Below are 57,671 nucleotides of genomic sequence, written 5' to 3'. Positions count from 1 at the left end.
ATCGGGATTGTCGCCGGCAGTCTCCCACCAAGGAGTTTTACTGATCAACACATATTCCTGCACACTTTACGCCATAGATGCCTTAACAGGGAAATTGCTCTGGAGTAAATGGCTGGCCGGCACCGTGTATTCTACGCCAACTGCAGCTGATGATGATGTTTTTGTGGTTTACAAACATGGAGGGAAACCTGTATTGGTAAGTTTTGATCTCCGGTCGGGCAAGTTCAACTGGATGCAGGAGCTCGACCATGAAGCACTTGCTTGCCCTGTGGTGGAAGGCGAGGAAGTTCACGTGGCTTCGCAGGGCGGAACCTACTACATATTCAATAAGGAAACAGGGGTTCGCACAGCAACAACGAAGGACGTTTTCGTTTTGTCGTCGCCATCTATAAGCGGTGATAGAATATTCGTGACCGCAGAAGTGAATGGAGCTGAAAAACTGGTTTCGCTCGACAGAAAAACGCTGGATGTAAAGCAGGTTTTTGACTCACCCGTAGCAGCATTGAGACCCGGAGGAGCTGTCGAACAAATGAATTTTAACGGATCGCATCCGGTCGTTTATCAAAATAAATATATCGTCATGACGGATCAGGATCATATTTACGCTTTTGATGCAGTGACTGAACAAAAACTGTGGGAACAGCCCGTTCAGCTTTCCACCGAACAAGTTCCGGTGATAGCGAATAATACCGTTTACCTGGCTGTGGAAAACGGAGCAGTCATGACATACGATATTGTCACCGGAAAGTCGCAGAAACTGCACAATGGAAATTCAGGCTCACAAACGGAAGGCCAGCCGGTTTTTGGAAACGGATTTTTGTTCATCGCTGCTGCAGGAATAGTGAAAGCCGTCAAAACAGCAACAAAAGTAGACTGGAATCAATGGAACAAGGATGCGGGCCACAATTTGGTTTGGAAGTGATCTTCCTGGCCGGAAGTGATCAACCAGTAAGGGTATCTGACGTTGGTTTATTGGTGAGCATGGTTCTAACTTTTCTTTTTGCAAGATTGAGCGTGAGTTTTGAGTGTGAGGAGAATCTGGCTTCGGATTGTTTCGTTTTATTTTTGATCTTTAGCCTAAATCAATTATCCTCATGGACTGGAAAAAATTTAAACAACGATCAGAGAAAAAATTCAGGACGATTCCGCTTTACTCCAATTGTTATGGGTTTCAGATTCAGCCTGGAACAAAATGGAATCCTGGATTAAGTGAATTTGAAATCGAATCGTTGGAAGAATTGTTCGGATTCGAATTTCCTGATGACTATAAATCCATGCTCACGGTAATGAATGGTTTTGACCGGGATGAGATTTCCATTGATCCTGATGAAGAAATTGAGGATGAATTTGGTCGAATGTTATACAAGTATCCGGAAGATTATGAAAGAACAAAATGGATGGTTGACGAGCTATTTGAATTCATGAATTATACAAAGGAGCCTCTGTTAAAATCAGGTTTTGATGTCGAACAGATCATTGGTTTTATCCCCTTATATGCTAATCGCCATCTGGTTATTTTTCAGGATAAATCGTTAAGTCCGGTAATTTCAGCTCATCAGGGAACGGATGTCATTCTTTATGGAAATTCACTTTTAGAATATTGGGAAAAAGAGTTTGAGTTATAAAGTGGTTCTACTTCTTTATCGAATTGCTCCTAAAAAAACAGATCTAAGAATACGATTCTTTTTTATTTACGGCGACCAATCTATTCAAAATTTTAAATACCTTTTACCCATTAAACACTATTCACATGAAAAGAAATCCACTATTAGGCTTGCTGCTATGTGCCAGCTTGTTACTTACAGCATCCTTAAACGCCCAACAAAACCTTCGAACGCTCTACCGCAATGCCATGAGCACAGCCGTTTATCCCGATTCGTCAAAAATTGACACCAACCTGGTCGCGATCACGCCTCAAAACCCAAACCTTACCTGGAAGACCTTTAACGGTGAGAACTATTTGCTCGTCGTAACTTGGAAAAGTGTCTCTTATTACCCGAACGGCGGAGATTCGCTTTATAATACGGGACCATACCAGATCTGGGTAACCACTTCTCCGCAACTGAAAAACTGGTTTCACCAACAAAATATAGCGGATACCAATCTGCGCCTCAAACAATTACTTGGATTACCGCCTTCGGGAACCAATTACAACTATTTCGTAGAGTTTTGGGTAAAACCTTCGGATCTTTTCCGTCCGTGTCCCGACAATGAGATTAACGATAAATCCTGTTCTACCTGCTTTCCGGCTAATACGCCTCCGGATTACATCACCTGGATCAATGAAAGCCGGATTAGTCGCTATTACGCTTGTCAACTCTACGATCAGTATCCGTGGACACAACTCGGTTATACCTATGACTGGAATCCGGGGAACCCGACCCATGTGGGAATGAGTGAATTCGTTATCCAGAAAAATGCGACTGTTTATGTGAAGCAGGTATCAACTACAAAGCAATATCTGGCTGATTAAAGATTTTTGATCCTGTTTTGATATGAATGCTGTTGGTTCTGCTTCAGACCAACTTGCAGACAAAAAAGAATCGGGATTGTTACCTCAGTGATGATCCCAATTTTTTTTCACTCCCCCCCTCACTCTCACTCCCGATAGCTATCGGGACGCTCTGTCCCGATTCTTTTCAGAGCGGGAGCGAGATCCTCCTGGAAGAATAATTTCCGTCCACTTATCATGTTCGATTTCGAAAAAATTAGGAAAGCCTATTTATTCACTTACGAACACCTCGGACAAAGTCCGGAAACCGTGAAATTTATCGAATTGACCTTGTAATTCTCCGGCAACTGAAATGACGGTTTAATATCGTTCATACAGGTAATCGATTGGCATTTTTGACAACTAAAATGGATGTGATAATGGTTGCAGGATTCCGTGTTACCGATTGCATAATTCACTCCACCATCCAGAGTGATCACCTTGTGGACCAAACCTTCACATACCAAACGGTTCAATACCCTATAAACTGTAATTCGATCGCATAACCCATTCAATACGGACTGTATTTCCGAACGCGACAAAGCCATCTCAGAGTCCTTTATGATAGTCAGAATTTTTGTTTTTGCAGCTGTATTTCGTGATTGCTTCATGAGTTTATTAAAATGCTAACGCAACATAGTTGCAATTTTAGAAAATAATAATTAGTTTCGCAACATTGTTGCATTAAAGAGATTTAATTTATGATTCCACAAACGTTTGAACAATGGCAAAACTGCATTAGTAACGATTGTAAAATCAATCTGACCAAAGATTTTGCACAACAACGTCTGGAGGTTTATCAAAAACGGAGCAATCCGGAAACACAAAAATTTGTTTCGCTTTATGGGGAGCAGCACCTGCAAAATATTATTCATTGGTTAAAACAAGTATGATACTAAAAATCAAAGCAGATACATTGGGAATTGCCTCCGGTACCATCTGTCTGATCCATTGCGCGGTAACACCGTTTATATTTTTGGCAAAAGCATGCTCAACAACCTATTGCATGGATACTCCTTTTTGGTGGCAACTCATGGATTATATATTTATTGTTATCTCGTTTATTGCCATTTACAATTCAATTGGCAGTACAACAAAAAATTGGGTTCGAATAACCTTATGGTGTTCCTGGATTGTTTTACTCCTGATGATTCTAAATGAGTCATTCGGAATGATACCGCTTCATGAAATGCTTGGATACGTTCCCGCTCTTAGCATCATAATGCTGCATTTTTACAACCATAAACAGGGGAAATGTGCAAAGGATTGCACTGTATAACGCAGTAAAACGGTCATCGAATATCTTAAAAACGCCACACAGTATGTTTAAGTTAATTTTTTTAGGAGCTTTACTTTTTTCTTCTTGGTTACTGAGTTTCAGTGATGCTTCTGATATCCGGGAAAGACGGATACCCGATACTCAGCAAGGACTTCGTTTTTTTGTTATTGGCGATTGGGGGAAAGGTGATACAAACCAACGGAATGTTGCTCAAGCAATGGCTGCTGAAGCATTCATTCATCCGATAGACTTCATTATTAGTGTTGGGGACAATTTTTATCCGAAGGGAGTGAAAAGCGTAAAAGATCCGCAATGGGAATGCTCCTTTGAAAACGTTTACGTGGATACAAACCTGAAACGCGATTGGTATACGGCATTTGGCAATCATGATTATATGGGGCGGATCAGAGCACAATTGAACTACCACAAAATCAATCCCCGCTGGAAAACGGAAAAACGGTATGATAGCTTCACAAAAGGAATTCCTCATTCATCTGATTCCGTATTAGTTGTTTTCATTGACACAAATCCGTTCGATGGAACCTTAAAAGGATTAAGATACAATGGTTTGGGGAGACAAAACAAAAAAGCACAACTGGTTTGGCTGAACCATGTCCTCGGGCAGTCAAAAGCCAAATGGAAAATCGTTGTCGGACACCATCCCTTGTTTACCACCGGTTACCGCAGAGGTAAAATGTTGGATGTCAGGGCTGCCTTTTTACCTGTTTTCGAAAAATACCGGGTAGATGTTTATTTTGCCGGTCATGACCACGACTTACAGCATCAAAAGCCGGTTGGATACACACATTATTTCGTGAGCGGTGCCGGATCCGAATTCAGGGGAGTTACCACTGACTCCAGCATGACCAAATTTGCAGTTGGTGACTTTGGATTTATGGGTGTTCAGCTTACATCGAACAAGCTGACAGTTTCGATGATCAACTCTCAAAACAAGCAGTTATATCAAGCAGAAATTTCAAAATAACAATCACATTTATGAATACAACGACGAACAAACTTCCGGTAACTGTACTGAGCGGTTTTCTTGGAGCGGGTAAAACAACATTGCTCAATCATATTTTACATAACAAAGACGGATTGAAAGTGGCCGTTATTGTTAACGATATGAGTGAAGTAAACGTAGATGCAAAATTGGTAGAAAACCAACATGTCCTTTCCCGAACGGAAGAGAAATTGGTAGAAATGAGTAATGGCTGTATTTGCTGCACCTTGCGGGAAGATTTAATGATTGAAGTGGAGAAGCTCGCGAAAGAGGGACGTTTCGACTATCTGCTCATTGAAAGCACAGGGATTAGCGAGCCTGTTCCCGTTGCTCAAACCTTTTCTTTTGTGGATGAAGAAAATGGAATTGATCTTTCCCGTTTCAGTTATGTTGATACGATGGTTACGGTAGTGGATTGCTTCAATTTTTTCAAAGACTTCGGAACAACTGAGCTTTTGCAGGATCGCAGTTTGACCGATATGGAAGGTGATTACCGGACTATTGTAAACTTGTTGACCGACCAGATTGAATTTGCCAATGTGATCATTTTGAACAAAACAGATTTGGTTACTGAAAACACGGTGGGACTGCTTCGAGCTGCCATTCATAAGCTCAATCCGGGAGCAAAAATAATCTCCTCCGAATTTGGAAAAGTTGCCCCATCCGAGATTTTGAATACCCGGCTGTTTGACTTTGAAGAAGCGCAAAATTCGGCTGGTTGGCAAAAAGAGTTAGAAGCAGAAACCCATACCCCTGAAACAGAAGAATACGGAATCAGTTCGTTTGTTTTTCGTGATCAAAGACCATTTCATCCTGAAAGATTCTGGAACTACCTCAATGAAGAATACCCGGGTGGAGTTATCAGGGCCAAAGGTTTGTTTTGGCTGGCTTCTCGACCTGATGATGCCTTGAATTTTTCACAGGCAGGAGGTTCTTCCCGTCTAGAACGAGCAGGAGTTTGGTGGTGCAGCATGGAGTTTAAAGAAAGAATAAACTACCCTTCTTTTGTGGATAATAAAGAGTACATTGAAAGTAAATGGAGTAAACAATGGGGAGATCGTATGAATGAACTTGTTTTCATCGGGCAGGATATAGATCAGGAAAATATGATTAAAGCACTCGAAAAATGCTTGTTGCAAGCCAATGAGCAGCATTTGTTCGGTAAGAAGATTAAATGGAATGATCCTTTTCCTCAAGACATCTAATCAGGACAGACCTAAAATGATCAAACGATGCAGATTAGCTTCAACATGGTGATCAATGAAAAAGAATATGGTCTAAAAAGAAATGGTAGATTTCATTCATACGATAGAACCTCAAATCCGGTTCGAACTTTGAACTGAGTTGCGCACCCAATAAAAGCAATACCGAAAGGTGTTGCTTTTTGTTTTAACCTTATATTTGATTTCAATCTGATCCCAGAAAGACTCTATGAAACCCTTGTCTTCAAACATTTATTTTTGTGCCCTCGCTCTTCTTTTTATCATCGGAATTTCATTTCTCCCACAAGGCATGTGGAATTTCATGCCTGTGGCATATACGCTATTAGGTCCTGTATTATTTGGTATCTCTTACGGCAGAAACAAAATGAAGTTCGACGATTACTTTTTCGAAAAGTATCCGGACCTGGCTGCAAAAAGTGCTATCCAATCCGGCGTTATGAAAGGAAGCGCATCGAATCCTCTTAATCTGTATTCCAATCGAAAAGATCTTTTTAAAAAAGACGATGCACAGCTAAACAAATTGCTTGATGCAACTTTTCGAATGGGAAGGTTTTCAATTTACTCTTTTCTGATACTTGTAATAGCTTCGGTTATTGCTAGCATATTCAGGTAACTTATTGCTTTTCCCTTCACACTCACACTCCAACTCAAACTTATTTTCCTGCTTTTTCATTTGATGACTAACCGCGTATTTATACCTATAAAATATACCGAAACGGTCAAATATACCTGTATTTGAAAACAGGGCTTTATACGCTTATCCATTTCAGCAAATTGATAAATCTTTGCTCCGTAAGCGGGGCGATCCCCACAAAAGAAAAAACTAAATAAGCGTAATTATGAATTCAGTAAACACAACAACATGGAAGTGTTCGGTTACACAAAGTAATAGTGGTCCTATTGCTTCAATGACTGTTACTACCAATGGCTCAGCGGTTAGTCCCTTCAGAATAAAGGGAGTTTGTTACTCGCCTTGCCCGATCGGAGGATCAAATAACAATGCCTCGAACATTGGAGATTGGTTTTGGGACACCTATACTTCCGGTAGTACAACGATTACAAGCTGGGAGCAGACATGGGAAAACGATTTACCCAAAATAAAAGCACTTGGTATTAACACCATTCGGGTCTACTGTATGTTAAGCCAACAACTTCCGAATCAATGGAACACGGATACAATCTTTACACACCAGAAATTTCTCGATGCATGTTATCAACTTGGTATTTACGTGTTAGTTGGTTTTCCACTTCCAACCCAACTATTCGATTCTGGCCAGGTGCCAACGCCTGATCAAACCTGGTGGCAGAACAATCTTCAAACTACCGTGACCAATTTGGGGTCGCATCCGGCGGTAATGGGATTTATCATTGCCAATGAAGTGGACAATGGATCCGTTGACACCTATGGTCCTTCGACCAACCAAACCTATTGGTGGAGTCAGGTTCAGGCGATGGCATTGATCGCAAAAACGGCTGCTCCTGATAAATTAATCGGTATCTCCAATCACGATGATCCCGGTATCTGTGAAAATTGTGAAACTGAGATGGCAACCTGCACCAGTATTGATTTTTGGGGTGTAAACACGTATCAGCCTCAAACTTTTGCCTCTGTGTTCGGAAATAGCACCATTACTAGCGGGTATGCGAAACTGAGCGGTGCGGCACTTAAACCGGTCATTCTGACCGAATACGGTTTCCCGGCAACGTCACGTACCAGCGAAAACACTCTGAGTCCTTTGCAAATCATGTCTAACACCGAAACCCAGCAAAACGTGGCAACCGTATTGGAAACAATGCTTCCGGCAGCTTATGCAGAGCAAATGAATCTCGGTGTATGCTATTTTGAATACTGTGACGAATGGTGGAATCAATCCGGTTACACCTTGAGTTCTTCGGGCAGTTGTCCTACCGGAACAGGACCGTATGCTCCAAATGGCAGCAACAGTTCAAGCGGAACAGCATTTAATGCGCCGAATGACTACACTTGGTTTGGTGGGCCAATAGCCTGTGGTTTCCCGAATTATTATTGGGACAATGAAGGTTTTGGGTTGTATGCTGTAGCAGTAGGTTCCAACAGAAATCCCGCCCAACCATGGGATCAATCTACGAATTCACCTGCACTGCCTCTGGACACCAGAACACCAAGAACTCCTATTACATCTCAAATAAGCACATTTAATAATTATAACCTGATCAGCGGTTTCGTTACAGCTATCGATCAGGTGAATGGCTCTACCCAGGTTAGTGTTAGCTCAGATGAATATGGGCGCCCACCCGCAACCGGAAAACCGGGTTCGCTAACAAATTATTTTTACATGCCGGGTAACCTTAGTCAAGCCGAAGAAACCGAATTGGCAAACGCAAAGACATCCGGTAAGTATGTAACGTTAGTCTTTAACGACGACAGAAGCATCGTTCTGGTAGTTACAGGAAGTTAGGCACTTCAGTCTTACGCACAAAAAAGAATCGGGATTTTACGGAAGTAAGGTTCCGATTCTTTTTTTCTCTTCTATAGAAATGCTCCTTTTTCATTTAATCGAATCACCCTATATTTACTGAAATGAATAATCCAACCAGAAGAAATCGAAATATTGGCACTTCTAAACAAGGATATGGACAAAGTAATAAACTGATAATTCCAAGTCCTTGCGAAACATCTAAAACTTTTTATGAACGTTTGGATGAATATGAAAAAACGACCAAGGTGATAAATGGCCATGAATTCATATTTGTAATCGAGAAAACACGAGAATATTGTCAACATGCCTGTACAGTAGAAGATGTCGAACGCATTGTCTCAAATATTCCAATCAATGATTATGGTGATTTACGCCTAATCATTTTCCGACAACCAAAGAGAAAAGAAACAATACTTTCACCTGTTTGGGGACGTTTAATTTATTCTTTTGAATTTGAAAACGATTTTCATCCTGCTATCATTATTGAAGCCGTTGATTACAGTAAAAAATTGAAGTGGTCAACAAAAATGTCTGTTGACTCTCAAAAGGAATTTGAACGATTAAAATTAGACGGACATTTGTTTGTGAATGAATCTCGTTATTTTGTCGCTGAATATAACCCTGAACATGTTAGAAATACCCAACTCTATAGAACTTTACCTCATGAGTTTGGTCATTATATGCATTATCTGGAAGTTGTAGAAAGACCTTCAACCGAAAATGAGGAATTGATAGATTGGGAAAAACGGGATGATTTTTACTTTACCATACCTTCTGCTGAAAAAGAAAAATTTGCTCATTTATATGCAGATAAATTCAAACAACGGTTAGTTGAACTATCTGTTATTCCGTTTGATAGAATAGAGTAATTATGTGATTCTATTTCAATACCGAATCCCCCACCAATAGAATCTGCAACAAACGGAAGCTGTTGACTTAATCAGCAGCATCTATTCATCTATTTATTCTCAGAAGCACTTGTTTTTGATGTTTTAGTAAATATTGATTCAGTAATTCATCGGGTTCTGAAAAAAGCGGAATTGGGAAGTCCCGACTTAATAACAAAATAAGGCTATTTAGTTTTTTTTTCCGTTTAAATTGGTTGTTACAAATCAACTCTCTATTTTCTTTCTGAATTTAAAACCATTATTCACTATGAAAACACTGAGTTATGCAGCTACGTCTGCACTTTTCGTCGGTTTGACGATGGCATCCTGCCAAAAAGAAAAACCATCTCCCGCTTCAGAACAACTAAAAAACTCTGATGAGAATATTGAAACATTTTTTGAAGAGAATCGCGCCACCCAGACGCTAACGTATTCGATCAATCCGCAGATGGGCGGCAATATTACTACTCCTGACGGTTCGCAGCTAATCTTTGAGGCAGGAGCTATTCGCAACATGAACGGCGGACCAATTTCCGGAAATGTGATTGTAAGGATCAACGATGTTTATACACGTTGGGAAATGCTAGCCAATAACATGCCGAGCGAAACAGCACTAAGTGAACCGACAACCGAAGGAGGACCACTTTCTACAGGTGGATCTTATACAATCTCCATAATGACGGCTGGCGGTAATTCGGTAACGATTCCAAACGGAGGAGTGAAACTCACCACTTCCGGAGACAATACGGGTGGTTTCAACCCGGGTATGACACTGTGGAACGGTGTACAATCTGATGATCAGGCTCGCGATAAGGTATGGACAGCATCTCCGACAACTTTGCAAACGAACGATCCTGAATATAGTTTTCCGATCAATAATCCTATAGAGAGGATCAATATTGATATTCCGGAAATCCCCTTAGGCAAAAGCGGTGCTAATCATTTGATCCCGAAAGTTTACCTGCCAGCCAACTTCAATACAGATAACACAGAGATCTTTGTTTCTGCCGATGGGAAAAATTTCCTACTGACAAGTCTTGACTCCTATGTTTCCAGCTCATCAGGAAACTACTGGACAGATAATTCAGGTTATTTTTCCGAAGGAGAAAACGGAAATATCATTGTCGTATCGAAAGAAGGAGGTGTACTGAAAGCAAATATCACCCCTTTTACTGCTACACCGAATCAATCGATCACGATCTCTAGTATTTCGACCATCTCGTTAGCAAATTTAAAGACTGCTGTCGAAACACTCCCCTAACAGAACATAATCTCTTTTTTTTAGAAGTCGCTTCCACTTTCCCGGAAGCGACTTTTTCATATTCCAGGCAGAAGGAAAAGCAACGAAAAAGATTGGTATCACTTGATATCCCTTCTGATCCTGCTCAAAGACGATTGTGTAATTCCCAGGTAAGAAGCCAATTGGGAAAGCGGGATTCGATTTGCGAGTCCGGGGAAATTCGTTAAAAAATGGAGGTAACGTTCGGTTGCATCCTCTGCCATCATGGAGCTGATCCGGGTTAGTTTGTCAGCCAATCCTTTTGCAGTTATTTTGGAGATAATTGCGTCCCATCCGACAATGGTCAGTGATAATTCTTCCATCCCCTCTTTGGAAAATGCCAGGTATTCGCAATCGGTTACAGCCTGGGCATATTCCGTGGATGGAATTCCCTGGTTGTAGCTGTTAATGTCTGCAATGAAGCGATTTTCATCCATGAAATACTTGGTGATATCATTGCCTTTGTTGTCGTAATAACTGATGCGAATGATCCCTTTGGTCAAAAAGATAATTTCGCGGGGGATTTTTCCGGCTTCCTGGTAGTATTCGTCTTTTTTCAGAGACTTGAATACTGCTTTGCTTTTTACCAGGTCAATTTGCTGTTGATTCAACTGACCGAACTGCAAAATGTAATTGATGAGTGATTCCATATTCTCTTTTTCAACGCAAAGTACGCTAAGACGCAGAGAAAGAACACCCTTTGCCTTGGCGTTCTTTGCTTCTTTGCGGTTCATTGTTTTTATGCTGTTTTCAGCATTATTTCATGCCCCTCATGAGCATTCTGTCAAATAGTTTATCGGACAGCATTCTCCGAAGAAACAACATTGGTTTTGCCATTTTACCTCCAATATAACGGGTTTTTGGATTTTTAGCCTCAATTCCTTTTTTAATCAGCTTTGAAATGACGATGGCTTCCGATGCGCTTTTTTCGACAGCAGCATACATCTTATCCAGACTTTTCGCCAGGTTCGCATAAGCTGTTTGTCCGGAAACCCGCATCAGGTCCTTCCCTCCTATTTCCACCATTTCCGATTTTGTTCCTCCCGGTTCGATGACAATCACATCAATCCCGAATTGCCTTACTTCATTCCGAAGACTGTCGCTCAATCCTTCAATGGCAAATTTACTTGCATGATACCAGGTTCCCATCGGCAAACCGACCTTTCCACCTATCGACGAAATATTCACGATCTTTCCATATCGGTTCTTACGCATCCCCGGCAATACCAATTGTATCAATCTGGCCGCAGCAAAGAGGTTTATTTCCAGTTGGTTTTTCGCTTCATCCATCGGGACATCTTCCAGGGCGCCATACGATCCCAATCCTGCACTGTTGATCAGAACATCCACCCTTCCCGATTCCTCCAGGATACGATTTACACAAGCGACAATACTCTCGTCCTTTGTAACATCCATGGTAATCGGTTTAATCCCGTAGGTTTCCAATTCCTTTAATTTTTCAGCTCTTCGCGCCGCACCGTATACCTGGTATCCATTTTGCGCAAGGTAAATGGCTGTTGCTTTTCCAATTCCCGAAGAAGCTCCTGTGATCAATACTGTCTTACTCATTTTTCGTTGTTACTGATTTAGAGCAAATGTAGTTCGGGTCAAATGGAACAAATTTGTCATTTGGCAAAAAGTGAAACAGGCGATTCATTTTCAAGAATCGGACTTTTAAACTGACTTGTCTAAAATTTGGAAAAATTTATCTTTTCCTCCAGGCAACGATTGCTCCCAATTATACGTTTCGAATAAGTAAAGAAGCGACCTTTCCATGAAATACAAATTACTGGTTATTTATTTTCTCGTTTTAGCATTGCCGGCTGTGGCTCAAAATCAGCACATGAATTGGCTCTTCGGATTTGGAAATAGTTTGAACTTCAGTACAGGAAACCCTGTTCCAGGTGGCAGCAATATGATGCTCTCGACTGAATCCTCCGCCTCTATAAACGATGCAAATGGAAACCTCTTATTTTACACAAATGGGATCGATGTATGGAGTGGAAATCACAATCCAATGCCCAACGGATCAGGACTAATGGGGAATGGAAGCTCTCAATGTATGATTATCCCTAAACCTGGAAATCCGGGCACATACTATATAATCACAACGGATGCTATTGAACACGCTTGTCTAAATGGACTGAGGTATTCTGAAGTAGACATGAACTTAAATGGTGGAAATGGAGATGTCACAACCTTTAAAAATGTTCTACTAAACGCATTTAACGGCGAATGGATTACCGCCGTGCGTCATGCAAATTGTGTCGACACCTGGATTATTACCCATGGAAAAGATGCAAACAGCTTTTTTCTTGCTTATCATGTCAGTGCTTCCGGAATCGACCCCGTCCCTGTATCAACGGACCTGGGCATTCCCGTTCAATCCAATATCATGGGAGTTGGTATTATGCGACCAAATCCGGATGGAACAAAAATCGCCATGAGCCAATCTTACAATGACGGAAAAATCAATCTGATCGATTTCGATAAAGCAAGTGGCATAGCAACTGGAATCAGTACTCTTTATTCGGGGGTTACTACAGGAAGTGCATTCGGCTTGGAGTTCTCACGAAGCGGGAATCGATTATACTCAAGTGAATGGGGCAATGCAACCGGAAGTATTTTTCAATATGACATGACAGCTCCGAATATTGCAGCTACCCGAATAAAAATCAGTACACCACTTTCATTTCCCGGAGAAATCGGACAACTTCAAATAGCTCCAAATGATCGAATCTACGTTAGTTACAACGCATGGCCCGCTGTAAATTTCATCGGAGTGATCACCAATCCGGAAGTATCCGGGTTAGCTTGTGGATTTGTGGAAAATGGAGTTGCATTAAATGGTACAGCCATGTACGGTCTTCCATGGTATTATAACCCGGATTATTTAATTCCATCTCCGTTAGAACTCGGTCCGGATCTCACGATCTGTTTAGATACCAACATGACCCTTTCAAACAGTTTATCCAATGTTCCCGGAGCCTCATACCTTTGGTCGGATGGCAGCACGGGCTCTACACTTCAAGTTTCCGAACCTGGGACATACTGGGTTCAGTACCAAGTAGAATCTTGCCTCACAACAACCGATACCATTACCATTTCAAACGATACAACTCAGATTAGTCACCTGGTTGGTGATACCTCAGGATGTACACCATTCACCATTCAATTAACCGGAATAAGCCCTTCAACTATTACAGAATGGATTTGGGATTTTGGAAATGGAAACAACATTCACACACAAAATGCCGAATTTACCTACACGGCACCGGGAACCTATCCGATCTCATTGATGGCAATTAGTGCCAACAACTGCTTGGTAAAAGATTCCGTGACGTTTCTTGCAGAAGCATTTCCCGTTACAACAGCCAATTTTTCCTACCTGCCAAACCGAATTGAACCATTCATACCCATCCAATTTACAGATCAATCTACCGGTAATGTTACTGACTGGTCATGGAAAGTAAACGATCAGCCCATTTCCACATCTCCTCAATGCACCTATACGATGGAAGATTATTTTCAGCCAGTAACCGTTTCACTAACTGTTACAAATTCGGATGGTTGCAGTGACGAAAAAAAGGTCATGATCTTTAAACCAACCGATCTTCTCTATGTTCCAAATACATTTACGCCTGATGGGAACGAATTGAACGCTGTTTTCAAACCTGTTGATTACCTGGGAATCGTGAAAGAATTCACTATTTACAACCGTTGGGGCGAACTAATTTGGTCAGGAACATCTGCCAGGGATGGATGGGATGGAACCATTAACGGAATGCAAGCCCCGACAGGAGTTTATAACTGGTTGATTACCATAGCAACCAACGATATCCTATCCAATCAAATTCAGGGGCATGTAAACCTCGTGCGCTGACATTTTATTATGGTCTACTCAGGTTCCGGGTATTTCCAAATCCTCTTTGGAAAAACCACTTCAATGGATTAATTTTGCAGTCAAATACTTTAGAATGAAACTCCTGCTATCCTATATTGCCTTGTTACTGGTATCCACTTGTGCACTTGCTCAGCCTGGAGCCAACGATCCCACATTTAACACATTCGATGATGGCGCTTATGGAGACGGAAGCGGTTTCAATAATACAGTATTCTCAACAGTTGTTCAGCCGGATGGGAAAATAATTGCAGGTGGGCATTTCACTTTATACAATGGAATTCCCAGAACCCGGATTGCACGGCTCAATGCCGACGGATCTTTGGATACGACATTCAATCCCGGAACCGGTTTTGATTGGATAGTTTATTCGGTCAGTCTTCAAACGGATGGAAAAATCATTGTGGGAGGAGAATTTGACTATTTCAATGGAGTTTCAAGAAGATCCATTGCGCGTTTGAATACCGATGGTAGTTTGGATTTAAGTTTCCATCCTGTCGGCGGTACTGTCAATTGTTGTGGTTTGAATAATGAAGTTCTTACAGTTGCAATTCAACCGGACGGAAAGATCATTGCGGGAGGGGCTTTTACTAATTTCGGCAACAATTATCAAGGTCATATCATCCGATTCAATACCAATGGATCAATGGATCCGACTTTCAATATCGGAACCGGTTTTAATGACTGGGTTCATGCCATCACCCTTCAACCGGACGGAAAAGTAGTTGTTACCGGATCGTTTACCTCATTCAATGGAACTAGTATAAACCGGATTGCACGCATCAATGCAAACGGAAGTCTGGATACCATTTTCAATCCAGGCACGGGGTTTAATAACTTAGGCACTGTACGTGCGCTTTCTCTTCAACCAGATGGAAAAATCATTGCCGGTGGAGGTTTTTCTCATTTCAACGGAACTCCACGGAACAAGATTGCACGCTTAAACTCTGATGGGAGTTTAGACACCAGTTTTGACCCCGGAACGGGTTTTAGTGGTAGCGGTGCGGTTACATCAATTATTCTCCAGCCGAATGGAAAGATTATGGTATCGGGAATTTTCTTCGTCTATAATGGAACAAGTCCAAGATACATTTTGCGTCTAAACACGGATGCAAGCGTGGATCCAACGTTTGTCACCGGAACTAGTTTTACGGGAACTATATATGAAACAGTTCGCCAACCTGACGGAAAATTCGTTTGTGTAGGAGATTTTGCAAGTTACAATGGGACACCCAGATCCAAAATAGCACGCCTCAATCCCGATGGTGATTTGGATTTCAGTTTCAATCCCGGAAGCGGTGCCAATAAACAGGTTGATGCAACTGCTATTCAACCCGATGGAAAAATAATTGTAGGTGGAAATTTCACCTTATTCAATGGAAATACCAAGAACCGCATTGCGCGTCTGAATGCCGATGGCAGTTTGGATGCAGGTTTTGATCCGGGAACAGGGTTCAATGGAGAAACGACAACACTTGCCGTTCAATCGGACGGAAAAATCATCGTCGGAGGAGCATTCACTACATTCAACGGAACAACAAGAAACCGGATTGTGCGCCTGAATACGGATGGCAGTATAGATGTCGGTTTCACCATCGGAACAGGTTTCACTGACACGGTTCGTTCGATTGTTATCCAGGCAGATGGGAAAGTCATTGTCGGAGGTAAGTTCACCAGTTTCAACGGAACGGCAAGAAACCGGATTGTGCGCCTGAATACGAACGGAACACTGGATGCAACTTTCAACCCAGGAACGGGATTCAATAATCCGGTAAGTTCACTTGCTGTTCAATCGGACGGGCAAATCATTGTCGGAGGAGATTTCACGAGTTTCAATGCAACTACAATCAACCGTTTGGCGCGTTTGAATACCAATGGGACTCTGGACCTGACTTTGAATCCGGGAAGTGGATTTAATCAGGAAGTAAGATCAACGGCTATTCAAGCAGATGGAAAGATCATTGCCGGAGGATTGTTCACCACATTTAACGGAACTGCGATCAACCGCATTGCACGTCTGAATTCAGATGGCAGCTCCGATTTATCATTTATCCCGGGAATGGGTTTTAATGATTCTGTATCGTCCATTGCAATCCAGGCAGACGGAAAAATCATTGTGGGAGGTAATTTCACCTCTTTCAATGGAACAGCAAGAAACCGGATCGTACGTTTGAATCCTGACGGTAGTCTGAATGCACTTTTCAATCCTGGAAGCGGATTTGTTAAACGCGTGAGGTCATTGTCCATTCAATCGGATGGAAAAGTCATTGTCGGAGGAGATTTCAGTTCTTTCAACGGAATTGCAAGAAACCGGATCGGAAGACTTCTGGCTAACTGTCCCGCAATTTCTTCCGGAATAACTACCACGGATATCAGTTGTTTTAACAGTTCGAATGGTGAAATCGATTTGACTCCAACCGGTGGATTCGCACCTTACACCTTCATCTGGAATGATGGATCTGTTGCAGAAGACAGAACCGGACTTGCAGCAGGAAGCTATTCAGTGATTATCAATGATGCAATCGGATGTTCCATCAATGTCAATACATTAGTAACAGAACCCGCTAGCCCATTTTCCACCGCGACTAACATTACGAATGTGAGCTGCTTTGGTGGTTCGAATGGTGAAATCGACTTGATTCCGAGCGGAGGAACTATTCCATATTCCTTTGATTGGGGTGGTGGAATCACTACTGAGGACCGGACGGGATTACCCGCTGGAACGTATGCTGTAACCATTACCGATGTGAATGGATGTGCAACAATAAGTGTAACGGTTACCCAACCTGCTTCTGCCCTTTCAGGTACAACTTCGGTTACACCTATCAGCTGCTATGGCGGTGCAAATGGTGGAATTGATTTAACACCAGCTGGAGGAACTGCTCCTTATTCATTTGATTGGGGAAGTGGTGTAACTGCAGAAGACAGAACAGGACTTTCTGTAGGAACCTATCCGGTTACAATAAGCGATGCGAACGGATGTTCAACCGTTCTTTCTCCTCTAGTGACTCAAGCAGCTCCAATCACCAATGCATTCGCTTCAACGGCTTGTTATTCGTATACATGGAATGCACAAAACTACACATCTTCCGGGTCGTATACTCAATCATTCACTGCAATTAATGGTTGTGATTCAACGGTTACTCTGAACCTGACAATCCATAATGCCACCGCAGGTTCACTCACACAAACAGCTTGTAACTCGTTCACCTTGAATGGTCAGACTTACACGACAAGCGGAATCTACACACAAAACCTAATGAATGCGGCAGGTTGTGATTCTACATTAACTCTGAACCTGACAATCAATCACCCGACAACCAGCTCTCTTATTGAAACTGCTTGTGATGCATTTACCCTAAATGGCCAAACATATTCAACAAGCGGAACATACATTCAGCACCTGACCAACGCGGCAGGTTGTGATTCTGCACTGACCCTGAACCTGACAATCATTCAAGCTACTACCAATACAATTACCGAAGCTGCCTGCTATTCATTTACCCTGAACGGTCAGACGTACACTGCGAGTGGGATATACACGCAACACCTCACGAATGCGGCAGGTTGTGATTCCACCTTGATCTTGAACCTGACAATCAACGGCACTACAACAAGTTCCCAGACTCAGACAGCTTGTAATTCATTTACGCTCAACGGTCAGACATATACTGCAAGTGGAACCTATATTCAGAACCTTGTGAATACCAACGGTTGTGATTCTGTATTGACTTTAAATCTAACAATCAATCACCCGACAACTAGTTCCATAACCCAAACAGCTTGTGATGCATTTACCTTGAACGGTCAAAACTACACGACAACCGGAATATACACGCAAAATCTGACGAATGCTGCCGGTTGTGATTCGACTTTGACGTTGAACCTGACGATTAATCATTCGCCAAACATGACAGCGGTTGATAATGGGAATGCTTCCATCACAGCTTCTCAGGCCAGTACCTATCAATGGATTGATTGTTCAACCGGAAATGCACTTGTTGGAGCCAATTCACAAACCTTTACAGCTTCCATCAACGGAATATATGCTGTGATTGGAACATCAACCGGTTGTTCGGATACGTCAAACTGCATAACGATTGACAATCTTGGATTGGGAGAGCAAAGCTTATTTGACCTGAGGCTTGCACCAAACCCGACACAAGATTTGATTGCGGTTCAATTCGAAGGAATGCATGCATGGCTTACTATTCGTGATGCACAAGGTAAACAGTTAGCTCGTCAGCATGTTGTTTCCGGAGAACAGATTTCACTAAAGAATTATGCAGACGGGGTCTACTTGTTTGAATTTCATACTACAAAAGGAATCGCGACAAGAAGGGTTGTTAAGAACTAAAAGTACTTTGAAGTTGAAAAAAGACAAGGTGGTTTGTCGCTATTTAGTTATAAAATGTAACTTTTTATCACACAAAATGAAATAATCTAACTTTCAGAATTTCTTCTGTGCTATAATCAACAGAAATCCAAAATTTAACGATTTCTTTTTTGACTCGTGACAGTAAATAGCTTAAATTCCTGTCTTTAACCATTATTCACGTTCTTATGAAGACAACACTATTCACAGTGGCGCTCTTGCTTGCGCCGTATTTTAGCAATTCTCAGCGAATTTTCGAAGCAACCAACGGAAGCTGGATCAATCCGAATTTATCCGTCGAAACTTTTCAGGATTTCGTCATTAGCGGCTATACGGAAATCAATCCGGCAACTGGCTTGTTAACACCCACTTTTAAGGTTTCCAATACTGTTGGAGCACCTTTGAACACCTATTACGTCGATTACTCGGATGCTGTTTATTTGATGGATTTTACAATCAGAGAGGCTACCGGCACCATTATTTTGACAGGAATGACTGCTGTTACAACCGCCGGAACACCTTATAAAATGATTGTGGCTGAAGTAGACTTCATGACAGGAGCACCGATACAAAGTTCTATTGAATATACTTTCAATGGAAATTCGATGGTTCCTCATCAAGTGATTTGCTCGGAAACAATGGCTCAGGTAACTGTAGTCGGAACGGAGATTGTGGGAACAGTCGATGCAAGTAATTATTCAACTATTCCGAAATTCGGTTTTGTACTCGGTTTGGATCTCAACAATTTCAACTCAATTATTTATCCTCCAATTGAGATGGATCTTCCGGCTACCAGTATATGGGATTACGATATGTTGGAAAACATCACAGAAGTCCCGGGCTCAGGCTACTTTATTTCCGGATCATGCAACCCTCCAGCTTCCGGCGAACAAAACCTCATCATAATGGGAACCGATTATGCAGGAAGTGTAACATTTTCCAATATTATCGACAATACCAATTCACGTTTTGCAGGATCTTCAGTGATGTATAATCCATTGCGAAATGTGGTCTATCTGTTAGCCAACAACAGCGTCATCCACCAATTCCAGGTAGCTATTTGCGATCCGCTTACAGGAGCTTTCCTATCTCCTTGGACCCGTCATCAAATGACCGCATATCCGATTGGTAGTGGTGTCGATCAAAATGGGTTCCGTTTACAACAATCCAGTGGTAACTTGATTGTTGTAGGTGGGTATTTAAGCGCTCCATCCGGAGCATTGCCGCAACAACTTACTCCTTTTCAAATCACCATGAGGGATAATTTGGCCTTTCTTGTTGCTAAGGTTTATCAATCAGGAAATAACTCCCCTTTATCTCCAAGCTATTTTGAAGAAAATGGTAATTCCGTTTTCATCAATACTCCTGATATGATTACTTACAATACTTACTCAAATCGCACTTATTTGGTTAATCAAAACACCAATAATGGTGGTTTTGACCTGAATGTATCTTCCCTTCTGAAGATTTCCAAGTGTGAAAAATCGATTCCGGTTACTACTACTACCACCAATCCTATTTTCGTTGGTACAGGAAACTTCAATCCGCTTGCAATGTATCCGGTGACGTATATGCCAACACCTGGACACCGTCCAATTCAAGAGACGATACTTTGTCAAAGTGTTGCTCCGGCAATTGCTGTGAATACTCCGGAAATCACATTGGCACCCAATCCGGCAAACGATTTCGTGAACATTACTTTGGATGAAGAAACGATTCAGAATGTGCTGGTATATGACCTGAAAGGTAACCTGGTACTTTCACAAAAAGGAAGTGAACGAACAGCGAATGCCATTACGATCGGAGTAGGCAAACTGGATCAGGGAGCCTATATCGTAGAAATCACCACGAAAGAAGGTACTATTCACCGCGAACGGTTTGTGAAGGAATAAGAGAAAGCACTGCTTTCGATGATTTTATCAGCCAAAGCTGATCGGCATTAAAACAGCTTCTGAAAGGGAGATGACGAAAGTTGTCTCCTTTTTTATGAGCCATTCGTAATTCACAATTCGGAATTCGTAATTTTGAATAACTATGTTGGAAAGACGATTAGGGCTTGGGCAAGCCACCGCAATAAACATGATCGATATGGTCGGTATCGGGCCATTCATTACCCTGCCGATGATCATTACGATGATGAACGGACCTTACTTTCTTTACGCCTGGCTTGCCGGAGCATTGTTGTCTTTCGTTGACGCAATGGTTTGGAGTGAACTCGGTGCAGCTTTTCCTAAAGCCGGAGGATCTTACAATTTTCTGAAAGAAGCATACGGTCCGAACAAAGCAGGCAGTTTGATGAGCTTTTTGTTCGTTTGGCAAACAATGATCCAGGCTCCTTTGGTGATTGCCTCCGCAGCCATCGGATTTTCCGCCTATTTTTCCTACCTCGTTCCTTTGGACCCAATTGCAACAAAAGCCGTCAGCGGAAGCGTTGTGATTCTGATAGTATTGTTGCTTTATCGGAAAATTGAAACTATCGGAAAAATCAGTGTCTTCCTTTGGGTAGGTGTGATCTTCACCATTCTATGGATTGTTGCCGGAGGAATTTCCCACGGGAATTTCTTAGGTCCGGTGAAACACATGAACGACGGATTGACCATAAACTATGCTTTCATTTCCGCAATGGGCTTTGCAAGTGTCAAAACCGTTTACAGCTATCTGGGATATTACAATGCCTGTCATTTGGGCGGAGAGATCAAGAATCCGACACGAAATATTCCCCGAAGCATGTTTCTTTCGATTGCAGGAATTTCGGTTCTCTACCTGGCAATGAATATCAGTGTTACGAGTGTTGTTCCGTGGAACGAAGCCAAAGACAGTGAGTTTGTCATCAGTCTGTTCATGGAACGCTTGGCGGGAAGTACAGCTGCGATTATTGTAACTTGCCTGATCCTTTGGGTAGCTTTTGCTTCCTTATTCTCTGCCACATTGGGTTATAGTCGGATTCCTTACGCAGCTGCGGCAGACGGAGCTTTTTTCAAGGTGTTCGCAAAATTACATCCGACCAAACATTTCCCACATATTTCCTTGTTATTTCTCGGTGGATTGGGATTCATTTTCAGTTTGCTGTTCCGACTCAGCGACGTGATCAGCGCGATTCTCGCCATGCGAATTCTCATCCAGTTTATCGGACAGGCGGTTGGATTGATTCTGCTTCACAAGGCACGCGGAAAACAGTCCTTTCCCTGGAAGATGCCCCTATTCCCTTTCCCTGTTTACCTTGCAATCATCCTTTGGGCAGGAATCCTGTTTTCCACAGGTTTAAAGATGATTTTGGCCGGTATTGGGGTAATCGCAGCGGGAACAATCGTCTATTTCATTAAGGCGCGGCGAAATGGGGAATGGCCTTTTGCTGAAGGAGAAACAGAATGAGAGGTTAAATCATCATTCTCATTCTCATTCTCTCTTTGTTACCTTTCGTATTTCTTAGCCAACTGGCTGAACTTCGAGGTTCGCTTTATTTCCCGCATGACAAAAAAGACTATTACACTTTGAACCGCTGCAAAAAAGCACCACACGGATACCAGGTAAGCTTCATAGAACACTTGCGTGACCACCAGAGAGACCACATTCACTACTGCTAAAGCAATTCCACTTCTCCAGCTGGAAAAGAAAGGAGCTATGACAATTGCGCCGACATATAAAACTCCCGTTACGATCTGCATGGTTTTAAATGCGCCGATCTCATATGAAATGTGACATCCGTCGATCTGTGCCAGTGAGGGGGAGAAAAAAAGACGGTAGCTAAGTATGAGCGAATCTGCAATTCCGGCAAAAAGAAAATAACGAATTATTTTCCGCCGTTTGGGATCCGGTTCAATCAACAGGAATGAAAGGGGAATGAAAAATGGCCAGATAACCTGTGCAAAAATTAGAAAAGAGTATTTTGCAAATAAATGCCACCCGACAAAATCCGGATTGGACAGGGAAAGCCAAACAAATCCTTCACAAAACTGTTGGATAGCGAAAAATAAAGGCATGGCGGCAAATACGAGGTGAACAGGTTTACGAACCTGACTAACGGAAGCTACTCCGACAACTGTTAAAGCTGCTCCCGCTATAAAACTTGCACTTGCTGAAAAACACATATCGATCACATTGCGTGGTTCATTATACGACCGCACAAACCACTGTTTATGCATCCCGACAATGAATAAAAGTAATGTACCAATAATCGGATGAAAAGATTCCTAACACAGACATTTTTTAACAATTAACCTTCCTTTGAACTCCAATCAAAAACGCATTCTATTCCTCACGCTCATTCTCATTCTGTTTCTCATTCTGTTTCTGTTTCTCATTCTGTATGTATCTTTACCCCATGAAAATTGCAATAACTGGTGCTCACCTGGTAGGAAAAACAACACTTGCTGAAAAACTTCACGAATCTTTGCGGGATTATATCCACATGCCCGAACCGTATTTGGAACTGGAAGAAAAGGGATACCTCTTTTCCGAAATGCCCACTGTGGAAGATTTTTCAATCCAGCTTGACCATGCAATTGAAAATAGTTCCATCGATGAGCCTGATGTAATTTTCGACAGATGTCCACTCGACCTGCTTGCTTACGTCTATGTGATCGGTGGTTCGGAAGCTTCCAAGAATTTCTACATGAAGGTCCGGGAAGCGATGACTGAAATAGATCTATTCGTATTGGTTCCCATTGAAACCCCGGATTTGATCGGTTGCCCGGAGAATGAATTTCCCGACCTCCGAAAAAAGGTGAACGACCTGCTGGAAGAATGGATGGAAGATTTTGATGTGGAAACAATTACCGTAACCGGAACTTTAGCCGAACGGGAAAACCAGGTGTTGCGCAGATTTTTGGAATTGGAAGGAGAATAAGCTGTTTCAGGAATTAAACCTTTTTAGTTCACCATAATCCTAGAATCAATGAGCAATTTAGAAGACAATAAGCCCGAATTCTGGGAATCAAACTTCAAAGAAAAACAGGAAATGTGGGGTTTTGAACCTGCGAATTCCGCCGTTTGGACAAAGGACTTTTTCATCCGACATTCGATAAAGGACATCCTTATTCCCGGAATTGGTTATGGGCGAAATGCCAAGATATTCCAGGATAATGGAATGACTGTCACAGGAATTGAGATTTCAGAAACTGCCATAGCTTTGGCAAGAAAACACTTCGGAACGGAGATGACCATTCATCACGGTTCTGTCACGGAAATGCCCTTTGATGAAAAACAATACGCTGGAATATTCTGCTATGCCTTGATTCATTTATTGGATACAAGTGAACGAAAGAAACTCATCCGCGATTGCTACAATCAATTGAACGAAAACGGCTGGATGGTTTTTACGGCTATTTCGAAAACAGCTCCCAGTTATGGAAACGGCAAAGAGATCGGTAAAGATCGTTTCGAGCAATTCGGAGGTGTGAATATCTTCTTTTACGATGAAGATTCAATCCGGGAAGAATTCAGGGAATTTGGATTGATGGAGATTATTGAAATTGAAGAAAATCTCCCGATGTTTTTGATCGTTTGTCGAAAGTAGTTATACTTGCTTATGCATAAATTATTCCTGACCCTCATAATCGCAATATTTGGCTGTGTTTCTTGTGATACACAAACGGAAAATCTTCCTGACAGTAAATCTCTGGACAAAATTACCGATGCAAATTCAAGTTTGCTTTATGATTGGAATGAAGAATCTGCAAAAAACGAAAAAAGTATACCAAACGAAGAGGATTTGGATATTAAAGTCAATCGTAAAGTTTCCTTTTCTTTTAAAGGGAAGAAGTATATTCTTTATCCTTTTTTCAAAAAGACCGCACACAACAAACAAATACTATTTCTCCATTTCCTCCTGACCGAAAGCACTTTAGACTTGAATAAACTGAAAGACATTTCTTTTAAAGACTTAAAGATCATTGATTCAAACAAAGCTTACTATTATTACAATTAAAATCAGCTTTGGTCCAAGTCGCAGAAAATCATTTAAACCTCACCTCTTCTCCCTTAAAAGGTTGTGAAATCCACTCCATTACAATGGAATTAAACAGGCGCGGATTCAAGGTCGCCATCTTGTGCACTTCTCCCGGAGAAATACTCAGGTTTGCTAATGGAATATTTTTGTAGATCCACAAAGTATGCTCTTCCCTGATTAGATCGCGGTCGCAAGACATGACCAAAACAGGAATCCTGATTTTTTGCAGATCTTCAGCTGTAATGTGGGGTTGAAATTCCATCATGCGGTATTTCTGCTGTTCGAGTTTCCAGTTTTTTGTGGTATCGCCTTTTGCCAGCATCTGATCTGCTTTTACGCGTTCCAAATGGATTTCCTCTACGGATTTCGGGAACAACCCATCCGGCTCGGCATTTGCACCGTAAGCCACCAATTGCTTCATGGATTTCGGATGATGAATCGCCATTAGTAATCCAATGATGCCACCATCGCTTTTTCCAATAACCGTTACTTTCTCGAGCTTCAATTCTGTAAGTAATTTTGCTAAATCGTTCGCTTGCTGCAGGTATGTCAGTGAATCATCCCCCAATTCGGAATTTCCACGACCACGACAATCTACCGCAATGACCTGGTATTTCCTGGAAAAATGAGAGATCTGTGACGACCAGCCTTTGATTCCCGTTCCATTCCCATGAATCAATAGGATCGGTTCACCTTTTCCATAAATTTCATAGTACAGTTTCACTCCGTTGATCTTCATAAACTTACCCACTGTTTTATTTGAACCATAAAGAACATCCTCCTTCTGGGAAAGGGCACTAAAAGACGTGAGTATTAAAAGAGAAAGAAAAATGAACTGTTTCATGTCAATGTGAATTTGAGTAAGAATCCGCCATAGCAGACCCGATAAAAGTAGTAAATTGTATTTTCAATTCCACTTTCTAACTAGTTTAGTCTTTATGCACGCGGCAAAACAAATCATTCTGAAACAGCGGAAAGCGGACGAATTGATGAAATCACTGATTGAAGAAGCGGGGAAATTGATAAAATAAGCATCGGTATTGTGGAATCTATGTCATTCAGACATCTCTATGCAAAACAATGCTTATGAAATCCATTTTATATTCCGTCTTATTCTTGCTTACAGCAACCAATTCGATTGCCCAAACCTCCGTTTCCGATACGACTATTCATATTAGAGGAGGAGCCGATTATTATTACATTGACGGATGCAAAATCCTTGGATCCAGTTCTCTTACCGGAACAATTGTGAAGGACGCAACAGTAATTACCGGAGGTCTTCCGGTCAATTATGGGGACATAAACAGTAGTATCATTCAAGTAAATGCAACTCCTGTTCCGACAATTCCAAGAAAAGCTATAGTTTCCGACAAAGAACAAAAGTTGGCGACGGAGTGAAGCGAATCATTTTTTTGATTGTTTTACCTGTTTTCCATTCTTAAGATAAAGAACAACCAATGCCTTGGATCCATTGGAAACAATAATCCGCTCCCTGCCTTTGGCATCTAAGCCACCATTGAAGATGCAAAGTTCATTCTCCTGTTTGTTTTGAAGATAGGTCCGAATATCTTTCTCCCAGATTACCTTTCCCATGTCTTTCACTTGAAGCAAGTGCTGCGATTTGTAAAGTGTGCATTCATACATGCATTTACGTTGAAAAGGTATTCGCATCATAACGGTGTCCTGGCAACAATCACAGCCAAAAAAGGCCTTATACGTTTTGGGCGGAACGCTGTCATTCTTTTGTGAGAACGAATAGTTGGACAACAGCATAAGCATAACTAGAAAAGGGGATTTCATAAACCAAAAACGGTGATTTCGGCAACTTATTCTATTCAGAAGAGTTCAAAATTAGCTCCGATTCAATATCTTCGTAATCTAAACATCTTGCGAAAACATTAAAATTTATATCCTGATAGCTACCTGAACGTAATTATCATCGTCTCTCAATGATCCTCATTTCAATTGTCATAGCGCTAGTATCCCTGCTTTGTCCTTTCCTGATCTTTTTGGATTATCACAAGCGTAATAACATTCACCTTGCGATCATGTATGTCCTTGTATTTTTCGGAAGTCTTTTCCTCCTTTCGCGTATCATTTATCATTACGGGATGTTTTTGGCAGCTCTTGCCCCATTTTTCATCTTGACCATCTGCATCATCAAAAAAAAACGTTGAAAAAACAGCTAATTAGCATGTTCAGGGGAAACCCCCATTTTTCTTTTTTAAAGCAGAAACACACCCGCTCCTCTTTAAAAACGCTACCTTTGCACCGAATTTTAAATCACTATTGATGAAAAAAAGACTACACACACCAATTCTTGCGTTAACACTTCTTTTAGGTTTCAAAGCTTATGCACAACCCTGTGCCGTTATTCTAAGCTCCACAGATTCACTGATCTGCTCCGGAGACGGAATAACACTTAATGCGCTTGCTAACGGACCGGATGTTCAGCTTATTGCTTCCAATGCATCGGGAAATAACCACCGTGGGAACATGTTTGATATCGTTGCAACAAATGCAGTAACCATCTTGTCATTTGATGCTTCTCCAATGGGAAATACCACGATCGAAATCTATTACAAGGTCGGTACATGGAACGGGTTTGCTAATACTCCTTCAGCATGGACATTCATCGGCTCAGCACCTGTGACGTATACAGGCGGATTCGTAGCCGTTCCTGTAGATGTAAATATCACTATTCCTGCAGGTCAAACGTATTCCTTTTATGTAACATCGAACAATTCTGTTGTTAGTTTGAACTATTCCAATGGAACTAACGTGGGCAATGTTTACAGCAGTGATGCAAATATCACCTTCCTGGAAGGTGGTGGTATGGAATACCCGTTTACACAAAATACAGGCGCTGTTTACCAGCCACGTATCTGGAACGGGAATATTCATTATACCCTTGCAAACCAACCAGGAACTACCATTACCTGGGGTACCGGAGAAACAACAACTTCTATTCCGGCAGCACCAACTTCTACAACAACTTACACGGTATCTGCAACTGTTGCCGGGTGTCCCTCAACATTATTTGACACACTTGACGTAACTGTTTCCATTCCTGTGGTAACAGCAAATGGTACACTGGAAGTTTGTATACCAAATGACATACTACTTTACGGTGAAGGTGCCGAAAGTTATACCTGGGACAATAGCGTAACAGACAGTGTTGCATTCGAAGGGATCGCTACAGCAACTTATGTAGTAACCGGTACCGATTCAGCAGGTTGTACTGACACTGATACGGTAACCGTTACCGTAAATCCTCTTCCAAACGTCAATGCGGGCGCAGATTTCAGCGTATGTGAAGGAAACGATATCACATTAGCTGGACAAGGTGCAGATACTTACATCTGGAATAACGGGGTAACTGATAATGTGCCGTTTGAACCAACAAGTACAGTTACATACATCGTAACCGGAACGGATACGAACGGATGCGTTAAGAACGATACAGTCACCGTGACATTCAACACCAACCCAATCGTTTCCGCAGGACCTGATCTGGATCTTTGCCAGGGAGTGCCACATATCTTTTTAGGAAGTGGTGCACAAACGTATAGCTGGAACAACGGGGTAATTAACGGAACACCAATCGCTCCTCTAAACACAACATACTCAGTCACGGGAATAGACGCCAATGGGTGTTCAGCGAGTGATCAAATGACCGTTACCGTTCACAATGTCATGTCTTCGATCTTCTCATCGGGAGGAACGCTAACTGCAGGGACGCTAGTGGACATGACTGCTCAATGGGTAAATTGTTCGGATATGTCTATCATTCCAGGTGAAACAGATGTTGTATTCAATCCGGAACTAAACGGTAGCTATGCGATTATCGTTCAGGATAATGTTTACGGTTGTATAGATACTTCAAACTGTGTATCGGTAGACTTTACAGGTATCGAGGAAATGGCAGCTTCAGAATTAACTGTCTATCCAGTCCCAACAAACGGTAAGCTTACCATCGCTTCAACCAATGCGGTAATTGAACGTCTGGAGTTAATCGACCTGCTTGGAAAAGTTTTGGAAACAACTGAGCCAAATGCACTTCAAACAGAACTTGACCTTTCTGCGTATGAGTCCAATACGTTCTTCCTGCGTGTTTATCGCAGTGGGCAGATGGCCTTGCTAAAAGTGGTGAAGAATTGATAAAAACAAACTTCCTGATTGACAGTTCATTTTAAGTTGTCAATTTACGTTTAAACCTCAGTGGACTATGTTTACTGAGGTTTTTTTGTATACCTATGATTGAGGTTTGGTTTTAACGAATTTTAAATCTTCAAATCTTTCCGCAACCGGATTTATTCGCTTAACTTTATTCGTTCAAAAATACAGGCTTCATCCAATAACAATTTGACCGAACATTTCATTCAACTAACGGTCAATCAATAACTAAAACAAACAACACCATGCGCAAAGGATTTGTATTCACTCCCTATTCCGCTCCGGAGCAATCACCTTTTGATCGGCTCTTCGAGATTTTCAAGGAATTGATCACACACACTTCAGGAGATTTTGACGAAGCCATTGATTGGTTGCGTGTTCTTGACAAGGAATACGAACTCACTACTCCTGATTACACCATTGATGACTTCGTGGAAGAACTCCGCAAGAAAAATTACATCCGGGACAAAACGGGAGACGAAGGAAGCGGAACAGCTATTACAGCTAAAACAGAACGTGCCATTCGTCAGCATGCCCTGGAACAAATTTTCGGGAACCTGAAAAAAAGTGGTGTAGGAAATCACCGGACCAAACACAGTGGAAACGGAGACGAACAAACGGGTGATTACCGCCAATTCAACTTCGGAGACGGACTGGAAAAAATTTCCATGACAGAAAGCTTGCGAAATGCCCAGATTAACAATGGAATGGGTGAATTTCAATTGCACGAACGCGATCTGGTCGTCGAAGAAAGTTTCTATAAAGCACAAATGAGCACCGTTTTAATGATCGACATCAGTCACAGCATGATCTTGTACGGAGAAGACCGAATCACTCCTGCCAAAAAAGTGGCTATGGCTCTTGCTGAACTGATAAAAACGCGTTATCCCAAGGATACACTTGACATTTTGGTGTTCGGGGACGATGCCTGGGCTATCGAAGCAAAGGAACTTCCTTACTTACAGGTTGGACCTTATCACACCAATACGGTTGCAGGTTTGGAATTGGCTATGGACCTACTCCGTAGAAAACGCAATACCAATAAGCAAATCTTCATGATCACGGATGGAAAGCCCAGCTGCGTCATTGAACCGGATGGTTCGTATTACATGAACTCCAATGGGTTGGACAAATACATCGTCGACAAATGTTACACCACAGCACAACAGGCGCGGAAATTACATATTCCGATCACTACATTCATGATTGCACAGGATCCGTATTTACAGCAATTCATCCAGCAATTTACAGCTGCGAATCAGGGAAAAGCATTCTACACCGGAATTCAGGGATTGGGACAAATGATCTTTGAAGATTACCAAACAAACCGGATTAAGCGAATTAGAGGATAAAAAGGCATTTCGACTACGCTCAATGACCTTTTTAAATATTCCGGTGACTGAATACTTGCGCTGACCGCATGTTGCCAAAGCTTTAGCGGAGGAACAAGCTACAGCAAAGTCGAAGGCACCATTGAAAAAATAAACAGACACAAACAAATCGTATGAAAAAAATCAACACACTAGGCGAATTAAAGGCCTCAGGATATCAGACAAAAAGCGTTAAGGAAGAATTGCGTTCGAACTTAATGGAAGCACTAAAATCAGGAAAACAGCCTTTTGAAGGAATCCATGGATATGAAAACACGGTGATTCCTGAATTGGAACGGGCTATCCTGGCCAAACACAATATCAATTTACTGGGATTACGCGGTCAGGCGAAAACCAGATTGGCTCGTTTGATGGTCAATTTGTTGGACGAATGGATGCCGATCATTCAAGGTTCAGAAGTGAATGACGATCCTTTGAGTCCGCTTTCCCGTTATGCGAAAGACCTGATTGCCGAAAAAGGAGATGCAACACCGATTGCCTGGGTTCACCGCGACGATCGTTTTGCAGAAAAATTGGCTACTCCCGATGTGACCATTGCCGATTTGATCGGAGATGTGGATCCAATCAAGGCAGCTAATATGAAACTGTCTTACGCAGACGAACGCGTGATTCACTTTGGAATGATCCCACGTGCAAATCGCTGCATTTTTGTAATCAATGAGTTACCCGACCTGCAAGCGCGCATTCAGGTTGCCTTATTCAATATCCTGCAGGAAGGCGATATTCAGATCCGCGGATTCCAATTGCGTTTCCCATTGGATATTCAATTTGTATTTACAGCAAACCCGGAAGATTATACCAATCGCGGAAGTATTGTAACACCTTTGAAAGACCGGATCGGTTCCCAAATCCTGACACATTACCCGGAAACAATCCGGATTGCACGAACGATCACCGAACAGGAAGCAAAATTGGAAGGTGACCAAAAAGAGAATATCTCCGTTCCAAGTCTGGCAATGGACCTGATTGAACAAATCGGTTTCGAAGCCCGTAACAGCGAATACATCGATGTAAAAAGTGGTGTGAGTGCCCGTATGAGCATTTCAGCTTTTGAAAACCTGGTAAGCGCTGCCGAATTGCGTGGTTTGAAAAGTAAGAACCCCAAAACCAGTGTTCGTTTGGCGGATTTTGCCGGAATTATTCCTGCACTGACAGGAAAAATGGAATTGGTTTACGAAGGCGAGCAGGAAGGAAGCACTTATGTTGCTGAACAATTGATCGGCAGAGCCGTAAAGACCTTGTTTGAAAGTTACTTCCCGAAAGTGGAGAAACTGGAAAAACCCGGAGAAAGTGGTCCTTACCAGGCAATTGTAGATTGGTTCTTCGAACAGGATGAATTTGTGCTTTCTGAAGAGGCAGACGATCAAACCTATCATGCACAATTGGATTCCATCGCACCTTTGGAAGCGTTGATCCAGAAATACCAACCCAAAGTGATTCGAAGTGAGAAGCATTTCCTGAAAGAATTCGTTTTATGGGGATTGGTTGAAAGTAATAAATTGAGTAAATCGGAACTTGAGAACGGAACCACTTTCAGCGACCAGTTCAGTTCGTATGTAAGAGGTGGTTTGAACTAAATCTGTTATTGGTGAAAAAAAGAATCATCATTACCATTGGTATAAGCATTTTACTAGTCGTCGGAGTGATTTATTATTTCACTCATTATTTTCATTTCCCCATGTGTTAGATCAACCATGTTGGATTTAAAACCAGAAGAGCGCATCTCAATTGAAATGCGCTCTTTTTATGTCAGGAAAATGAATTCAATTTTAAATGTTTGTTTTATAACACAAACACGAATAAACTTAAATATTTAAACGTTATTAAAAATAAATTATTAAATTCAAATCGAATCCATTAAACTTTTAGCTTATGAGAACCCTATTCTTTTTAATCGCAATTTGTATTCCTTTTTTGTTTTCAGCCCAAGTTCATGTTAAAGGATACTATAGAAGTAATGGAACATATGTACAACCACATACTCGATCAAGTCCAAATTCCACTAAAACTGATAATTATAGCTACAACAATAATTACAATTCAACTTATATATCCCCTACAACTGCCAAAACTAATACAGGAAACTATATCTCAAAAAGCTCAACAGATGTTTGGGTAGATGGATATTATAGGAAAAATGGAACTTATGTTCAGGGATATTGGAGAACTGCTCCAAATGAAACAGAGAAAGATAATTTCAGTTATTCTGGTAATATAAATCCCTATACTGGAAAATTAGCCTACGGTGATAAAGTCAACGTAAATGCCTCAGAGCTCAATTTACGTACAGAAGCATCTGTATCTGATAATGTAATTATGACATTAGATAATAACTCTCCATTAACTGTAATAGAAGAAATTAATAACGAATGGGTTAAAGTCCAATATTCTTATTACGATGCATCGAACTATTACAACACAAAAACTGGTTATGTAGCAAAAAGATATATCACAACGAATGACAACTCCAACTCTTCAGTTTTTTTGTCTTCACCAACCTATTTATCTTTAAACTATGTAATTGCTGACTTATTAAATGTTAGAGACAATCCCTCTATAACAGCTAATGTTATTACAACTATTGATAGATTTACTTTCGTTTACATCATAGAATATGTAAATAATGATTGGGCCAAAATTAAGGTAGAGGTTGCGAATACTAGCGGGATTGGAAAAAAAACTCTTATTGGTTATGTAGCAAAAGAATATTTAAGTCTTTAAGATCTTGAAAATCGAAATACTAAAAAAAGGGAATCCGATTTGGATTCCCTTTTTTTAGTTGTGTTATTTCCGACTATTATTTTTCAGCCAACTTGATTGTTGTAGTTCCTTTAGTTGAGCTAGTTCCTCCACCAGTAGAAGTGTTGCTGTTGCTAATCTCAGATTCCAATGCCAATTCTTTACCTTTGGATTCAGTAACTGTGTAAATCATTACGTTCTCACCAGTCAAGTAAGTATCCGTACTTGCACTTGTTTGAGATGATCCGTTATAAGTGTAAACCTGAGTATATGTTTCAGACAAAGTATTGAATAATACGCGCTCATTCTTTTTGAAATCGTCACCCTTTGTTTTTCCAACAAAAGCCCATGTTCCGCTTGTAACTGTTTTCATGTTTGTAGTTGCAGTCGTACCCAAAATACTCTGAGTAGAAGTGATGTCTCTTGTCGAAGTCCATGTACCATCTTTATCGATAGTCATTTCGTTTGCATTCACTGTACCTGATTGAGTAGTTGTTTGTGAAGATCCACCACTTGTTTGCACGGTTGTCATTGTAGCTGTAGACTCTGTCATGGACGTTGTAGAAACAGTTTGGTCACCGTTAGAATCAGTATCCGTTTCTGTTGAGTTGAACTCAGTTACTTTCCACTCATTAGCCATTTTACCTTTGCTTGATTTAGCACAAGAAGAGATAGAAACTGCCAATAAAGCAACACTTAGGGTAGAATAAATAATCTTTTTCATCTTTATTTAAGTTATAAATTAGTTGGCGCAAATGTAGGACAATTCTAATCGCATCCGAGTATTTAACGAAATGATAACCTATTGAAAATGTGGCTTCAGGCTAGATTGTTGCTCCTGATTAGTCAATGGTTACTTATGACTTATAAAATGAAAATCTTCTCTACCCATTAATTTTGATCCTTCCTATTCTTTTCCCGAGTCTATCGCTTCTGATCTATTTACCGAAGCAAATTTACATGCCCACTAAACGCTGTGGGAATCCCGAAACAGTCTTCGTAGATTACATGAACCGCATACATTCCGTCCGGACAAACCTGACCCTGAAAATGCCCGTCCCAACCTGTGAAATTTCCGGCTTGTGAAAACACTTCTTCTCCCCAACGGTTGAAAATGCGAATCTCACGTATGACGATATTCTCGCCTTTGAACTCAAAACGGTCGTTGTGCTGATCACCGTTCGGAGTAAAGGAATTCGGTAAGTAGAAGAATTGCTCGTTCTGAAGGTTTACGTAAATCGAATCCCATTTCTCACCGCAAGCATTAAACGCATGAACGGTATACCAACCGGATTCCGATAAATGAGTTCCGATTAAACCCCCACTTGGAGAAAACACTTCCAGATTGTAATTCGTTTCAATATGCAAAAGGGAAACAGATAATTGGTGCGCACAATAACGGATTGAATCTTCCGGAAAATACAAATTAACTTCCGTTAACCGGCGAACCCGCATGGAATCCGTAATACTTCCGCATTGATTGGTCAAAGTACACGAATAAATCCCTTCATGAGAAATCCATTCCGTTGCAGTCTGAGAACCCGAACTCCATTGATAAGTTCCTACCGAACCTTGAGCCGTGTAAGAGAATCCAACTCCAATCTCAAAACAGGTATCCAAAGTTGCCGGCAAATCCAATTCGGGGAAATGATTGATCGTAACAGAACAACTTGCCGAATCAATACCACACACATTCGACCCGAAAACAGTATAATTTCCGGAAGTTGAAACAGTCAACTGGTTACCGGAACTTCCTCCCGACCAACTTACATTCGTTACATCCGAGAAAACGGGAATCAGAACACAATTCCCTCCTACTTGCAGACAAGTGTCTATACTTGAAATCAGCTGCACATCCGGCAAATTTGTTTGAGAGACCACAATCGCCGCATTCACTGTTCCACACATATTTGTTGCAGAGATGGTGTAAGATCCAGGACCGTTTACACTTCTTTGTATGGTTGGCGTTCCATCATCCCACAAAACACTTGCTCCGGAAGAAACCGTAGGACTCAAAATTGCAGGGAAATCATCCTCACAAACAATGATGTTTGCTGTATTTCCGATAACAGGAAGTGAATTAATTCCCACAAGAATACTTGCCGAATCAATTCCACACACATTGGATCCGTAAACAACATAAATTCCGGAAGTAGAAACAGTCAATTGATTTCCTGGACTACCATTCGACCAAAGTACCGTATTTACATTATTCAGTGTGGCCGTTAAAACAATACTTCCACCGTTTTGAACGCAGGTATCAATTGATACTGGCAAACTAACATCCGGTAAATTGGTCTGAGAAACTACAAGTATTGCAGTCGTTGTTCCGCATGAATTCGTTGCAGCAATGGTATAACTTCCCGGTCCGTTTACACTTCTTTGTATGGTTGGCGTTCCATCATCCCACAAAACACTTGCTCCTGAAGAAACCGTCGGACTTAAAGTTGCGGGAAAGTCGTCTGCACAAACCGTCACATTTGCTGTGTTCCCAATAACCGGAAGTGCATTCACCGTGATCACGATCGAATCGCGCAATGTTAAACAACTATCCGAAAGTTCTACCCAATACGTTCCTGAAGTAGTAATTGCTAAAGAAGATCCATTGGTGCCGTTATTCCACAAATACTCAACAGGTGCATTTGCCCCGGAGAATGTAGTGGTAATTGTGAACGAATTTCCAGGTTGAAGACAAATCGAAGTATCGGCAGGAAGACTCATGGTGAAAGAAGAAGGAATGATCGAAGGAATGATCGTATCAATCAATTCGCAGCACTTGGTATCCAGGACACGTAGAAAAACCGTATCGGTTGTGTTTACAGAAAGTTCGTTTACAGAAGTAGTGTCTCCTGTTGACCAATAAAAGGTTGGACCTGTGAATCCAGCTACATTGGCAGTAATTGTTGATTGACAAACGGTAGTTTGAACCAAATCAAGTGAAACATTTTGACAGTAAGGAGTAAAAGAAATGTCTTCTAAGATACCACCATTCTGAAAAAGCAAAACATTCGGAATATAGGTAACTGTCAAGGGTTGAAACGAGGGAACTACATCCATTGTTGGAACAGCCATTTCAAAAAACTCGGAGCAATCTTCAATAGTATTGAGATCTTCATCCAAAATAATTTGATTGATATCACCTTGTTGTAAAGGAGAAAAAGTAGTTTCTGTCGTAGCAAAATAGTGCTTCCCGTTTATAAACTTGCTATTACCAGTATCCCGCCCGTATATCCCTGAGTTAATTCCCAGATATACATTCGGCTTGGTAATTCCCATGCATTTTTCAAAATTTCCGTTCTTATCTACTTTTAACACATATGAACCATCAAAACTCCCAAGGTTAGTGCCAAAAAGCGTATAGCTGGCAGCCGTTTCATTCAATGTCATAAAAGAGCAGCTAGCATAATCTCCGATATTGTAATTTTTGCAAAAGAGGACATTCCCAAGAACATCACACTTAATTAAAAAAACATCTGCATAACCGTTAGTGAAATCACAATCCACACCAAACACGAGATCTCCGTTCAGATCAAAATGAATTTTGGTTCCCCGGGCCTTAAAAAAAGTTCCTCCTCCGGGAGGAGTAGGAACAGTAAGGTATTTTTCAAAAAAAACAGTCCCTGTTTCCGTAATACCAATCAGAATTGGCGCTTTTACACCTATCGTATTATCAGTAGAACCAGTAATAAATAGTTTCCCGTTAACCACTTCCGATGCATTCAAAATAAGCGAATGATTTGTGTTTCCTGAAGGATTTGGAAGCAAATAATGAAGCAATGGAGTTTCCCATATCATATTTCCGGTTTGAGAAGAAACGGCAAATACTTTCCCGGAAAAATCTCCTGACAAACGAACGTGTCCTGTCAAAAAGAATTTTCCGTTCGAATAACGCATACAAAATAAAGAACTGGTTGAAATAAGATCATACTTACACCAGTAAAGTGCCCCCGTTTGTGCATTCATTTTAAAGTAAAAACTACTCGTGTTGATTCCAGCTTGACCAATATTCCCGCAACCAAACAAAGTGTCTCCCTGGATATCCAAAAAATTGATTCTTACATTATTCGAAGGATTAGTAGTAAAGGAAAGTGTTTTACCCCATATAGTGTTGTGAAGTGCATCTTGTTTAACAATCAATCCCTTGTTATTTTGCTTTCCCCCAACATAAGTGTTTCCCAAAGCATCCGCCACTATATTTACTCCGAGTTCATCGTCTCCCGCATTTCCAATAATGGTGCTTTTCTCGTCATTTTGAGAAAAAACTAACTGCGCTGTCATCAAAACCGACAAGCAAGTCAGTATTAGTAGAAGTATTGTTTTTCTCATGATTATGAAATTAAATGGTTGATTAAATCTAAGGTTATTTACAGTGATTCCTATAGACTGAGTGATTTATCCGATCAGAATGTCTAACTACTGAAAACCTTGGAAATCGAGAACCCGAAAAACAGGTAAGACATTGTAAAACAAGCTGTTGAGACTGATTTGTTTTCAGCTTAAATTGAATTCAACCCAAAATCAGTGAATTTATTCTGTCTGAATCATTTAGCCACTATCACAAGTTATTGATTCAGTGACTTACTTCAGGAATTGCTAATTCGAATTGATTTCTCCGCTAAGTAGGCAAAAGACTGCATATTAGTCCTTTTTATTCTTTGCCCGGAATAAAAGAATTGGAATGACAAAGATTGCAAGGGTCAGACCTGAAATAAACAAGTCAAATTGTTCCGATTCGATCCATTCGGTTGAAGGTACAAAATGAACAAGTAGTGCCAGACACAGTTTCACTCCCAGAATTCCGATCACCAAAAAGGCGGCATTTTCCAGAAACGGATATTTCTCCATCAGGATCACAAAATACTTCGCGACATAACGCATGGCTAGAATCCCAATGAATACGCCGATGCAGATTAAAACGACATTGTCAGAATAAGCTACCACCGCGAAGATATTGTCAATTGAAAACACGATATCCATAAACTCAACTGCCAGGACAGTCGACCAAAAAATCCCGATCACCCCAACTGTTCCGCGGTAGATGAAACTTTTCTTTGTTTCCTCAACCTCCTCATCAATTTCAGTCTGAATGCTTTTTGCTGCAAAATGCTTGACCGCCATGTAAATCAGGTAAGCACCACCGATTGGTTTGAACCACCAGATACTTAAGATGGATTCCACCAGAATCAATGCAATGCCACGAAAGACATACGCTCCAAGGATTCCGTATTTCAACGCTTTCGATTGTTGCTCCTTAGGCAGATCTTTCACCATGGTTGCAAGCACCGCAGCATTATCGAAAGACAAGATTATTTCAAGCAGTAAAATTCCAAGGATCAATAAAATGGCATTCAAAGGATGCTCTGTCATCATTGTTGCAAATTCTTGGAATTGTTTCATCATAGAGCGTCGTGTAATCTGGATTTGTATTTTTTCGAGTTGTAAAGATAGCAAGAAAAAGTGATTGTCTATTGAGACATAATAACCAGGTCATGATAAAACATCCGTGAAAAATGCGCTGTTTTATTTCCCATGGAAGAACACAGAGGTATTATTCAAAATGGGAATTTATTATTCTTCCGTGTGCATTTGTGCTCGTCCGTGGGATAAATACTCTTTTTCAATTCAAGATTTGCATCCGGATAACTATCAAATCCAATTCGGCATTCGGCATTCGTAATTCGTAATTCCCTATATTTGTTATTATGGATTTCCAACTCACTTCTGATTTTAAACCGACCGGCGATCAACCGGTTGCAATTGAACAATTGGTTAGCGGAATTCGCGACGGACTTTTCGCACAGACCTTATTGGGTGTAACCGGTAGCGGGAAAACATTCACCATGGCCAATGTGATTCAGCAAGTGGAAAAACCTACGCTGATACTGTCACATAATAAGACTCTTGCCGCTCAGCTTTACGGAGAATTCAAGCAATTCTTTCCGAATAATGCAGTGGAGTATTTCGTGAGTTATTACGATTATTATCAACCGGAAGCTTATTTACCGGTGACGGATACCTACATCGAAAAGGATTTGCAAATCAATGATGAAATTGAAAAACTGAGACTTTCAGCCACATCAGCTTTGCTTTCCGGTAGAAGAGATGTCATAGTTATTTCTTCCGTGAGTTGTATTTACGGTATCGGAAATCCAAATGAGTTTGCAAATTCGATCATTCCTATTCACGTGGGGCAATTGTTTCCAAGAAACAAGTTTTTACTTCGTTTGGTAGAAAACTTATATTCCCGAACGGAAGCGGAATTCAAACGTGGAACCTTCCGTGTAAAAGGTGACACAATCGATATTCACCTGGCTTATGCGGATTACGCCTTGCGCGTAGAATTTTGGGGAGATGAGATTGAGCGTATCCGGACCATCGATCCCGAAACCAATTCGGAAATAGAAGGATTCCAGGAAATCAGTATTTATCCCGCAAACATTTTCGTTTCCAGTCCTGAAACGACCCGCAGAGCAATCGATCAGATCGGTGAGGACATGGTCATTCAAGTGGAAAACTTCAAGCGGGAAGGAAAGATCCTGGAAGCAAAACGCCTGGAAGAACGCACTTCCTACGACATGGAGATGATGCGCGAATTGGGATATTGTTCCGGAATTGAGAATTATTCACGCTATTTTGATCAACGAGAACCCGGCACAAGGCCTTTCTGTTTGTTGGATTATTTTCCAAAAGATTTCTTGATGATTGTGGATGAAAGCCACGTGACCATGCCTCAAATTCGTGCCATGTATGGTGGAGACAGAGCGCGTAAAATAAACCTGGTGGAATACGGTTTCCGCATTCAAGCTGCTATGGACAATCGCCCCTTGATGTTTGATGAGGTTCTATCCATCATCAATCAGGTGGTCTACGTTTCCGCAACACCGGCAGATTATGAATTGGAGCAATCGGAAGGAGTGGTGGTGGAACAGTTGATTCGCCCTACCGGATTGCTGGACCCGATTATCGAAGTGCGACCGAGTCTGAACCAGATAGATGACCTGATTGAAGAAATGCAAATCCGCATTGAAAAAGATGAACGGACTTTGGTCACGACACTCACCAAGCGCATGGCCGAGGAATTGCAGAAATACCTGGACAAACTGGGAATTTCCTGTCGTTACATCCACTCGGATATCGATACGATTGAACGGGTTGAAATCCTGCGACAATTGCGTTTAGGAGAATTTGATGTCCTGATTGGGGTGAACTTGCTCCGTGAAGGATTGGATTTACCTGAAGTGAGTTTGGTAGCGATCATCGATGCCGATAAGGAAGGTTTCCTTCGAAATGAGCGTTCCTTAGTGCAAACAGTTGGTCGTGCAGCACGAAATGTGAATGGACGTGTAATTATGTATGCGGATAAAATGACGGATTCCATGGCACGAACCATATCGGAAACGGAACGCAGAAGAGCCATGCAAATCGCTTACAACGAAGAACACGGACACGTTCCAACAGCTTTGAACAAGTCGAAAGAAGTGATCCTGAAATCGACCAAAGTGGCGGATGGTGATCCCGAAACGCGTTTACAAAAGGCCAATTACACGCCTTATGAAGCAGGGACGGGATTATTTGCAGCAGAACCAAAAGTGAACTACAAAGATCCGGAAGAATTGGAAAAAGCAATTGGCGCGAAACGCAAACAGATGGAAAAAGCTGCTAAAGACCTGGATTTCATCGAAGCTGCGCGTTTGCGGGATGAACTTTTTGAATTACAGGCTCGCAAAAAATAAATACAATCAGTACATTTATAAGAATTAAAGGAAAGACTTGAAGACAAAAGACAGGATTCTGTCTAAAGTCTAATCCAGAGAAAATCTAAACAATGAAAAAAATTCTATTCCTCACTTTTACAACACTGTTGCTCGTAGCGTGCAACAAGCCACTTTTAAAATACAATCAGGATTTTGAAGGCACGTGGTATAGTGAAACACAATACAATCCGGATCTGCAAAAATTTGTCGGTGACGAATTGACTTTTTCCGGGACAACCGGAACCTACCAGGTGGATTGTAGTGACACCTGCGATGCCAATTTGTGTTCCTGCACTGGACAATTGACCGGCAAATCAGAGATCAATCAGCAACGCACCATTATCCGACTCAATTCACAAACCCCAAGAACTTTCAACCTCGACGCAGAACCCTACGAACAAGGTGGTTCATGGTTCATGAAGGTCGATGGGAAAGTTTATAAGAAACAATAAACGAGTTGGAGGACACGAAATATCCTGTACGGACGCATCGCGTCCCTGCAAATATTTCGGTGAATGGTACCATTCTTTTAGCTTTCAAATACTAATTTCGCAAACAAAAAATATGAACTTCAAATCTGCTTTAGGTGCCTTGCGCATCGTTGCGATCTTGGAAGGGATTTCCTTTCTTTCGTTTTTGATCACCATGCCCTTGAAATACATGATGCAAATTACCGCTCCGAATAAGATTGTGGGTATGGGTCATGGTGTTTTGTTCATTGCTTACGTGTTTTTGGTATTCTGGGCTTCCACCGAAACGAAATGGGATCTGAAAACAAAATTCTGGGCTTATATCGCTTCATTGCTGCCTTTCGGAACGTTTGTAGCAGATGCCAAAATCTTCAAACCGACACAAGAATCCCAAAAATCCATCTGATTTTAGTACCTTCGCATTCGATATGGATACAAGAAAGCTGATTGAAGTTTGCTATACTCCCGGAGAGTATGCCTATTTTAAAGATGAATTTGAAATCGTGGTGGTGATTGATGTGCTAAGGGCAACTTCTGCTATCTGTGCTGCATTCCACAACGGAATTGCATCCATTATTCCGGTTCCGACAGTTGAAGAAGCATGGGAATACAAGCAAAAAGGCTATCTGGCAGGCGCTGAGCGGAAAGGTCAGATCGTGGAAGGTTTCGACTTCGGAAATTCCCCTTTTTCCTATATGAAAGAAGAATTCAAGGGAAAAGAAGTTGTTTTGACCACTACCAACGGAACCAAATCACTGGATGTTGCCAAAGATGCTGAAATCGTGGTCGTTGGATCATTCCTGAACCTGAACTACCTGAATGAATGGTTGACGAAACAAGACAAAAACATCTTGTGTTTGTGTTCAGGTTGGCAGGACAAGTTCAATCTGGAAGATACGATCTGTGCCGGAGCAATCTGTGACCATCTGATCAATACGGGAAATTTCACCTCCGTGGAAGATTCATCCATTGCAGCAAAATACCTATACCTTTCAGCGAAAGACAATTATCTTGGATTTTTAAAGTCAAGTTCGCACAGAAGACGATTAAAAAACTTAAATTTGAATAAAGACATCAAGTACTGTTTGACACCGAATCAAACAGACGTGATTCCAATTTTAAGAAATGGTAAACTGGTCAACATTTCGGAGAACTAATAGTATTCTACTACTTTCCATCCTCTTTTCGGGTTCAGGAAATACTTCTCCACTGCCCTATTCTACGCTGGCACACTCCAATCTTTGGGGATTCTTTGGTCATAAACGCATCAATCGTGTGGCGACCTTCACCTTGCCCCCGGAAATGTTTGGCTTCTTCAAGGAAAACATCGAATTCATTACCGAACATGCAGTGGATCCCGACAAAAGACGTTATGGTGTGGATGGCGAAGCCCAACGACATTACATCGATATCGACCACTATGCCGTAAACGGTCAGAATCCTTTTGAAGTCGTTCCGAAAAAATGGAATGACGCCGTTGCCAAGTTCACCGAAGACACCCTTCAAGCTTATGGAATTGTTCCGTGGCACATTGTGGTGATGAAAAACAGACTCCAAAAAGCCTTTGAATCCAAAAACATCGACCTCATCCTGAAAAATGCAGCTGAGATCGGACATTACATCGGTGATGCACACGTTCCGTTACACACTACGGAGAACTACAATGGTCAATTGACCGGTCAGCGCGGAATTCACGGATTATGGGAAAGCCGAATTGTCGAACTCAACTCCGAAGAATACGACTATTTCGTAGGGAAAGGAAAGTACATTCCGAACGTACTCGATTTTGCCTGGGAAGCAGTAAAAGCTTCGAATGTGGCAGTAGATTCCGTTTTACGCATGGAAAAAGAATTGACAAGCGAATTTCCCAGTGATCAGAAATACACCTACGAAACACGAGGGAATGTGGTCATTCAAACCTATTCCAAAGCCTTCTGTGACGAATATCAGAAACGTATGAATGGAATGGTGGAACGACGTATGCGTCAGGCAATTATCGCTGTCGGTTCGATTTGGTACACTGCCTGGGTAGATGCCGGTCAGCCCGATTTAGCAAAATTAACAAACAACCCACCATCTGCGGAACTCCTGAAAGAGCTGCAGGAATTAGATGATTTGTATCAGCATAGTGATCATAAAGGAACAATTTGTGATTAATTCTGCCTGAAATCCATTACCTTTATTCCCAAATTATTGAAAAATATGACAGTAGACACAAACACAGTGGTTTCCTTGCATTACAAGTTGACCAATCACAAAACAGGTGAGCAGATCGAGGAGACTTCTAAAGATCAACCGATGGAATTTCTGTATGGAGTTGAGCGCATCATTCCTGCATTCGAAGTGAATATCCACGGATTGAAAGCTGGTGATACGTTCGAATTTTCAATTCCATCCTTAGAAGCTTACGGAGACAAAAACGATGACCATTTAGCAATGATTCCTCTTTCCGTATTCTTTGACGAAACTGGAAAAATAGACGATACACAAATCAAGGTTGGTGCAATCCTGCCTATGACAGATAACGAAGGAAATCATTTGAGAGGAACAATCCTTGAAATCAAGGACGATACAGTTACTATGGATTTCAATCACCCGCTTGCCGGAACGGACTTGTTTTTCCAGGGAACAATCCTTGCTGTAAGAGAAGCAACTCAGGACGAGATCACTCATGGACATTCTCATGGGGAGCACGGACATCATCATTAAATAATTCAAGGTTCAAAGGGTTCAAAAGTTGAAATGATGAACTCTTTGAACTTCAATTTCCAAAAAGAAACAAAGCGCTGGGCAATAAACTCAGCGTTTTCACTTTATCTATTAAAAAAATTAACATACTAACATGAAAAATATTCTCATCGCCTTGTCATTCGTTTTCTTCGGAACAACAACTTCTCTTCACGCACAAAACAGCATGTTTGATCTGGGTCTGGAAGGCGGACCAAATTTGAGTACCATATTGGTAAGTAGTACCTTGTTTGATTTTGATCCACAACCGGCAGTTTTTGGTTCCGGGGGATTCATTTTTCAATACAACTTTAAAAACTTCCTTTCATTGAAAACAGGAATTTCCTATCAACGAAAAGGTTACCAGTTAAAGGATCTGCTGTTTACCGATAATAGTGGCAATCAAATTGGAACTGGAACAACAAGCTCACGACTGGACTATCTAACCTTTCCGATTCTAGTCAAAGCAAGCTTTGGAAAGAAAGTCAATTTCTTTGTCAATGCAGGACCATATATCGGCTATCTTTTGCAAAAAACGGATCGCACGAAATTCGATGGTTCAACTACGACTTTCAAGGATGATCTAAGCATAAACGGAATGAACCGCTGGGATTTTGGAGTTGCCGGAGGAATTGGGATAGCCATTCCTATCCGTACATTCTGGGTTATTTCCATTGAAGCACGCAACTATTCCGGTTTGTTGGATATTGCCAAAAGCAGTAACACAAAATGGTTAACAAATACAACCGACTTGCGTGTAGGAGTAGCTTACAAGCTGGGATTCTATAAAGACGAGGAATAATCCAATCAAATACCCACCTAAAAAATCAAGATGAAACCCCCATTAAAAGTACTCATCCCGCTTTTTGTTTTAGTTCTCCATTTCTCGTATGCACAATCCAACCGCTACGACTGGGGAATTGAAGGAGGACCGAATTTGAGTACTTTCAAAGATCAACCTGGTTTTGATGCCCGTACCAAGGTCTTCTTTTCCGGTGGAGTTAGCTTTCAATACAACAGCAAGAAAATTTTTTCCTTCAGAACAGGTTTATATTACCAGAAAAAAGGATATCAACAGGAAGTGAAGGATAAAGGTTTTTCTACCGGAATTGTAAATGCATCAACAGAAATGACATCCAACTATCATTATCTGACCTTGCCTTTACTAGCCAGGGCAACATTTGGGAAAAAAGTAAAGTTCTTTATGAATGCCGGACCATACGTCAGCTACCTAATGGTTCAAAGGTTTACATCTGAGTTATCGAAAGTCCCTGTAAACGCTGAGAATAACAAAAACTTTAACGCTATCAAAGATTGGGATCTGGGTATTACAGGAGGAGTCGGGATTGCTATTCCTTTAAAATCCTGGATGATCTCTCTGGAAGTCCGCAATTACTTCGGTATTTTGAACACACATATAAGAACTAACGATGGCTATGGCAATAGCAGTGGTAAGGAAATCGAGCAATACACCAATACAACTGATTTGAATATCGGAGTTGCATACCGCTTGGGATTCCGGGATTCGAACTAATTAATTTGGTATCTTTTCAGAATGGAAAAGCCGATTTGCTATATTTTATCCGGTTTGGGAGCAGATCAGCGCGTTTTCGATCAAATTGATTTTGGCTCAAAACACAAAGAAGTGAGCAAAGTGATTCAGAAGGCATTAAACAAACTCACAAATAATACCTCCCGCTGATTACGCAAATTGCGCAGAAGATTATTTTCAATCTGCGCCACCAAAGGTGGTCTGCGGTATCTGCGGGAAACCATAGTTTCGGATCAGATAAACGAAGATTAACCTCAAATAAAACCTTTCATCCTAAAAAATCACTTTCATCCCGTATTTACTGGCATTCCTGCGAACAACTTCTTAATTTAGTAGAATAATCTCACACTATGATTCAAATTTCGCATCTCAGCAAGTCGTTTACTTTAAACCGACAGCAAAAGAAAGAATTGGGCACTACCAAAAATTCGGTCCTTGCCGTCGATGATATCAGCTTCGAATGTCTTCCTGGAAGAGTTCATGCTTTGCTCGGACCAAACGGCGCAGGAAAAACGACGACACTTCGCATGCTGTCAACCATTTTCAAACCTACAACAGGAACGATCATCATTGACAATATCGATGCGGTGAAAGATCCGCAGGAAGCAAGGAAACACATCGGTTTCCTCACAGGTTCCGCCGGACTTTATGCCCGATTGACTCCCAACGAACTCATCGCCTATTTTGGTGAATTGTATGGTGTTTCAAAGAACGACATTGAAATGCGCAAGAAAAAATTGTACGATCTGCTCGATATGCACGATTTCCAAAACAAGCGCATTGGAAAACTGAGCACGGGAATGAAACAAAAAGTTTCCATTTGCAGAACCATGATCCACGATCCACAGGTTGTCATTTTTGATGAACCGACAAGTGGATTGGATGTCATCACAGCAGAAAATATCATTCAATTGATCCGCGACTGTAAAAACCAGGGGAAAACGGTTATTTTCTCCAGCCATATTATGGGGGAAGTGGATCTGTTGTGCGACGATATCACCATCATTCATAAGGGAAAAGTCTTGTTTAATGATACCATGGAAGCATTCCGTACACAGCAGCAAGCTCCCAATCTTACCGCAGAATTTATCCGAATTGTTAACGATCAAAAAACTGAGAACGCATGATCTTCACCGTATTTAAAAAAGAATTGCGCGATACTTTACGTGATCGCCGAACAGTCATGATGATGATTGTCATTCCGACATTGGTATTTCCAATAATCATGAGCGTGTTCATGTCGGTCTCGGAAAGTTTCCAAAAAGAGGCAGCAGAAAAGGAAGTGAAGATCGGTCTGGTGAGCAACCAGGTTGGAAGTCTGGAAGCAGACCTGTTGAAAGTTCCCGAAGCACTCGGCAAACGAAAGTTCATTCCGTTTACAGATACGATTTCCCTGATCAAAGCCATCCGTTCGGATTCCGTTCAGGTCGGAATTTATGTTCCTGACAATGCAGAGCAATTGAAGAAAGCGATGCAGCCGATTTCCGTCACTGTTTTTCACGATGGAACAGATTTGGGAATGAAGGAACGTGCAGAAACGTATTTGACTTATATCCAGGAAAACTGGAAGAAGCAGCGCTATGCTGAATTGAAAATTGATGAAGCAAAAGTGACTCCGTTTATCATGGCATATTCCAATGTGGCTTCAAGCAAGGAAATGATCGGAAAACTGGCTGGAGGATTCCTTCCATACCTGTTTATCGCCTTCGGATTCATGGGATGTATGTTCCCGGCTATCGACTTGTTTACAGGTGAAAAAGAACGTTCAACGATTGAAACCTTATTGACGACTCCTGTTCCACGTTGGAAAATCCTCTTCGGGAAAATGGGCGTGGTGGTCCTTTCCGGTCTATTGGCAGCAACCTTCAATTTACTGGGAATCTATCTTTCCATCGAAGTATTGAACCTGGTGAAAGATCCGGTTGTACTTCAGGCAATCAAAGACATTCTTTCCCCTACGTTCATTATCATGTTGTACGCCTTGTTGTGTCCATTGATTATTTTCTTCGCCGGGATCATGATTCCGATCGCGGTTCGGGCAAAAAGTTTCAAGGAAGCGCAAAGTATCATTTCTCCACTCAACCTGTTGATCATCTTACCGGCAATGGTTGGATTCTTCCCGGGAGTTGAGCTGAATGAAGTAACTGCTTTGATTCCGGTAGTGAATATTGTTTTGGCAACGAAAGAACTGATCGCAGGGACTTTGGAGTGGCATTTGGTATTGATGTCTTTCGGTGTGATGGTTCTACTGGCTGTAATCGCCGTGATGCTTTCTTACCGCAAATTCGAGAACGAAAACAATGTCATCTCTTAATAAGATGACTTAGTTTTTATCTCCCACGGAGGAACACGGAAGATCACTGAAGTATAATGTCCCCTAAAGCATACTTCTTTAGCTAAATATATCCTTCTTCTGTGTCCATCCGTGCACGTCCGTGGGATAAATTTTAAATTGCTGGTTATCTTCGTAGACTAAAAACGAATCATGCAATCGATACACCCTCATTTGGAACAAGCCGTAAAGGAAGAGATTTCCTATTCTCAGCAATTGGCTGCCGAGAATTTAAAAGTTTCCCCGAATGAGTTGCGTAAACAGGGATTGAGTCTGTTTCCATGTGAAATTGCAGATATCCGAAGTGGAATCGATGGCGATTTTTATCAGCTGGAAACCTCTTTCGTAATCAACAACACCTTTTTCAGAAGAGGTGCTACCGTTTTATTGTACATCGAAAGCAAAGCCTATAAAGCTCGGATCGTGGAGATCAATACCTATTCCCTACTCCTTTTTTGTAAGGAGGAAATAGAAGGAAATACGCGAGAAAATACGGTTCGTGTTGATTTCACTCCCGACGACCGAACATTGGAATGCATGCAATTGGGATTGCGTTTCCTGAAGGAACAAAAATCCTTGCAAGAGATTGAAAACGACTTCCGAAAAGAAAAGGAAACTCATCCGTTTCAGCACGAAATACTCAATGACTCGCAACAAGAAGCCGTTGGAGCAATTTTAAGCAACGAATTGACAACCGTGATCCAAGGTCCTCCGGGAACAGGAAAAACACATACACTTGCCATCGCGATAGAAGAATTGGTAAACCGTGGAAAAAAAGTGCTCATTACGGCGCCAAGTAATACAGCTGTAGACAATCTCTGCAAGAAACTCATCGGATCAAAAATTTCCTTATTGCGTGTCGGGAATAACGAGAAAGTGGCTGCTGAGATCATGCCTTTTACTATTGATTCTTACCTGGAATCGGGCAAAGCGGCCCAATATGGTCAGACCTTGAAAAAACAAATCCAGAAGGTGGAACAGATTGCAAACCGGACCATTCGGAATTACACTAAAGAGGCTGCAGATGAGCGACGACAAGCACGGAAGGAATTGCGTGAACTCCAAAAAGAAATCCGCAAACTGGCTCATGATTCGGAACAACAGCTGATCGATACCAGCTCTGTCATTGCAGGAACACCGGTCGGTTTATTCAATGCCTTATCGAAAAACCAATCCGTTGATGTAGTGATCATGGATGAAGCAGGTCAATCGCTTGCTCCACTCACCTGGCTTGTAGCCACTTTTGGTAAGAAGCTGGTTTTATGCGGTGATCCACAACAATTACCTCCCGTTGTATTAAGCAATAAAGCGGTGCAATCAGGTTTGAATAAAAGTTTATTGGAAACGGTGAGCGAATTACAGAAACCGATCCTGTTGAACGAGCAATACCGCATGTCTCCTGAAATTGTTTCGGTGATTAATCCCTATTTCTATCAGAATCAATTGCAAACTGCGGCAGGAATTCCGGCCGGTCAGATCCAGTTTATTGACATGGCGGGATTCGGAAACGGGGAAGCAGAAAATGAGACTACCGGAAGTTTTGAAAATTGGGATGAAATTCAAGTGATCAAAAAACTGATCGAATCCGAATCCTTAAAACCGAATAATACCACGATCATCGCTCCCTACTCTGCTCAAATTGCGCGTTTACAGAAAGAGCTGGGACCAACCTGGAAGGTTTCCACTATTGATGCCATTCAAGGTCAGGAAGAAGAACATATCGTGGTCAGTTTCACACGCTCCAATCCGGATGGAATGATCGGTTTCCTGAGTGATTACCGCCGAACAAATGTGGCAATTTCCCGAGCAAAAAGAGGGTGTTACCTGATTGGCGACAGTGCCACGCTGGGAAATGATCCTTTCTATTCCGAACTAATTCATGAAATCGAACAAAATGGTGTTTATCGGAGTGCTTGGGAATTCAATCTATAATTCCGAATTAGTTTTTTCTTTTCAATTCTGTTCAGATAATCCCTACCAGTTTTAATGAAATAGCTGCAGATACTAAAACCCAAATCGAGACATATAAAAAATTCCTTAACGATCTTGATCTGTATTCAACTTCCGGTTCTTTATTGAAAATGGAAATAAAGAGCAAACGAAGTGGCCATTGGATCAGTAATAAAATCACTGGAAATACGACGAGTCCAAATTCAAATTCGTTCAAATAGACCATTTTAAGATAGGTGATCAAAGAAATATGAATCAATAACAAAGCAGATAATCCTAAACATTTCAGATAACGCTTTTCATTCCTCAAGATCTTATAATCATAAAAAAACCACCCGGACATTCCTATGAAGAGAAAAAACGAAACACTTTCAAAAGTAATTGTCGGATCAACGGAGAATGGTCTTATGAGTAAAAAATTGAATGCCTGTAATCCGATAATCACAATAAACATCCATTTCAGTCGCTTGTCCAACTTTTGCTCATTTTCTAACTCATCCTTCACGGACTTTTTAGTTCCCTTTACTTTCAGAACATCTGTAACAACACTTGAAATAAATGAAGGTTTTCGATAAACACGGTTTTCAGTACTTTCGGAAAGTTTTCCGCCAAAATCCATTTTATAGACCTTATTCTCTTCTGTCACAATCATCACGTTGTCACATTCTGTATCGAATTCCGAAAGAAAAATCATCAGTTCTTTCCCTTTCAATGCATTCCTTTCCGTTCCAATTGTAAAACCTTCGACAGTTACTTTATAATCGATACCTTCTGGATAACCGATATAATTCACCAGGAAATAAAACAACGTATTATCCAGTCTTTCATCCGCTTGAATCACATGATTACCCGCACTATTCTTGTAGATTTTGAAAATAAAGTCAGGATCCAGTTGAGACACATACGAATCAATCCATTGCCGCAGTGCTTTTTTGACATCAGTAAAAGAACCTCCGTAAATAAATATCTCGTTGGTTTGAAATTTAGGCATATCAAATAATATAGAACGTTTCAAGTAATTGCCTGCGCATTCGCCGAATAATCAAGAATCTTGATCTGGATCATTGCTCCCGAATTTTCAGTGGCATTTTTTCCGATAATGAAACTCGCATCGATCTGTTCACACAAAGACCGGATGAGTTCAAAACCGAGTGTCGATGAGCCGTTTTGCCTATCCGCACTGATTCCGGGACCGTTGTCTGTGACTTCGATTTGCAAGGAATTTCCAACTTGTGAAACATGAATCGTGACAACCAACTTCTTGTCTTCAGTCATGGCGTGTTTGTACGAATTCGTAATCAGTTCATTCATGATTAATCCAATCGGTACTGCTTTCGAGATCGGCAAGATCAATTCATTGGAATCTACTTCCAGAAGGATATCCGCATCTCCACCAAAAGCATGTTCCACATTTCGGATAAGCTCCACCAGGTAATCCATCATGTTCAGGTTACCAACTGTCGAACCGGAATACATCTGTTGATGGACCAAAGCCATGGAATAAACCCGTCCTCTGCAATCCTCCAAAGCATCAATCACTTCCTGTATATTCGAATTGTTTTTTCGGATATTGATCAAGCTGGTCACAATGTTCAGGTTGTTCTTCACCCGATGATACAGTTCCGCTAAAAGCAATCGTTTCTCTTCTACGATGTTCATGATCTGCTCTTCCTGTCGGATATTCAGCCAAGTTATGACGGTTATTTGCATAAATCCGCAGAAAAAAGCGAAGAGTCCGTTAAAGATCTTGAGGCTATTCATCTGAACCGAGTCAATTTTAATCGAATAATAATTTGGACCAAAAATGACTAAAAAGCTAATCGTCAGGAAGTAAATAATGCACCAAACAATGAGATGTTTGAACAATTCTTTTCGACCATAGATCTGAACGATTGAAAGGGTCAAGGGAAAGAAATACATGAGTACATTACTTTCCAAATGCATGATGATGGTCGCCATTCCCAACAAATAAATTCCGATTGCAAAGAAGAGGTAGGATGCGCCGATAAATTTGCCCCAATAATTCAATAAAAAAACAGCAATAGAGAGACCCAAAACCACAAAAAAATGAAGATTCAGGAATTGGAAACCGATGATGTTAAAGACAATTAATGAGGCAACTACATTGAAAGAACCAATCAAACTTAAGAAATTGACCTTTCGAACTAAATTCTTCTCCCATTCATGGGTTGTCTCAGGCAATTTCAGACCTAATTTGTTGCTTATCACACGTTTCAGTTTTGGCTAATATACCAACATTTTTCAAAAAAAATGCGGGATATTCAGATAAGCTACATACATTTGAAGCAAATTAATAGTCTCAATTCATGCCTATTCAAAAGACTTTACTGCACGCAGTCTTACTTCTTACACTTTTGTTGATCACGAATACCGTTGATGCTCAACCTTCTGTTTTAGCAAATCGCAAACCGTATTCCTGGATGATTGGTATCAGTTGGACAGCGGTTGAAGATGATGGTCGTGGTTTATGTCAACCTTTTGACGTAGCGCAATCATGGAACTACGAATATTTCCCAACCCGAATCATGGTTGATAAATATTTCAAGTACGGATTGAGTGCGGAATTTTCCGGAGCATACGTTACTTACAAAGCCGGGAAACTAATCAATGATTCCACTAATCGTTCAGGTGTCTTTTTGGCGCTTGATCTAAATTGCAAATACAGCTTCTATCCCTTAATCACTCCTCGTTGGGTCGATCCTTATGTTTCTTTGGGAATTGGAATGACACAGCGCACCATGATGCCAGGAGTAAGCACTATCACCGGAAACGTTGGTGTCGGGGTAAACCTGTTCTTCTTCCGTGGATTGGGCTTCCAGTTACAGACATCCGGTAAATTCGCATTTACAGGTGGTGTTCTAGCAGGAGGAGGCTACTTACAACATCAAGCCGGATTTGTTTACAAATTCAATTCCGGTAGCCGTGGAAGAGAAAACTTCAACAAGAAACGCTATAAGTGGACGGGCAAAAAAGAGAAGTTCAAAGGAAATAAACGCGGAGGATAATAGAGAGAGAGAGAATGAGAATGAAAACGAGAATGATGATTTTTTTCCTCATTCTGTTTCTGTTTCTCATTCTGAATTAGCCCTTCAAGCCCATCATCAGCAGATCGATATCCTTGTATTTCAGGTCGAAAACACGTCCTAAGACTTCACTTACCAGAATTCCTCTGTAAATATAGACTCCTGAACGGAATCCGTGATCGTTTCGGATCAGGTCCAGACATCCTCCGGATTCTCCCATATCCATCAGGATTGGAGAAAAGATATTTGACAAGGCAAAAGAAGCTGTTCTTGGAACACGGGAGGCAATATTCGGAACACAATAATGAACTACTCCATGTTTCACGAACGTCGGGTTATTGTGGTTCGTAACGCGTGAGGTTTCAAAACATCCGCCCTGATCGATACTCACGTCAACGATGACAGAACCTTCTTTCATGTTTTCTACCATTTCTTCGGAAACCACACAAGGAGTGCGCCCCAAAGGTGAACGGATAGCACCAATGACCACATCAGCACGCATGATGGATTTTGCCAATACTTTCGGCTGTAAAACAGATGTGAAGATGCGTGATCCCAAATCGTTTTGTAAACGACGTAAACGGGACAAGCTATTATCGAAAACTTTTACCGAAGCTCCTAAACCCATTGCAGCTCGCGTAGCAAATTCACCAACAGTTCCTGCTCCCAATACCACCACTTCTGTTGGCTGAACTCCTGCGATTCCACCCAACATGATTCCTTTCCCTTCATTAAATGAAGACAGCAATTCCCCTGCAATCAAAATGGAAGTCGTTCCTGCAATTTCTCCCATGGTTCGAACTACCGGAAAAACTCCCTGCTCATCGCGGATATAATCCCATGCAATGGCTGTCACTTTCTTTTCAATCAGTTTTTGGAGTATGCTTTTTGGCTGAATGCTTAACTGCAAAGCAGAGATCAGGGTCTGGTTTCCTTTCATCAAATCCACCTCTTCTTCAGAAGCAGGTGTGACTTTCAGGATAATGTCGCACTCAAATATTTCTCTATTTGACGGACAAAGTTCCGCTCCTGCTTCCGAGTATTCACGGTCGCTGAATTTACTCGATTCGCCCGCTCCTCTTTCCACGCGCACATCATGCCCGTTTGCCACTAAAAATGAAACTGCCTCCGGAACCAGGGCAACCCGTCGTTCCTGGAAGCTTAATTCTTTTGGGATCCCAATTACCAATCTTCCTTTCTTCTTAGCAATTTCGAGCATCTCTTCCATCGGAAGAATATTGCCCTCTTTCAAAAGTTGCTTGAGTAATTCCGGGTCTTTTACCATGATACGTATTCAATTTTAGCCAAACGAAGATACGAAAAATATGGATATGGATTACGTCAGACGTAAAGACATTACACAAAAATTTCTTACTGATTTGCTAACTAAAAACCGAAAAAAACGCCTCGAAAATAAAATTTCAAAGCAATGATAATCAGGGTTCTAGTACTAATTCTGTTCGCATCTTTGCGAACAAGCGAATTCTCGAATTCTAAAATTCTCGTAGATTGAAATTCTGGAGGATTGAGGTTTCAGAAAGTTGCTCGAAACACGGATCAACTCTGTCGATGCATTCCTCAAAATGATGGATAGGCATCCTGCAATGGCGTGACAAGTTCTGTCTATTTGCTCTGTAAAATCGAGCATATCAGAGCATTCTCGCAATCAGAAGAAGAAAAATCAAGTATCAATCCCAAAATGAACATCGCATTTTCAATCAAACTGAATCAATCGCTCACCGGATTCATTGATTGTCATCCGAACCTTTACCACATCTTCCGGCAACAAGGGCTCAATGATTTCTGCCCATTCCACAAAACAAGTTGCTCCGGAGTAAAGCAATTCCTCCACTCCAGCATCCATTGCTTCTTCCAGTGAATTCAATCGATAAATATCAAAGTGCATCACTCCTCCATAATAAGGCGATTCATAAGAATTCACTAAGGAATAAGTGGGAGAACCTTCCAGGGATTCGATTCCCATAGCACGTAAAATAGCAGAAATGAGTGTCGTTTTTCCCGAACCCATTTCCGCATAAAATGCAACGACTTTTCGATTCCCGATGTATTCCAACAATTCTTTGGCTACAAATGGAATATCATCTAAACTATGTGCAATCAGTTCTTTCACTTCGAATGAAGAATAATGAATGGGATCAACAATTCTTCCATGGAGATTCCCCCATGTTGGAAGGTATCGTTGTAATAATTCACGAAGTGATTGTAATTATTGGGATAGACAAAGTAATCCTGCTCTCTGGTAAAGACAAATTCAGCTGACAAGCTCGACTTCGGAAGCCCCACTTTATCCGGATGTTTCACCGTAAACACTTCTTTGTCCTTATAGCTCAGATTACGTCCTGTCTTGTATCGTAAGTTGGTATTCGTACTTCGGTCTCCAACAATCTTCACCGGATTGGTTACGCGGACCGTTCCATGATCCGTTGTAATGACCACCTTCCCTCCTTTTTCAGCAATTTTCTTGAACATCTCCTGTAAGGGGGAATGCTCGAACCAGGAAAGAGTCAATGAACGGTAAGCAGCTTCATCAGCGGCCAATTCCTTGATCATATCCATTTCGGTACGCGCATGGGAAAGCATATCGACAAAATTGTAAACGATCGCGTTCAGTTGGTTATCCCACAAAGTATGGAACTGGTCCACCAATCTTTTACCCGCTTCCAGGTTGGTGATCTTGTGGTACGACCATTTGACATCTTTTCCATTGCGTTTCAGATTCCCTTCCAGGAAAGTTGCTTCGTGCATGTTCTTACCACCTTCATCGTCCTCGTTTAACCACTGTTTCGGAAAACGTTTTTCAATTTCAGAGGGCATCAGACCTGCAAACAAGGCATTTCTGGCATAATGGGTTGCTGTTGGCAAGATCGAATAGACGATTTCCTCCTTTTCAATCGTGAAGAAATTGGAAATGATGGGTTTCAATACCTGCCACTGATCGTAACGTAAATTGTCAATCACCATCAGGAAAACACGGTCTTTCTCATTTAACAAGGGAAAAACCTGTTCTTTCAACAAATGATGCACCATGTCCGGAGCTTCCTCTTCCCCATTGAACCAATCTTCGTAATTATTCTCAATGAAACGGCAAAACAAGTCATTCGCTTCTTTTCGCTGTGCATTCAAAATCTCCCGCATTCCCTGGTCTTCAATTCCTTTGAATTCCAAATCCCAGTAAGTCAGTTTCTTAAAAACATCCTTCCACTCTTCCGCATCCAGTCGACCGTTGAGCTGCATGCTTAATTGGCGGAACTCTTGCTGATAGTTTGAATTGGTCTTTTGGGAAACCAATTTGCGGTGATCCAGGTTCTTCTTCAGGCATAAAAGCAACTGATTGGGATTGACCGGTTTGATCAGGTAATCCGCGATCTTACTTCCGATCGCCTCTTCCATAATGGATTCCTCCTCACTTTTGGTGATCATAACCACCGGAGTTTGGGGCGTAATTTCCTTGATTCGAGCTAATGTTTCCAGTCCGGAAATACCAGGCATATTCTCGTCCAGGAAGACAATATCGTAATTGTTTTCCTGACACTTCTCGACAGCTTCACTCCCGTTGTTAATGAGTTCTACACTGTATCCTTTTGCTTCCAAAAAGAGTACATGCGGTTTTAGAAACTCCATTTCGTCATCTGCCCACAGAATCTTTGCTTGCATATCCTAAAGATTAATTAGCTTTGATATTAGATTATATTATAAAGGTATTCAATTGCGTACAAACACACATCGAAATAATAAAAAGAAAATCATCAACGACCCCGTCTATGGTTTTATTTCAATTCCAGACGAATTTATTTTCGATTTGGTGGAGCATCCGTTCTTTCAGAGACTCAGACGGATCAAGCAATTGGGAATGACGCACCTGGTTTATCCGGGAGCTTTGCACACGCGTTTTCATCATGCCATCGGTGCGATGCATCTGATGTCGCAGGCTATTGCTGTGATTCGCAGAAAAGGGCACGAAATTACGGAAGAAGAGGAACGCGCTGTCATGGTGGCGATCTTATTGCACGATATCGGTCACGGACCATTCAGTCATGCGCTGGAATACGACATTGTAAAGAATGTCAGTCACGAACAAATTTCCTTTTACTTCATCCAGGCATTGAAACGCGATTTCCCTGAAAATTCAGACGATTTGGAACGCGCCCTGATGATTTTCGCCAATAAATACCACAAGACATTCCTTTATCAGCTGGTTTCAAGTCAGTTGGACATGGATCGATTGGATTACCTGACACGAGATAGTTTTTTCACAGGCGTTTCGGAAGGAATTGTGGGTACGGAACGCATCATCGAAATGCTGAACGTGCACAACGACCAATTGGTGATCGATGAAAAAGGTATTTACAGCATTGAGAAATTCCTGGTTGCCCGACGGGTGATGTACTGGCAGGTTTACCTGCATAAAACGGTTGTTTCCGGCGAATTCATGCTGATCAATATTTTGCGAAGAGCGAAAAAACTGATTCGGGAAGGTCAGGACCTGTTTGGGAGTCCGGCTTTATTGTTCTTCATGGGCCGGGATATCCAAAAGGTGGATTTCGAAACGAATCCGGAAATCTTGAAGACTTTCGCAGAACTGGACGATTACGATATCATGGGAGCCGTGAAAGTGTGGCAAAATCATTCCGACAAGGTGTTATCGATCCTTTCCACGAGTTTGGTCAATCG

The 57,671-nt window shown here is 41.4% G+C and carries 49 protein-coding genes (2 of these 49 cut by a window edge); 35 read left to right on the top strand and 14 right to left on the bottom strand.

Annotation, left to right across the window (positions count from 1 at the left end):
• The 3 genes from AAG807_RS13580 to AAG807_RS13570 all read left to right on the top strand — a co-directional run.
• Positions 1-922: the end of a PQQ-binding-like beta-propeller repeat protein gene (locus tag AAG807_RS13580; protein ID WP_341904907.1), read on the top strand. 1,373 nt of this gene lie to the left of the window's left edge; only the last 922 of its 2,295 coding nucleotides appear in the window; its start codon lies beyond the left edge, outside the window; its stop codon occupies positions 920-922.
• Positions 923-1,094: 172 nt separating this feature from the next.
• Entirely contained in the window at positions 1,095-1,625 is a 531-nt protein-coding gene (locus AAG807_RS13575) for a hypothetical protein (RefSeq protein WP_341904905.1), read from the top strand.
• A gap of 125 nt (positions 1,626-1,750) precedes the next feature.
• A complete protein-coding gene (locus AAG807_RS13570; protein ID WP_341904902.1) occupies positions 1,751-2,473 on the top strand; it encodes a hypothetical protein in 723 nt (240 codons plus the stop codon).
• A 257-nt stretch (positions 2,474-2,730) separates the two neighbouring features.
• On the opposite strand, the gene AAG807_RS13565 is transcribed toward AAG807_RS13570, so the two are convergent.
• On the bottom strand, positions 2,731-3,102 hold the full coding sequence (locus AAG807_RS13565) for a transcriptional repressor (RefSeq protein WP_341904900.1): 372 nt from the start codon (positions 3,100-3,102) through the stop codon (positions 2,731-2,733).
• Between the two features lie 278 nt (positions 3,103-3,380).
• Here AAG807_RS13565 and AAG807_RS13560 point away from each other — a divergent pair, with 278 nt between their 5' ends.
• From AAG807_RS13560 to AAG807_RS13535, 6 genes are all read left to right on the top strand, one after another.
• Positions 3,381-3,770: a MerC domain-containing protein gene (locus tag AAG807_RS13560; RefSeq protein WP_341904898.1), complete on the top strand. Its 390-nt coding sequence runs from the start codon at positions 3,381-3,383 to the stop codon at positions 3,768-3,770.
• Positions 3,771-3,813: 43 nt separating this feature from the next.
• The gene (locus AAG807_RS13555; protein ID WP_341904896.1) at positions 3,814-4,755 is read left to right on the top strand and encodes a metallophosphoesterase; all 942 of its coding nucleotides are present in this window, start codon (positions 3,814-3,816) and stop codon (positions 4,753-4,755) included.
• Positions 4,756-4,766: 11 nt separating this feature from the next.
• Positions 4,767-5,978 carry a GTP-binding protein gene (locus AAG807_RS13550; protein WP_341904893.1) on the top strand — a complete coding sequence of 404 codons (1,212 nt, stop codon included), beginning with the start codon at positions 4,767-4,769 and terminating at the stop codon, positions 5,976-5,978.
• 857 nt (positions 5,979-6,835) lie between these two features.
• The gene (locus AAG807_RS13545; RefSeq protein WP_341904890.1) at positions 6,836-8,434 is read left to right on the top strand and encodes a cellulase family glycosylhydrolase; all 1,599 of its coding nucleotides are present in this window, start codon (positions 6,836-6,838) and stop codon (positions 8,432-8,434) included.
• A gap of 122 nt (positions 8,435-8,556) precedes the next feature.
• Entirely contained in the window at positions 8,557-9,324 is a 768-nt protein-coding gene (locus AAG807_RS13540) for a hypothetical protein (RefSeq protein ID WP_341904888.1), read from the top strand.
• Positions 9,325-9,610: 286 nt separating this feature from the next.
• Positions 9,611-10,603, top strand: a complete 993-nt coding sequence (locus AAG807_RS13535; protein ID WP_341904885.1) for a hypothetical protein — start codon at positions 9,611-9,613, stop codon at positions 10,601-10,603.
• A 98-nt stretch (positions 10,604-10,701) separates the two neighbouring features.
• Here AAG807_RS13535 and AAG807_RS13530 read toward each other — a convergent pair whose 3' ends face one another.
• The gene (locus tag AAG807_RS13530; RefSeq protein WP_341904882.1) at positions 10,702-11,355 is read right to left on the bottom strand and encodes a Crp/Fnr family transcriptional regulator; all 654 of its coding nucleotides are present in this window, start codon (positions 11,353-11,355) and stop codon (positions 10,702-10,704) included.
• A 22-nt stretch (positions 11,356-11,377) separates the two neighbouring features.
• A complete protein-coding gene (locus tag AAG807_RS13525; protein ID WP_341904879.1) occupies positions 11,378-12,190 on the bottom strand; it encodes an oxidoreductase in 813 nt (270 codons plus the stop codon).
• Positions 12,191-12,395: 205 nt separating this feature from the next.
• Here AAG807_RS13525 and AAG807_RS13520 point away from each other — a divergent pair, with 205 nt between their 5' ends.
• The 4 genes from AAG807_RS13520 to AAG807_RS13505 all read left to right on the top strand — a co-directional run bounded on the left by AAG807_RS13520 (position 12,396) and on the right by AAG807_RS13505 (position 22,269).
• Complete coding sequence (locus AAG807_RS13520; protein ID WP_341904877.1) at positions 12,396-14,504, top strand: PKD domain-containing protein; 2,109 nt, start codon at positions 12,396-12,398, stop codon at positions 14,502-14,504.
• A gap of 94 nt (positions 14,505-14,598) precedes the next feature.
• Entirely contained in the window at positions 14,599-18,879 is a 4,281-nt protein-coding gene (locus AAG807_RS13515) for a T9SS type A sorting domain-containing protein (protein WP_341904875.1), read from the top strand.
• 206 nt (positions 18,880-19,085) lie between these two features.
• Positions 19,086-20,789 carry a T9SS type A sorting domain-containing protein gene (locus tag AAG807_RS13510; protein ID WP_341904873.1) on the top strand — a complete coding sequence of 568 codons (1,704 nt, stop codon included), beginning with the start codon at positions 19,086-19,088 and terminating at the stop codon, positions 20,787-20,789.
• A 142-nt stretch (positions 20,790-20,931) separates the two neighbouring features.
• Positions 20,932-22,269 (top strand): amino acid permease, encoded by a 1,338-nt coding sequence (locus tag AAG807_RS13505; RefSeq protein ID WP_341904870.1) that lies wholly within the window; start codon positions 20,932-20,934, stop codon positions 22,267-22,269.
• Between the two features lie 38 nt (positions 22,270-22,307).
• Here AAG807_RS13505 and AAG807_RS13500 read toward each other — a convergent pair whose 3' ends face one another.
• Positions 22,308-23,021 (bottom strand): DUF6629 family protein, encoded by a 714-nt coding sequence (locus AAG807_RS13500; RefSeq protein WP_341904867.1) that lies wholly within the window; start codon positions 23,019-23,021, stop codon positions 22,308-22,310.
• A gap of 197 nt (positions 23,022-23,218) precedes the next feature.
• Here AAG807_RS13500 and AAG807_RS13495 point away from each other — a divergent pair, with 197 nt between their 5' ends.
• The 3 genes from AAG807_RS13495 to AAG807_RS13485 are packed head-to-tail and all read left to right on the top strand — an operon-like array spanning position 23,219 to position 24,823.
• Positions 23,219-23,743, top strand: a complete 525-nt coding sequence (locus tag AAG807_RS13495; RefSeq protein WP_341904865.1) for an AAA family ATPase — start codon at positions 23,219-23,221, stop codon at positions 23,741-23,743.
• A 48-nt stretch (positions 23,744-23,791) separates the two neighbouring features.
• Positions 23,792-24,412, top strand: coding sequence for a class I SAM-dependent methyltransferase (locus AAG807_RS13490; protein ID WP_341904863.1), 621 nt, complete (start codon positions 23,792-23,794; stop codon positions 24,410-24,412).
• A 12-nt stretch (positions 24,413-24,424) separates the two neighbouring features.
• Positions 24,425-24,823, top strand: a complete 399-nt coding sequence (locus AAG807_RS13485) for a hypothetical protein (RefSeq protein WP_341904860.1) — start codon at positions 24,425-24,427, stop codon at positions 24,821-24,823.
• Positions 24,824-24,851: 28 nt separating this feature from the next.
• On the opposite strand, the gene AAG807_RS13480 is transcribed toward AAG807_RS13485, so the two are convergent.
• A complete protein-coding gene (locus AAG807_RS13480; protein WP_341904858.1) occupies positions 24,852-25,688 on the bottom strand; it encodes an alpha/beta hydrolase in 837 nt (278 codons plus the stop codon).
• A 242-nt stretch (positions 25,689-25,930) separates the two neighbouring features.
• Between AAG807_RS13480 and AAG807_RS13475 the strand changes: the two genes are divergently transcribed.
• On the top strand, positions 25,931-26,242 hold the full coding sequence (locus AAG807_RS13475; protein WP_341904855.1) for a hypothetical protein: 312 nt from the start codon (positions 25,931-25,933) through the stop codon (positions 26,240-26,242).
• A gap of 6 nt (positions 26,243-26,248) precedes the next feature.
• On the opposite strand, the gene AAG807_RS13470 is transcribed toward AAG807_RS13475, so the two are convergent.
• Positions 26,249-26,623 (bottom strand): hypothetical protein, encoded by a 375-nt coding sequence (locus tag AAG807_RS13470; protein ID WP_341904852.1) that lies wholly within the window; start codon positions 26,621-26,623, stop codon positions 26,249-26,251.
• A 513-nt stretch (positions 26,624-27,136) separates the two neighbouring features.
• Between AAG807_RS13470 and AAG807_RS13465 the strand changes: the two genes are divergently transcribed.
• From AAG807_RS13465 to AAG807_RS13450, 4 genes are all read left to right on the top strand, one after another.
• On the top strand, positions 27,137-29,005 hold the full coding sequence (locus AAG807_RS13465) for a T9SS type A sorting domain-containing protein (protein WP_341904849.1): 1,869 nt from the start codon (positions 27,137-27,139) through the stop codon (positions 29,003-29,005).
• A 260-nt stretch (positions 29,006-29,265) separates the two neighbouring features.
• Entirely contained in the window at positions 29,266-30,372 is a 1,107-nt protein-coding gene (locus AAG807_RS13460; protein ID WP_341904846.1) for a VWA domain-containing protein, read from the top strand.
• Positions 30,373-30,524: 152 nt separating this feature from the next.
• Positions 30,525-31,988: a magnesium chelatase gene (locus tag AAG807_RS13455; protein ID WP_341904844.1), complete on the top strand. Its 1,464-nt coding sequence runs from the start codon at positions 30,525-30,527 to the stop codon at positions 31,986-31,988.
• Positions 31,989-32,283: 295 nt separating this feature from the next.
• Complete coding sequence (locus AAG807_RS13450; RefSeq protein ID WP_341904841.1) at positions 32,284-33,132, top strand: SH3 domain-containing protein; 849 nt, start codon at positions 32,284-32,286, stop codon at positions 33,130-33,132.
• A 76-nt stretch (positions 33,133-33,208) separates the two neighbouring features.
• Here AAG807_RS13450 and AAG807_RS13445 read toward each other — a convergent pair whose 3' ends face one another.
• The 3 genes from AAG807_RS13445 to AAG807_RS13435 form a co-directional block, all read right to left on the bottom strand.
• Complete coding sequence (locus AAG807_RS13445; RefSeq protein ID WP_341904839.1) at positions 33,209-33,874, bottom strand: hypothetical protein; 666 nt, start codon at positions 33,872-33,874, stop codon at positions 33,209-33,211.
• Positions 33,875-34,092: 218 nt separating this feature from the next.
• A complete protein-coding gene (locus tag AAG807_RS13440) occupies positions 34,093-37,476 on the bottom strand; it encodes a gliding motility-associated C-terminal domain-containing protein (RefSeq protein WP_341904837.1) in 3,384 nt (1,127 codons plus the stop codon).
• Between the two features lie 312 nt (positions 37,477-37,788).
• Entirely contained in the window at positions 37,789-38,550 is a 762-nt protein-coding gene (locus tag AAG807_RS13435) for a DUF475 domain-containing protein (protein ID WP_341904835.1), read from the bottom strand.
• Between the two features lie 302 nt (positions 38,551-38,852).
• On the opposite strand from AAG807_RS13435, the gene uvrB reads away from it, so the two are divergent.
• From uvrB to AAG807_RS13375, 12 genes are all read left to right on the top strand, one after another.
• Positions 38,853-40,883, top strand: a complete 2,031-nt coding sequence (gene uvrB / locus AAG807_RS13430; protein ID WP_341904834.1) for an excinuclease ABC subunit UvrB — start codon at positions 38,853-38,855, stop codon at positions 40,881-40,883.
• A 92-nt stretch (positions 40,884-40,975) separates the two neighbouring features.
• Positions 40,976-41,356 carry a hypothetical protein gene (locus tag AAG807_RS13425; RefSeq protein WP_341904831.1) on the top strand — a complete coding sequence of 127 codons (381 nt, stop codon included), beginning with the start codon at positions 40,976-40,978 and terminating at the stop codon, positions 41,354-41,356.
• A gap of 112 nt (positions 41,357-41,468) precedes the next feature.
• Positions 41,469-41,780, top strand: coding sequence for a DUF3817 domain-containing protein (locus AAG807_RS13420; RefSeq protein ID WP_341904828.1), 312 nt, complete (start codon positions 41,469-41,471; stop codon positions 41,778-41,780).
• Between the two features lie 22 nt (positions 41,781-41,802).
• Positions 41,803-42,531: a 2-phosphosulfolactate phosphatase gene (locus AAG807_RS13415; protein WP_341904825.1), complete on the top strand. Its 729-nt coding sequence runs from the start codon at positions 41,803-41,805 to the stop codon at positions 42,529-42,531.
• Positions 42,500-43,531: a zinc dependent phospholipase C family protein gene (locus AAG807_RS13410; protein ID WP_341904822.1), complete on the top strand. Its 1,032-nt coding sequence runs from the start codon at positions 42,500-42,502 to the stop codon at positions 43,529-43,531. The genes AAG807_RS13415 and AAG807_RS13410 overlap by 32 nt, the downstream gene beginning before the upstream one ends.
• Positions 43,532-43,576: 45 nt before the next feature.
• Positions 43,577-44,083 (top strand): FKBP-type peptidyl-prolyl cis-trans isomerase, encoded by a 507-nt coding sequence (locus AAG807_RS13405; RefSeq protein WP_341904820.1) that lies wholly within the window; start codon positions 43,577-43,579, stop codon positions 44,081-44,083.
• Positions 44,084-44,216: 133 nt separating this feature from the next.
• Positions 44,217-44,903, top strand: a complete 687-nt coding sequence (locus AAG807_RS13400) for a porin family protein (RefSeq protein ID WP_341904817.1) — start codon at positions 44,217-44,219, stop codon at positions 44,901-44,903.
• Positions 44,904-44,933: 30 nt separating this feature from the next.
• Positions 44,934-45,635, top strand: coding sequence for a porin family protein (locus tag AAG807_RS13395; RefSeq protein WP_341904814.1), 702 nt, complete (start codon positions 44,934-44,936; stop codon positions 45,633-45,635).
• A gap of 21 nt (positions 45,636-45,656) precedes the next feature.
• Positions 45,657-45,803 (top strand): hypothetical protein, encoded by a 147-nt coding sequence (locus tag AAG807_RS13390; RefSeq protein ID WP_341904811.1) that lies wholly within the window; start codon positions 45,657-45,659, stop codon positions 45,801-45,803.
• Positions 45,804-46,003: 200 nt separating this feature from the next.
• On the top strand, positions 46,004-46,780 hold the full coding sequence (locus tag AAG807_RS13385; protein WP_341904809.1) for an ATP-binding cassette domain-containing protein: 777 nt from the start codon (positions 46,004-46,006) through the stop codon (positions 46,778-46,780).
• Entirely contained in the window at positions 46,777-47,967 is a 1,191-nt protein-coding gene (locus AAG807_RS13380; RefSeq protein WP_341904806.1) for an ABC transporter permease, read from the top strand. The genes AAG807_RS13385 and AAG807_RS13380 overlap by 4 nt, the downstream gene beginning before the upstream one ends.
• A gap of 171 nt (positions 47,968-48,138) precedes the next feature.
• The gene (locus AAG807_RS13375) at positions 48,139-49,917 is read left to right on the top strand and encodes an AAA domain-containing protein (RefSeq protein ID WP_341904805.1); all 1,779 of its coding nucleotides are present in this window, start codon (positions 48,139-48,141) and stop codon (positions 49,915-49,917) included.
• Positions 49,918-49,948: 31 nt separating this feature from the next.
• Here AAG807_RS13375 and AAG807_RS13370 read toward each other — a convergent pair whose 3' ends face one another.
• The gene (locus AAG807_RS13370) at positions 49,949-50,926 is read right to left on the bottom strand and encodes a hypothetical protein (RefSeq protein ID WP_341904803.1); all 978 of its coding nucleotides are present in this window, start codon (positions 50,924-50,926) and stop codon (positions 49,949-49,951) included.
• Positions 50,927-50,946: 20 nt separating this feature from the next.
• Positions 50,947-52,164, bottom strand: coding sequence for a sensor histidine kinase (locus AAG807_RS13365; RefSeq protein ID WP_341904801.1), 1,218 nt, complete (start codon positions 52,162-52,164; stop codon positions 50,947-50,949).
• 98 nt (positions 52,165-52,262) lie between these two features.
• On the opposite strand from AAG807_RS13365, the gene AAG807_RS13360 reads away from it, so the two are divergent.
• The gene (locus tag AAG807_RS13360; RefSeq protein ID WP_341904798.1) at positions 52,263-52,961 is read left to right on the top strand and encodes a hypothetical protein; all 699 of its coding nucleotides are present in this window, start codon (positions 52,263-52,265) and stop codon (positions 52,959-52,961) included.
• Positions 52,962-53,037: 76 nt separating this feature from the next.
• Here AAG807_RS13360 and AAG807_RS13355 read toward each other — a convergent pair whose 3' ends face one another.
• The 3 genes from AAG807_RS13355 to AAG807_RS13345 all read right to left on the bottom strand — a co-directional run bounded on the left by AAG807_RS13355 (position 53,038) and on the right by AAG807_RS13345 (position 56,654).
• Positions 53,038-54,264 (bottom strand): alanine dehydrogenase, encoded by a 1,227-nt coding sequence (locus AAG807_RS13355; RefSeq protein ID WP_341904796.1) that lies wholly within the window; start codon positions 54,262-54,264, stop codon positions 53,038-53,040.
• Positions 54,265-54,693: 429 nt separating this feature from the next.
• Positions 54,694-55,110 (bottom strand): tRNA (adenosine(37)-N6)-threonylcarbamoyltransferase complex ATPase subunit type 1 TsaE, encoded by a 417-nt coding sequence (gene tsaE, locus AAG807_RS13350; RefSeq protein ID WP_341904793.1) that lies wholly within the window; start codon positions 55,108-55,110, stop codon positions 54,694-54,696.
• Positions 55,107-56,654, bottom strand: coding sequence for a PglZ domain-containing protein (locus AAG807_RS13345; RefSeq protein ID WP_341904790.1), 1,548 nt, complete (start codon positions 56,652-56,654; stop codon positions 55,107-55,109). The genes tsaE and AAG807_RS13345 overlap by 4 nt, the downstream gene beginning before the upstream one ends.
• A gap of 52 nt (positions 56,655-56,706) precedes the next feature.
• On the opposite strand from AAG807_RS13345, the gene AAG807_RS13340 reads away from it, so the two are divergent.
• Positions 56,707-57,671 carry the 5' portion of an HD domain-containing protein gene (locus tag AAG807_RS13340; RefSeq protein ID WP_341904788.1) on the top strand. Its footprint extends 292 nt past the window's final position, so 965 of the gene's 1,257 nt are visible here — the first part of the coding sequence; it begins with the start codon at positions 56,707-56,709; its stop codon lies beyond the right edge, outside the window.

The organism is Fluviicola taffensis DSM 16823, from assembly GCF_943372375.1.
Lineage (GTDB): Bacteria > Bacteroidota > Bacteroidia > Flavobacteriales_D > Crocinitomicaceae > Fluviicola > Fluviicola taffensis_A.
This window is presented reverse-complemented; position numbering and strand designations above follow the sequence as displayed.

What these genes read in the sequence shown, in the direction of transcription:
- AAG807_RS13405 (WP_341904820.1), top strand. Translation starts at nt 43,577, where the DNA reads ATGACAGTAGACACAAACACAGTGGTTTCCTTGCATTACAAGTTGACC.
- AAG807_RS13410 (WP_341904822.1), top strand. Translation starts at nt 42,500, where the DNA reads ATGGTAAACTGGTCAACATTTCGGAGAACTAATAGTATTCTACTACTT.
- AAG807_RS13545 (WP_341904890.1), top strand. Translation starts at nt 6,836, where the DNA reads ATGAATTCAGTAAACACAACAACATGGAAGTGTTCGGTTACACAAAGT.
- AAG807_RS13520 (WP_341904877.1), top strand. Translation starts at nt 12,396, where the DNA reads ATGAAATACAAATTACTGGTTATTTATTTTCTCGTTTTAGCATTGCCG.
- AAG807_RS13525 (WP_341904879.1), bottom strand. Translation starts at nt 12,190, where the DNA reads ATGAGTAAGACAGTATTGATCACAGGAGCTTCTTCGGGAATTGGAAAA.
- AAG807_RS13425 (WP_341904831.1), top strand. Translation starts at nt 40,976, where the DNA reads ATGAAAAAAATTCTATTCCTCACTTTTACAACACTGTTGCTCGTAGCG.
- uvrB (WP_341904834.1), top strand. Translation starts at nt 38,853, where the DNA reads ATGGATTTCCAACTCACTTCTGATTTTAAACCGACCGGCGATCAACCG.
- AAG807_RS13570 (WP_341904902.1), top strand. Translation starts at nt 1,751, where the DNA reads ATGAAAAGAAATCCACTATTAGGCTTGCTGCTATGTGCCAGCTTGTTA.
- AAG807_RS13505 (WP_341904870.1), top strand. Translation starts at nt 20,932, where the DNA reads ATGTTGGAAAGACGATTAGGGCTTGGGCAAGCCACCGCAATAAACATG.
- AAG807_RS13415 (WP_341904825.1), top strand. Translation starts at nt 41,803, where the DNA reads ATGGATACAAGAAAGCTGATTGAAGTTTGCTATACTCCCGGAGAGTAT.
- AAG807_RS13455 (WP_341904844.1), top strand. Translation starts at nt 30,525, where the DNA reads ATGAAAAAAATCAACACACTAGGCGAATTAAAGGCCTCAGGATATCAG.
- AAG807_RS13355 (WP_341904796.1), bottom strand. Translation starts at nt 54,264, where the DNA reads ATGGTAAAAGACCCGGAATTACTCAAGCAACTTTTGAAAGAGGGCAAT.
- AAG807_RS13540 (WP_341904888.1), top strand. Translation starts at nt 8,557, where the DNA reads ATGAATAATCCAACCAGAAGAAATCGAAATATTGGCACTTCTAAACAA.
- AAG807_RS13465 (WP_341904849.1), top strand. Translation starts at nt 27,137, where the DNA reads ATGAAAAAAAGACTACACACACCAATTCTTGCGTTAACACTTCTTTTA.
- AAG807_RS13380 (WP_341904806.1), top strand. Translation starts at nt 46,777, where the DNA reads ATGATCTTCACCGTATTTAAAAAAGAATTGCGCGATACTTTACGTGAT.
- AAG807_RS13400 (WP_341904817.1), top strand. Translation starts at nt 44,217, where the DNA reads ATGAAAAATATTCTCATCGCCTTGTCATTCGTTTTCTTCGGAACAACA.
- AAG807_RS13515 (WP_341904875.1), top strand. Translation starts at nt 14,599, where the DNA reads ATGAAACTCCTGCTATCCTATATTGCCTTGTTACTGGTATCCACTTGT.
- AAG807_RS13490 (WP_341904863.1), top strand. Translation starts at nt 23,792, where the DNA reads ATGAGCAATTTAGAAGACAATAAGCCCGAATTCTGGGAATCAAACTTC.
- AAG807_RS13560 (WP_341904898.1), top strand. Translation starts at nt 3,381, where the DNA reads ATGATACTAAAAATCAAAGCAGATACATTGGGAATTGCCTCCGGTACC.
- AAG807_RS13445 (WP_341904839.1), bottom strand. Translation starts at nt 33,874, where the DNA reads ATGAAAAAGATTATTTATTCTACCCTAAGTGTTGCTTTATTGGCAGTT.
- AAG807_RS13390 (WP_341904811.1), top strand. Translation starts at nt 45,657, where the DNA reads ATGGAAAAGCCGATTTGCTATATTTTATCCGGTTTGGGAGCAGATCAG.
- AAG807_RS13435 (WP_341904835.1), bottom strand. Translation starts at nt 38,550, where the DNA reads ATGATGAAACAATTCCAAGAATTTGCAACAATGATGACAGAGCATCCT.
- AAG807_RS13370 (WP_341904803.1), bottom strand. Translation starts at nt 50,926, where the DNA reads ATGCCTAAATTTCAAACCAACGAGATATTTATTTACGGAGGTTCTTTT.
- AAG807_RS13450 (WP_341904841.1), top strand. Translation starts at nt 32,284, where the DNA reads ATGAGAACCCTATTCTTTTTAATCGCAATTTGTATTCCTTTTTTGTTT.
- AAG807_RS13360 (WP_341904798.1), top strand. Translation starts at nt 52,263, where the DNA reads ATGCCTATTCAAAAGACTTTACTGCACGCAGTCTTACTTCTTACACTT.
- AAG807_RS13480 (WP_341904858.1), bottom strand. Translation starts at nt 25,688, where the DNA reads ATGAAACAGTTCATTTTTCTTTCTCTTTTAATACTCACGTCTTTTAGT.
- AAG807_RS13385 (WP_341904809.1), top strand. Translation starts at nt 46,004, where the DNA reads ATGATTCAAATTTCGCATCTCAGCAAGTCGTTTACTTTAAACCGACAG.
- AAG807_RS13530 (WP_341904882.1), bottom strand. Translation starts at nt 11,355, where the DNA reads ATGAACCGCAAAGAAGCAAAGAACGCCAAGGCAAAGGGTGTTCTTTCT.
- AAG807_RS13460 (WP_341904846.1), top strand. Translation starts at nt 29,266, where the DNA reads ATGCGCAAAGGATTTGTATTCACTCCCTATTCCGCTCCGGAGCAATCA.
- AAG807_RS13395 (WP_341904814.1), top strand. Translation starts at nt 44,934, where the DNA reads ATGAAACCCCCATTAAAAGTACTCATCCCGCTTTTTGTTTTAGTTCTC.
- AAG807_RS13470 (WP_341904852.1), bottom strand. Translation starts at nt 26,623, where the DNA reads ATGCTTATGCTGTTGTCCAACTATTCGTTCTCACAAAAGAATGACAGC.
- AAG807_RS13345 (WP_341904790.1), bottom strand. Translation starts at nt 56,654, where the DNA reads ATGCAAGCAAAGATTCTGTGGGCAGATGACGAAATGGAGTTTCTAAAA.
- AAG807_RS13565 (WP_341904900.1), bottom strand. Translation starts at nt 3,102, where the DNA reads ATGAAGCAATCACGAAATACAGCTGCAAAAACAAAAATTCTGACTATC.
- AAG807_RS13485 (WP_341904860.1), top strand. Translation starts at nt 24,425, where the DNA reads ATGCATAAATTATTCCTGACCCTCATAATCGCAATATTTGGCTGTGTT.
- AAG807_RS13535 (WP_341904885.1), top strand. Translation starts at nt 9,611, where the DNA reads ATGAAAACACTGAGTTATGCAGCTACGTCTGCACTTTTCGTCGGTTTG.
- AAG807_RS13575 (WP_341904905.1), top strand. Translation starts at nt 1,095, where the DNA reads ATGGACTGGAAAAAATTTAAACAACGATCAGAGAAAAAATTCAGGACG.
- AAG807_RS13475 (WP_341904855.1), top strand. Translation starts at nt 25,931, where the DNA reads ATGAAATCCATTTTATATTCCGTCTTATTCTTGCTTACAGCAACCAAT.
- AAG807_RS13555 (WP_341904896.1), top strand. Translation starts at nt 3,814, where the DNA reads ATGTTTAAGTTAATTTTTTTAGGAGCTTTACTTTTTTCTTCTTGGTTA.
- AAG807_RS13510 (WP_341904873.1), top strand. Translation starts at nt 19,086, where the DNA reads ATGAAGACAACACTATTCACAGTGGCGCTCTTGCTTGCGCCGTATTTT.
- AAG807_RS13550 (WP_341904893.1), top strand. Translation starts at nt 4,767, where the DNA reads ATGAATACAACGACGAACAAACTTCCGGTAACTGTACTGAGCGGTTTT.
- AAG807_RS13495 (WP_341904865.1), top strand. Translation starts at nt 23,219, where the DNA reads ATGAAAATTGCAATAACTGGTGCTCACCTGGTAGGAAAAACAACACTT.
- AAG807_RS13420 (WP_341904828.1), top strand. Translation starts at nt 41,469, where the DNA reads ATGAACTTCAAATCTGCTTTAGGTGCCTTGCGCATCGTTGCGATCTTG.
- AAG807_RS13440 (WP_341904837.1), bottom strand. Translation starts at nt 37,476, where the DNA reads ATGAGAAAAACAATACTTCTACTAATACTGACTTGCTTGTCGGTTTTG.
- AAG807_RS13375 (WP_341904805.1), top strand. Translation starts at nt 48,139, where the DNA reads ATGCAATCGATACACCCTCATTTGGAACAAGCCGTAAAGGAAGAGATT.